This window comes from Ruegeria sp. D3, from assembly GCF_056534465.1.
On sequence record NZ_JBQFPK010000015.1, the window covers coordinates 56,528 to 107,612 of the forward strand.

The following is a 51,085-nucleotide window of genomic DNA, read 5'->3' on the forward strand; positions in this document are numbered from 1 at the left end:
TTCATTCTATTTTGCCATAATGTTAACAACTGCCTGCTCCGCTGACCTGCTCTCACCCGAGGCTCTGTCTTCGAAAATCGCTCAGGCATCGACTTCAGAATTGTGCGGTGCCTACTTTCAGCCGCAAACCACCTCCCGCGGTAAACTCATCATCGAAGCAGAACTGGCCGAGCGCGGGGTAAACCAATGCGCTTTGGGCAACTACGGTCAATTCAGTGTATCGACGGCTGGGAAGACGATCTACTCAAGGTCCGACGCGCCCAGCGTAGACACATATGATTGCAGCGACTTTCCAACCGGCGCGGCGGCTCAGAAGTTCTTTTTGGCTTCTGGTGGTCCGGTTTCCGACCCTCATAATCTTGATGGAGATGGCGACGGCCTCGCCTGCGAGTGGGGCACGCAAACCCGAAAGATATCGACATACCACCGACCCACGCCCGTCGTCAGGCGAACCTACTCCAAATGCTATACAGGTCCACGGGGCGGGACCTACACGATAACGGCAAGCGGCAACAAGAATTACGACGGCTGTTACCCCAAACGCCCTCGGCTGCCTTATCCCTTCCCTTTGGCACCAATCTCATGTATGCGCGCGGGTATCTGAGACGTTGTGCCCTGACCCTGGCACTCGAATGGAAGATAAATGGGGTCGGCGGCAATGGGGCCGCCATGCAAACCGGAGACCCGCAGGGGCGGGAGTGCTCCGTTCTAGGATACGCATATGTTTGATGTAACTACGAAATCTATGCAGTGGGGCGAAGAGACGCTGACACTGGAAACCGGCAAGGTTGCCCGTCAGGCCGACGGCACCGTGATTGCCACGCTGGGCGAAACCAGCGTCATGGCCAACGTGACCTTTGCCAAGAGCCAAAAACCCGGTCAGGATTTTTTCCCGCTGACCGTACACTACCAAGAGAAATACTATGCCGCCGGTAAAGTTCCGGGTGGCTTCTTCAAGCGCGAGGCGCGCCCGACCGAGAAAGAGACGCTGACCGCGCGTCTGATCGACCGTCCGATCCGCCCGCTGTTCGTTGACGGCTTCAAAAACGAAGTTCTGGTCATGTGCACCGTGCTGTCTCACGATCTGGTCAACGATCCCGACATCGTGGCGATGATCGCGGCGTCTGCTGCCCTGACCATTTCCGGCGCGCCGTTCATGGGCCCTATCGCCGGTGCCCGCGTTGGTTTCGTGGATGGCGAATATGTCCTGAACCCGACAGTGGACGACATGCAGGACCTGCGCCTGAACCCTGAACAGCGTCTGGACCTGGTTGTCGCCGGGACCAAAGACGCCGTGATGATGGTGGAATCCGAAGCGTATGAGCTCTCTGAGGCTGAAATGCTGGGCGCGGTGAACTTTGCGCACGCGCAGATTCAGCCGGTGATCGACCTGATCATCTCGCTGGCCGAAGACGCCGCGAAAGAGCCGTTTGAATTCGCAGCTCCCGACTATGCGGACCTGTATGCCGCTGTTGCTGCAGCCGGTGAAGAGCAGATGCGCGCGGCTTTCGCGATCACCGACAAGCAAGAGCGCACCGCCGCCGTCTCTGCTGCCCGCGAAACCATCAAGGCAGCCCTGACCGAGGAACAGCTGGAAGACGCCAACCTTGGCTCGGCGATGAAAAAGCTGGAAGCCGGCATCCTGCGCGGTGACGTCGTTAAAGGTGGCAAGCGGATCGACGGTCGTTCGACCACTGATATCCGTTCGATCGTGGCCGAAACCTCGATGCTGCCGCGTACGCACGGTTCCGCCCTGTTCACCCGTGGTGAAACGCAGGCGCTGGCCGTGACCACCCTGGGCACCGGTGATGACGAGCAGTTCATCGACGCGCTGCACGGCAACTTCAAATCGAACTTCCTGCTGCACTACAACTTCCCCCCCTATTCGGTTGGTGAAGTTGGCCGCGTGGGTGGCCCCGGTCGTCGTGAGATCGGCCACGGCAAGCTGGCATGGCGCGCCCTGCAGGCGGTTCTGCCTGCGGCGACCGACTTCCCCTACACGATCCGTATCGTGTCCGAGATCACCGAATCCAACGGATCGTCCTCGATGGCGTCGGTCTGCGGCGGCTCGCTGTCGATGATGGATGCGGGCGTTCCGCTGAAAGCACCGGTTGCTGGTGTTGCCATGGGCCTGATCCTGGAAGATGACGGCAACTATGCCATCCTGTCGGACATTCTGGGTGACGAAGACCACCTGGGCGACATGGACTTCAAGGTTGCGGGTACCGAAAACGGCATCACCTCGCTGCAGATGGACATCAAGGTTGCGGGCATCACGCCCGAGATCATGGAGAAAGCCCTGGCGCAAGCCAAGGACGGCCGGATGCACATCCTGGGCGAGATGGGCAAAGCCCTGTCCGAGACCAACGAATTCTCGGTCCACGCCCCGCGCATCGAAACCATGAACATCCCGACCGACAAGATCCGCGAAGTGATCGGCTCGGGCGGTAAGGTCATCCGCGAAATCGTCGAGGTTTCGGGCGCCAAGGTCGACATCAACGACGACGGCGTGATCAAGATCGCCTCGCCGGACGGAGAGTCGATCCAGAAGGCCTATGACATGATCTATTCGATCGTGGCCGAGCCGGAAGAAGGTCAGATCTACACCGGTAAAGTTGTCAAGATCGTCGACTTTGGTGCCTTCGTGAACTTCTTTGGCAAGCGCGACGGTCTGGTCCACGTGTCCCAGATCGAAAACCGCCGCCTGAACCATCCGTCGGATGTTCTGAAAGAAGGTCAGGAAGTTAAGGTCAAGTTGCTGGGCTTTGACGACCGCGGCAAGGTTCGCCTGTCGATGAAAGTGGTCGATCAGGAAACCGGTGAAGAGATCGTTCCCGAAAAGAAAGAAAAGAAAGAAGACGCGGAATAATCCATCGCTCTTTCCCATGATGAAGGCCCCGGTGGAAACGCCGGGGCCTTTTTCGCTGTAGGCAACAACGTTTCGCCCCTACCGTTTCCAGGACGCAGGTCTGAAACCCCGCAGTCGCGAAGATCGTGCACTTGCTTATTGAATGAAATACTTGATGCCAAAATATGGCCCATGCTGGTCGACGTCATAGGCAAATTCTCCGGAACTCAGCGTGTCACTGTAGTCGACGCTAAAATACCGATATCCAAAAGTAAGCGCCGTGTTTTCCCACGGCTGGTAGTCGAATCCAACATTCGCGCTAATTTGGAGGACGTTACCCCCTGTACCGAAGCCTCCAAGCTCAACCGATGCAATTCCGGTCCATTTTTGGTTCAGCCGCCACATGCCGCGTGCGCCAATGACAGGTTCGATCCAATTCTGATCCCCGCCTAACACAGGTGGGCTTACCGGACCTGGGTTTGTCAGCTTAATTTCCTGGCGAATAGAGTTGTATCGCAGCCCGCCCTGCAGGTCGATTGCATAGCGTTTCTTGCTGTCACCATATGTGCCGTCCATGACCCGGAACGCGCCAAGAACACTAAACCACTTTTGGCGTACATCGACATCAAGGCTCGCGCCCAAAGGGCTGGGCAATGTGGTATCCTGCTCTATGCCGACATAGTTGGTGTCAACTATGATCCCAAAGTTCCCATTCCATGCCTCATACCGGCCTGAAGCCGCGAACTCGAGCACGTCGAGCACGTCTCCGATATCCAGATCAAGCTCTACTGATTGCCCCGCAACAGTGGATGTCCCGGTGGTACGCAGGGGTGCAAACAGGAAGACCGAAGCCGCGTGTCGCCACCCCCTCTCATCCTGTCCCAGTGGGGGCAAAGATTGAGCGCGAGCAGGCGCAGGTGTTGCGACTAGGGCCGTCGCAAGCGCCACGGCAACGAGTAATTGCAGATGTTGCATGGAAGTTTCCTTGGAATTTAGCCGCTCTTAACTTTCAAACCGCTGTTCGACTCTGGTGCCCAGATTGTCGGGCAATCAGAAGCGCACCCGATCATTGCCGCTTCGCAAACGGCAACACCGGGGCCGTGAGTTTTGCCTCCCTGAGGATGATAACCAACCGACCAAGTGCCCGCTTTCCAGAAGCTGAGTGCCTTGAAGTCTATTCTGGCCGAGATCCTGCCTCCAAGCGGCGAGCAATCATCTAAACCACACGGTTGTGGGCGATCGAGCCGGCGGCGGCCAGTGTGCCACCGCCCTACGTTTGTCACTGCCAGCTAGCGAAAATCTCTCGGGTCAATTCGCTCTCGGGACGCAGGTTCTCGATCCCTTCATAGGGGATGCCTTTTCCAAGCGGCAGATGCGGATGTTCGGCAATGGTTTTCTGATGACGCTTTACCATGTCCTGGAAAGACGCCCCCGACCACAACGAATACCCGACAAGCGGATGCTCTTCCCGTGGATCGCGGTAAACGTTGAACACAGGCGCTGCAGCGCCGGGTTGACCGGGGGCAGCCAGATGCATCTTGAACTCTTGCTTGACCACCGAGCGCAATACCGGCCCTTCGTAAACATAAACATAGTCGCGGCGGGAATTGCCTTCGCCTTCAAGCAACAGCGCGGTCTGGTCGATCCCGTCAATCACACGGTCGCGCGGAATTTGGTCAGTCGCACCTGCAATGCGCGCGAAGGTTGTGAACAGATCCGAGACATGCACGATGTCGCCCGCCGCGCTGCCCGGCTTAATTGCACCGGGCCACCGGATGAACGCATCCGTGCGCACACCACCTTCGAGGTGTTGGGTCTTGCCCCCGCGATAGATCAACTGGTTCAGTCCCGAAGTACCCTCGTAATGATACATCAAGCCATTGTCAGCCATGATCATGACAACGGTGTTGTCCGCCTCACCCGTTTCATCCAGTTTGTCCAAGACTTCGCCGATCCAACCATCCAAAACCTGCAACTTGTCAGCATGGAACCCACCATTTCTTGAAACGGCTTGATCAGGATAAGCAAAATTCAGCGGGTAAAGCGGCCAGTATTGCATAAAGAACGGGGAATCCTGCGCGGCCAACTGCTCTAACTGCTCCAATGCCTGACGCTGGTAGCGCAGGTTCATTTCTTCATATTTCGCCTGCGTCCATTCCTCGCCGGGCGCCATGTCGACTTCCCGAGCAATCCCACCGGCCTGGCCTTCAACCCCAGTTACAAGGCCGTATGGCTTGAAACGCTGATCCAACTGGAACTGGTTGGACTGCCCCGACGGATGAAAGCCGAGCATATTGTTGGCCACCATTGCATCCCGTGTCATCAGGCTAAGCTGGACCTGCTGATGCAACGGAAATGCCGCCCAGTCAAAACCCTGATTATGCGGATAAGCTTCCTCGATGTCGCCCTGATGCCACTTCCCGACATGCGACGTGTTGTATCCTTTTTCTTTCAGAATTTCAGCGATGGTAACCTCTTCAGCCGCAAGCCCCTCGCCGACCAGCGCGACTTTGACCTCTTCCACGCCCGCACGCACGGGATGACGACCGGTCAACATGGCCGTTCGTGTCGGAGTGCAGGATGGCTCGGTATACATTCTCATCAAGGACATACCTTCCGTGGCAAAGTCGTTGATGTTGGGCGTATCGAAACCGGTAACGTAGTTCATCGTACGGTTGCCCATCTGACCAAAGCTTACATCGTCAATCAAAATATATAGAAAATTGGGGGGCTGCCCGCCTTTGGCTTCGCGGATCTCGGCAAGTTTTGCTTCAATTTCCGCATCCTGAGCGTCCCATTCTTCGCCGAACTGCGCGCGAAGAAACTGAAACTCTCCATCATGAATGATGGGCGGCATGTCCTGAGCCAAACTGGCGCCAGCCATTAGCACCATGACCGAAGCATGTTGCAACAGTGATTTCATCGGTATCCCTTCCCCATTTTTGAATTACATCTTTCCTGCGCGCCGAAGCGCCTGAGCGATTTCACCCCGAAGACCGCTTAGGGTTTCGCGGATATCGCAAGTAATCTGATATGACCGACTTCCAGGTTCAGAATTCATTGACAGATGCTCCGCACACAAAAGCTGGTAGTCACGGCAAATCTCATCGAACACCGCATCCACGCGCCGAAGATCCGCAATGGCGGATCGGTGGTCGGGAAATTCTGAATCAAGAGAACAGCCTTTCAATTCTGACGCTCGTTTGTTGGATCGACATGGTTCCCAAACTGTTCGCGGAATTTTCTTCTCACAAAAGGTTTATCGGGGCATAATACGGTTTAATCATAGGTCTAACCTTCTGTAATCATGAAGATATCTGGAAATACATCACCGACTGTGAATAAGGACCAGACGCCGGACGCCAAAGATGTGCGGGCGGCGCTGCAGCGACTTGTCAAGTCTTCCACCTTTGCGGGTTCGCAGCGACTACAGGACTTCCTGATCTATGTGGTCGAAGAGTCTCTGAGGGGCAGAGCCGATGATATCCGGGCGAAGACCATCGCTATGGATGTGTATGGGGGAACGATGTCCGAGATGGCGCGCCGTGAAAACGTTGTACGCGTGGACGCCGGTCGCCTGAGGCGCAAGCTGTCAGAGTACTATGCCGACGCTGGCCGGAATGAGAACACACTGTTCGACTTACCCAAGGGGGGGTATGCGCCTCAGATAACAGTAAGGGTACCCAGCGGGGGCATGCCTGACAATCCAGTGGCGCCGCATATCAAGGCCCGCGCATGGCATCGTCCGGCCATTGGCGCAGCAGGGATTGTCGTTCTAGTCGGGTTCGCTGGGGTACTTATGCTGACATCGCCCAAAAGGGACGCGCCGGGTCAATCAATGGTGGATGGCCTTAGCCCAGATGAGCGCAGCGCCATTTTCGATGCATCCCCAATGCGGCTTGAAGCTGTAAACCTCGCCAATTCAGGACGGGATCTGATTTTTCCTGCCCTAGAGCCCGCACGGCTAAATGCCGCTTTGATCATGTTCGAAGGTGCAATCAAGAATGACCCCAGTTATTTCGGCGGATATGCCGGAGCTGCCCAGGTCGCCGCGACAATGGCAGTGGTTACACCGGATCCGGACCTGACCCGCGACATGCTTGCCTACGCAGACAGTCAGGCCCTAATGGCGCTCGAGCAGGCACCTGAAACAGGTTGGAGCCAAGCTGCCAAGGCGTGGGTTGAATTCGCCAAAGGCAATTGGCCAGAAGCCACGGACTTCGCGGAGAGAGCGCGCCGCTTGGCCCCGAATGATGTGCACGTGCTGGAATTCGTCTCGCTGATCCTTCTCTATTCGGGCTCATTTGAGCACGTTGTTTCCATCAGCAAAGAGGCGCTCTCGAAAATCGATCTAGAGAGGGGATACGTGTTTCAAAATGCGATGGGGTCTGCAAAGTTCCACCTCAAGGATTACAAAGGCACAGTATCCACCTTCGAACACGTGGCCGAAAAAGGAGGCCCGGTTGGGCCCGTCTCGGTCGCTTACTTGATGGCGGCACATCAGATGCTGGGCAACGTCACCGAAGCGCAGACCCTGTCAAAAAAACTTTCGCGCGAATGGCCCGAAAGTCGCGTTGATTTGCTTTTTCAAAGACTGTTCGCTGATCCCAAACACGGCGAGGAACTCGGGCGGGCAATGAAAGACGCTGGTTGGGAGCCAAAAGGCTGACGGCTGAGCCCTAAACATTCAAGCGAATGTAGCCATGGTAAAATATTGGGCGGGAAAGGGAGCCAATTCGCTTGGATACTCGTTCAATGCCCTTCGCTGCTGACGGCATGACAAGTCAGCCGCAGCAAAGCTGCGCCCCTGGTGATCTGCCACCCTAATCGTCCCTCGTTCTAATGTAGAGTTTGCTCAACCTTTTGAAGAATCAAACGGATGCGAAAGAGCTATTTCACGGAACCGCAGGTCGCAGGCATGATCAAAGAACAGAACGTTGGGATGTCGACGGCGTCGTGCAAACCACTCAAATAAAATCGTTATTTTCCAATCAAAAGTGTACTTCGATGAACGAAATTCAAGCCCAACAAGAAGGATGCAAGGTCACTGACAATTACTTGGGATTAGTACAGCGATCTTCCTGCCGAGCATTTAAAACCACTAATTGGTGCAATCTTGTGGTGAGCACAAAAACCTCGATCAACATTGGCACCGAGATGGTCAGGCCCGCGCCTTCACCAAATTCCTATAAGCTGACGGCGACATTCCTGACCATTTTTGGAAGGCCCTCGAAAACGCAGTGGGGTCTGCGTAGCCAAGCCGCAGTGCGGTCTCACTAACGGACTTTCCTGCTGGACCCAGCAGCTTCTTTGCTTCTTCCAGTTTGACGCCAGATATGACCTGAGAGGCCGATTGCCCGTAAGGGACCAGCCGATTGTTCAATGTCTCCCGGTGGAAACCGCATAGGCGCGCCAGTTCGTTTACACCAAATCCTGGCTCGCCAAGATGAATTCGGATTAGGCCCTGAAGCCCGGTTAAGAAATCTTGAGGCGCATGCTGCTCGGGGGTAGCGCCTGTCAGGTCTGACGGGTTTTCCAATGTTTCCGATAGCAACTGATGGCTCAGCCAGATTGAGGGAAACCGGATCGAAAATCCCTGTGGGCTGCACTTGATGGCTTGAACACCATGAAAGTGCCTAGGTAGCACGTCTGGTTCGCTTACCCGTAAAATGATTTGGCTCGGATCCCACCTGAAATCCATAACCCGGTGCAGTAGTGATATCCAAATGCTCGCCAGAAATGCGTCGGTCTGTCCGGGGGAAACCGAAATGTTGAAATTCCGTTTAGCACTGAAATAAGCGTGCTCGCCTTCCACAAGCAGCGATTGCGTGACCGCGTTGGATTCTTTCGAGACTGCTTGAGCGTAGCGCGTAAAGAAGTCGCCCAGCGTCAACGCCTCGGCCAACATGTCACCAAGAGGTAAAAACCGAACAAGGTCAATTGATTGACCAACTTGCGCGCAGAAGTTCGGTGCTGTTGCATCAGCAGCGGCCTGATGGATTTTATAAATCGTCTCGTGTGGCAGGAAATTCTGGCGATCCATCACCTGAACTTCGCTCACGCCCAGAGGGTCCAGAACAAAAGCTGGTTCAACACCGGCACCACGTAAAGCAGCTACCACGGGTGCAGCAACCGATGCCCGAACCAACGGCAAGGCCTTCTTTGTGTTTTGGTCAAATGCGTCCATGTCGCCCTCGAATATCATGAAGGTAACAACAGAAAGACAGTAAACACACAAAAAGGCGCCAAAAGCTTGCAGAATGCCAAATCAGTTTGGCGAAATCTGCCATACTGTCAGGCAATATTCGGCGATCACTCTAAAATCACATTCAGAAATATACATCTGTGATTCGCATTTGGAGAACTTCGATGACGCCGAAACTCAAACACCTGGTGGCCACGACAGCCTTTTCTGCAAGCCTGGCAATCGCGGGCCAAGGTTTGGCGCAGGAAGAGAGCTTTCCAATACTATTTACCAATGTGCACGTTTTTAACGGTGTCGATGAACAGCGACTTGAGAACGCAAACGTTCTGGTCGTGGACAACCTGATCGCAGAAGTGTCGTCAGAACCGTTGGTCGTCGCCAATGCTCAGATCATTGACGGCGGAGGTCGAACACTGATGCCGGGCTTGATCGATGCTCACGTGCATATGGCAATCACCGAGCCCGTCGCAGATTTGAGGGACAACTTTGACTGGATGTACTGGGGCGCGGTTTCCACAATTGAAGCCGAGAAAATGCTGCTGCGTGGGTTCACAACCGTTCGGGACGCGGGCGGCCCGGCAATTGGTCTGCAAAAAGCTATAGACCGCGGTAAGGCCGTGGGGCCAAGGATTTATGCATCAGGGCCAGTCATTTCGCAGACTTCCGGACATGGCGAGCACCGGGTCTACACCGAACCCCACCCGAACTTCATGGGGGCGCAGCCGTCTTTCTTTAACCAGCACGTCGAGTTCCTGGCCGATGGCGTGCCCGAAGTACTGCGGGCAACGCGAGAAGCACTGCGCATGGGCGCGGTGCAGATCAAGGTAATGGCAGGCGGTGGTGTGTCATCTTCGGTTGATCCGTTGCACACCGTTCAAGGATTGCCAGAAGAGTTAGAGGCTTCGGTTCGCGCGGCGGCTGATTGGGGGACCTATGTCATGGTCCACGCCTATAACGACGACTCGATCCTGCGGTCACTGGAAGCGGGCGTCATCAGCATAGAACATGGGCAACTGATGACTGAAGTATCGGCGCAGGCCATCAAGGAGTCTGGCGCCTGGATTGTCCCGCTCTATTCTCTGCTTGGGCTTGATGAGGAAGTTGTCAAGAAGGCGCTTGGCCCTGCGGCAGCTCCCAAATTCCTTGATGTTCAGGCCGGTGCGCGCAATCAGATGAAACTGTTGAAAGAATACGATATCGAAAACGTCGCATTCTCGACCGATATCATCGGCGACCCGGTGGCTCTGACCAAGCAGAATGATGAGTTCAAATACCGGCTGGAGGCGTGGACTTCGTACGAAATCCTGCAACAAGCCACGTCAAAATCGGCCGCACTTCTGGCACTGTCAGGAAAACTCAACCCCTATCAAGCAGGTCCGCTGGGCGTGATCGAACAGGGCGCGTACGCCGATCTGCTGCTGGTCGAGGGAAACCCGGTCGAGGATGCCGAGATCCTGGTCGACTACACCAACAACATCGACCTGATCATGAAAGATGGTTTGATCTACAAGAATACACTCGATTGAGTGTCGCGCGGGGTGAATTTACCTCGGCACCCCGCGCATCCCTAGCTCTACAAATGGGAACTTCTCAAAATGAGAATTCGAGCCAAACTGACACTTGTTCCAACAGTTCTCGCATTTTTCTTGGCTTTGCCGGTTCACTCAGAAGTTACACGTATCGAATGGGCTGACTTGATCGATGAAACTGCTCAGAACTACGAAGATCCATTCGTCGAATTGACGGGCAAACAGCTTAACAAGCTTCGAAAATTGGTCCGGTTGCGCGCGCAGCAAGAAAAAGGCGGGTCGTCGCCAGAGCTGTTGGACCAGCTTCAAGTGGATATCGAGGCGACCGAAGCAACCCTTGCTGAGGAAGGCGTTGATGCGAACTGGCTGATTTCCCAACGCTGGGTCGTGATGGAAAGACGTGAAAAGGCGGGCACGGCCGCTAACATCGACATCGACGGCATGATCGTTTCGTTGGGCGGTTTTGTGATCCCGGCACCCCGCGACGAAGATGGTTCCCAAATGGCATATATCGTGCCGGAACGTGGAATGTGCAGCCACGTACCACCTCCACCTCCGAACCAGATGGTGCGTTTGCACCTAAGCGCTTCATGGACGCCATCAACGTTCTACGAACCCATCGTTGTAACTGGTCAAATCAGGATCGAGCCGACGCAGAAGGAAATGCTGGTTGTTGATGGTACTGTCCTCATGAAGGCTGCGTTCACTATGAAGGTCGATGACGTTCAGACTTTTGGACCAATCCAGACTTCCGAAGAGGCTTCAACCAATAGAGAACGTGTATTGATGGGAAGGATCAAGGCGACTGGCGGGGTTATCAGAGACGATTAGTGACACGAACCAATTGATCAGAATATGTTTCAGAACGAGCGTTCAAGCTGGTGGGCTAAATTGCTGCTCGTGAAAGACTGAACGGCGAAAGCGGCGATAGGGGAGCGCATGAAGGTTTGGCTTATTAGAATAATTGGGCTTGTCGCAATTCTCGCTTTCACAACGGTCGCATTTGTTTGGTTGTTGCTTGCGGCTCCGATGTTCTCGGACATGCGGCGCGACCTTGTAGAAAAAGTTCTTTCGGAACAAATTGGTCGGCCCCTTCTAGTAAACGATGATGTGAGCGTAGCGCTTGGGCGTGTTAGTCACATCTACGTCGGCGAGGTGGTTATCCCGAGCCTGACAATGCCGGAGTCACCTCTTGTAGAATTGAACCTGTTAGAACTGGAGTTGGATATTATCGCCTTGACCAACGGGCGTCTGCATTTTGACAATCTCGTCGTGGAAGGCCTCCAAGCAAATATTCTTACTGCCGAAAACGGCACCACAAGCTGGCGAAAAGACAGGCCAACACCCAAACCAGTGTCCGAGGAAACTGTATCAGCGGATGGTCCAAAAGATGTCGCTAGCGCTGATAGTACCAATGAGAACGACACAGAAGGCAGCGGAATCCTGAACTTCCTGAGCGACAAGAACGTCAGCTTCACGTCAATCGGGTTAAACATCGACGACAAGGTCTCGGGCTTCTCGTTTGTGTTTGACCTTCAGTCACTCGCGCTTGAACAAGTAGATAATGGACAAAGAACAAAGGTCGCTGGTTCCGGCTCCGTCAACGGTCAAGGCTTCGAAATCGAAGGCGACTACCCCCATGACGCACCGTTTACAACACGGGCCAATTTCGGAGAAATAACCGTCAGCTACGATGGCGAGCCCTTATCGGCAGACGAAGGGGGCGGCTATCGGGCTGTATTGGAGATGGACACCGGAGAATTCGGTGACTTTCTAGATGTCATAGGATTGGAACGCGTTTTAGAAGGCAATGGTCAGCTGCAAGCAGAACTCGTGTCTCAGGACGCTCTGAAGATCGAGGCGTTTACAACAACTGTAAGCCTGGAGGGTGGGCAAAAACTTGAAGCTGAAGGTTCAATAGATGACCTCTACACCGCTCAAGGCGTTGATCTGCTTTTCAATGCGCGACTTCATCCCGAAGGGCAGCCTCCGCCAGCAGCAAAAAATATCCAGGAACTCAAATTCACTGGCTTTGAAATGCATATGGTCGGATCCCTGGCTTCCTTCGAATTCGAGAAGTTGCTGTTCCAAACCAATGCATTTGACCAAGGGCTGGACGTAATCGGCCCAGCCTCAATCGAAAGTATTCGCCGCATGCCAGACGGACGGCTCGCCATGCTGGGCATTGCGCTACAAGCCGGTCCAATTGAAGAGCCTGTCCTGAAAGCCGAAGGTGAAATCCTCGATCTGCTTCAGCTTCAGGACGTGACTTTCGATGGGGAGCTAAACGGGCCCGCCAAGTTGATTTTGCCCAACCTCGATAAAGACTACGTTGACCAGTTCGGCGGCATCAAAGCCGACTTCAACGTATCCAATGCGGGCGGGCCGGTTTCTCTCAACAGATTTAACGCGACCACTTACGACACCGATCTCTGGGCGCTTGATCTTGCACTATCCGTAAACGAGCTAAAAGGGCTGGCCGGTCTCGATTTTGATGTGGAATTGGATGTCGACGACAGCGTCGAGTTTCTGACAGCAGTTAATCTACAACCTGTCGAGCTCGGGGCACTAGCTATCGATGCTGAAACCTCCAAACAGGGCGAGGACTTTGATGCCGCAATCCAGTTCGAAGCCGGGTCTTCGCATCTCCTTGCGACTTTGAACGCAAATTTCCCCGAGGGCACTTCTGTTGTTCGGGGCAACATCACGAGCGAAAAGCTCGATCTCAACGACCTGAAGAACTTGACTGCCGTGCTGAACCAACTGAAAAGTCTGGTAGGGGAGACGTCAAAAGAACCTGAAGCCGAAGTGCAACCTTTAGTTTTACCGAAGGAGACAGACGTGCAGCCCTTGGTATTGCCAAAGGAAAAAGGGAAACCTGCCGATCTTCTGGATGTGCAGCGCGTGCTACGAGAAGCTGACGTCGAGGTACAGATCGAATTCAAAGAGATTGTAGGCCAGCAAGGTGTAACGTCTGTTGCAAGCCAATTGTCAGCAAAAGAAGGAATCGTGGATTTTGGCCCCCTTCAGATGGCTTACGGTGGCGGAAACTTCAGCCTTCGGGCGGTCATGGACCTGATTGATTCACCCGATTGGCTTTCATTGTCGGGATCAACCTCGGGATGGGAATTCGGTGAGATCCTTGATGAATTGGGAATTGGTATTGATGCCTATGGCCGTTTGAGCGGAGAGTTCAACGTTTCTGGCAGCACCAGCTCTGGCAAAGCCTTCATCAACTCGATGCGCGGCAACGCGTCTTTGTCGATGTCGCAGGGCTATATCAGCACCAGCCTATTGGAACTGGCAGGGCTGGGCATTTTCCCCTGGCTGTTTTCAGAGGAGTTCAGACAAGGCTACACCGACATCACTTGCGTGGTTGCCCCGGTTAATATCCAAGCCGGGCGAGTCAGTTCAAACTCTATCGTCATTGAAACGGGATCGGTTCAATTAGTGGCCAGAGGACAAGTGGACTGGCTGAACGACAGCATTGCGATCAGAGCTGAGCCGCGGCGCGTTGGCAAACCCTTATCCAGAAGCGCTTGGCCCTTTGATGTGACTGGCCAACTTTCGTCGCCAAAGTTCAAGCTGGATGTAGGCGGGTCCAGAAACAAAGCTCCAGACGGCGCCGATGCTATGCCTGTCGAGAGGCAACCCTGCGTGCCTGATATCAACCAATTGCAGTGATCTGACGCGACCTAGTTCTTTAGTGGTTCCGGCTGTTCGGCCTGACACGTCAGAACGGCCTCAATGGCTTTGGCAGACCCGCTGAGATCGAGTTCAACCTCGGTCCCGCTTTCGCCAATAATCGTGACGCTTTGGCGTTTTCCAAACTCGGTTACAAATGCCGGGTTGTCGAAAAAGGCGTAACCACCGGGCACGCCATTCTTGTAGACACCCACCGCTTCGCCTTCGAATCTCGCATCACCAAAATCGAACTGTACGATCCCGGTCGCACCTTCTTCGATTTGCACCCAGGCCGGATTAAAAGCGGCAAAAAAGCCGCCGTCCTGATTAGGTGCTGCGCCGATTTCAACGGTCATGTCATTTTCAAAGGGCTTCCACGCAAGACAGCCATTGCCCTTTTCGGCATCAATAAGGATTGTCCAGTCGCCGGATTCACCCCACCGTTCCATACCGGCGGCCCACACCGCGCCAGTGGAGATCAATGCCATTGCTGATAACACCAACCTGTTCATTCAAAGCTCCACACATGTTCCGCCAATCCTTAGATGCAATCAGACTATCGCGCTGGTTCAGTCAAAGACAACCATTCGATTTCTGGAATGTTGACCCGACATCAACGCGCCTTTGCCTGAGAAAGAAATCATCATCGGCCTACGCCAGATAAGCTGTTACACTCTACTCCCCTAGAATTTGCCAAAGTTGTTCCAGGTCTCTTTCGGGCCGATCTGTTCTTGAACATCGAATGTTCGTCGATCTTTCCACGCTTCAGCCGGAACAAGTCAAAGACGGCCCAATCGCCCTCGTCTTGTTTTACATGGCTAAAAGCAACCACGAAATTTCCCTGGTCGAGTAGTCGGTGAACTTTGACGTATTGCGCGGTTTACCGAAACAAAAGCTTTGTCGCGAGGGCGATGGCAGACATGAAGATGATGAACTATTGGCAAAATACGCAAACTTATTAGGTGCGCGAAGTACTGTGCGCGCGCCTATAAATTGCTTGTAGGTCTGCGCATAACGCTGCGTTCCAGTCATTGATTTCATTCATGAAATTCAAGTGTGCTCGCCTATAAATTTGCGCGACGTTTGCGCATAATTTTGCACGATTTTCCCAAAATTTTGCACACACCCCCAGGGTGACCGATTACATCCCTCCGAAAGTATCTTTGAGTTCTGCGACTTGAGCTACATCCAACATCCGGGTTGGCATACCTCGCAGTGCCAAGAATAACTTGGCTGTTTCTTCCAACTCTTCAGCTGCACAGACCGCCGAGAAGAGGTCCTTTCCAGATACGACAGGTCCGTGATTGGCCAACAGAACCGCACTAAATTTCCCACCCAGTTCGCGGATCAGATCACCGGATTTCGGATCACCCGGCTTGACGTATGGAACCAGTTTGACCGTGCCGACGCGCATGACCACGTATGGTGTAAGCGGTGGAATACAGTCGTCTGGATCGGTGTCTTCCAGACACGACAGTGCGGTGGCCCAGGTCGAATGCAGATGAACCACGGCGCCCGCTTCTGGTCTTGTCTCATAGAAGGCTTGATGCAGAAAGACTTCCTTGGTCGGCTTGTCCCCGGAGACGTGGTTGCCATCCAAGTCAATCTTGGCGATGCGCTCGGGATCGATATTCCCCAAAGTCGAGTTGGTAGGTGTCATAAGGATTCCGTTATGCAGCCGGGCAGAGACATTGCCCGCAGTGCCGACGGAAAAGCCACGCGCAAACAGCGAGGCGCACAGTTCCGACATCTGCTGTCGCAGCGCCAGTTCTTCAGAACTCATTTACCGACCTCCATCATTCTGAGGGCCTTGGCGAAAAAATCCGGAGCGCCGAAGTTTCCAGACTTTAGAGCCAGCGCAATGGGTTCAGTTTTTCCAACGCTCAAGACTGGCACGCCCGGGTCGATCTCTGGACCAATTGACATGGCAGGAGACCCCAGTGCCTCAGATACGACCTTGGCGACAGCTCCCGACGTCTCCCCTCCGGCAACGACAAGGCGCTTATAGCCCGTTTGGACAAGTTCCCGGGCAGTTTCAGCAAAGAGATTGTCCAGCTTTTCCGCCACAGCTTCCTGACCGAATTGACTTTGGATCGCGCGCACATCATCCGGGCTTCCTGATGAATACGCGAGCGGCGCCTGACCCGGATGCGTTTCAAAGAAATCCAGAAGCGTTTGCGTGGTCACATCCCCGGACATGACACCTGGAACATCAATGGCGAACGTCGGATTGGATTCCGCATGAACATCGATCTGCCCGCGTGTCGCACCTGAACAAGACCCTGCAAGGATAGCGGCGGGCCCTGCGATACCAGTGAACGCAATGCCAACACTTTTGGATGAAGCCTCTCTCAGGAAGTTTCTTGGTAGACCCAGCGCTATACCCGACCCCCCAGTAATGAGCTTGGCATCCTTTAGAGCTTCGCCCCAGGCCAACAAATCTTCATCCGAAATCGCATCACCGATCACAAAGCGCCCGTCTGCGTTCCGCAACGCATCAGAAATCGCCTCTGGTCCCTGCTTCACGGCGTCAATTGACACCGACCCAACCGCTTCTTGGGTCTGATGCTGCAACCAACGCCTAATGTTGGCATCCGTCATCGGAGTAAGAGGGTGATTTTCCATCCCGGACTCGTTCAACAGCCTGCCGAGCACAAAAAGATGATCGTGATAGACCGTGCGTCCCGTTGTCGGAAAGGCCGGGCAGAAAATCACTTTTTGCGCGCCCAGTTCGTTGGCCAGCGCTTCCGCAACGGGGCCGATATTTCCTTCCATCGTGGAATCGAATGTCGAGCAATATTTGAAAATGAACTGCTGGCATCCTTGGTCCACGAGCCACCTCAAGGCACTCAAACTGTCTGCAACGGCTTCCTTGACCGGTGCAGTGCGGCTCTTGAGCGAGATGACGCCCGCCTCGATCTCTTCGTTGGCTGGGGTCATCGGAATACCCGGAAATTGAGCCGTTCGTAACCCACCTTCCGGCTCAACGCCCTTCGCCAAGGTGTTCGCGATATCGCTCGCACCAGTAAAGTCGTCCGCTATGACACCGATTTTCATAGTTCAATGTCCCGCGTCGGCCCTGGATCCAGCCTATGGATATGCGGTGCCGCGCCTACGGGAAATACCTCACGCACAAGTGGATCATGGCCGGGCACGATAAGCCTAGGATGCGAGGCCAACCTCTCAAGTGTCTCGAAACCATCCATCATGTCTTGCAGGTCGACGACGATAGGAAAAGCTTTGCGCGCCATGAAATTCTCATAATAATGCGAGGCATCAGAGGCGAGTACCATCCACCCGGCCGCCGTTCTTATGCGCACGCATTGCAACCCGCGCGAATGCCCACCGATGCAGTGCACCGTGACCCCATCTGCAATCTCGGCTTCTCCATCGTAGAACACCACCTTGCCTGAATAGAGACGCTTTACGACCTCGCAGACATGGCCAGCCGTGAAAGGAGCACGCAGGTGATCGTGGCATATGCAGGGACCTGTAGCGAAGGCCATTTCCGCCGACTGCATGTGCAACTTCGCGTTAGGGAACATATGCAGCCCCCCTGCGTGGTCATAATGAAGGTGGGTCACGATGACCTCAGTCACCGCTTCCGGCGCGATGCCTAGAGGCCGCAGAGCTTCGCGAGGATCCATCGCGATGGGACGACCACGAGCGGCAGCCTCATCGGAGTCGTAGCCAGTATCGACCAGAATGACTTTGTTGCCGCGTTTGAGCACCCAAACGAAATAGTCCATCGCATGGGGAGCGTCGTGATTATCATCGATGATGAAACTATCAGCTCGCGTCCGGGCGTTGCGGTCCGCGTATTTCACGGCATGGATTTCCCAATCGTTCATCGGATGACCTCGGAGTATTGGTGAACTACCTTGGTGGCGATCATATCAGCCACTGCCGTATCAAAGGACTGAAAATGCGCGCTTTCTAGGTGGGCAGAGAACGCCACGCTGTCATCATAAACCTCATAGAGAAAAACTGTCTCAGGATCGTCGCCGAGACATACGTCAAACTGCCGGCATCCGATTTCTTCACGCAAAGAAGTTGAAGCGTTTTCGACCATAAGTGGCAAGAAGATATCTCTATTACCGGGCTTGAGAGTGAAGGTGACAGTAACCGCAAACATCAGACTGAAATTCCTTTTAGGCGTGAGAAAGCCCGTTTCGCGACGGGCAGTTGGCTGAGGATCAGACCAATGTTGAGCACCAGCAGAATGGCCGCACCAGGCCGAGAAAAGAAGACCGAAAGATCCCCATCCGACAGGAACAGCGACCGACGGAAGGTTTCGTCAAACAGGCTACCCAGAATAACGCCTATCACCAACGGCGCGATTGGGTACTTCATCAGGTTCATGAAATAGGCAACCGCGCCGACGCCAAGCATCAGATAAAGATCATTGATGCCACCACCAACGCTGAAAGACCCAATGGTTGTCAGAACCATAACGACGGGCAAGAAGATGGTCTGCGGGATGGCGAGTATTTTGATAAAGACCCGAGCAGTGAACATGCCCATTAAGAACATTGTCAGGGAGGCCAGCACCAAAATTGCAACCACGCGCAGAATGATCTCGGGGTCTATCGTCGGACCTGGGATCACGTTGTTGATCTTGAAAGCCCCCATCAAAGCCGCGGCGGGTGGTGAACCGGGAATGCCCAAAACCAAAAGCGGGATCAGCGCGCCCCCAATGCAGGCGTTATTTGCTGTTTCAGAGCACAGCAGACCTTCCAATGACCCTTTTCCAAACTTGTCGCCCTCGGCAGAAACGGTCTTGCCAACACCGTAGCTGACCCAACCGGCGACATCTTCGCCGACGCCAGGAAGCGCTCCTACTCCAGTCCCAATCACCCCTGACCGGCCAATGGTACGCAGGTAGAGCCGAATAGAGCGAAGGTTCGGAAAAATGCGACCTTTCAGGGCCAGAACTTTCCCGGCCTCAACGTGCCTCAAACCGTCAATGATTTGGGGAATGGCAAAGGCCCCCATCAAAACTGGCACGACCTGAAACCCGCTCATCAGATAGGACCAGCCGAAAGTATAGCGCGGCTCAGACAACAGAGGGTCGAGGCCCACCATGGACATCGCAAGCCCGATCAAACCGGCGATCCATCCCTTAATCACCAGGTCTTCGCTCATCAAAGTGCCAGAAAGCAGAATGCCGAACAGGGCCAGCAATGCTTTCTCCGGGCTTGCGATGTTCTTTGAAACCAAGAGCAGAGCCCACACGAAAATCAAAAGCGTGATGGTCCCGATAACTGTGCCAATGAAGCTGGCCGTCGTGGTCAGCCCAAGTGCTTCGCCCCCTCGACCCGCTTTGGCCAGAGGGTAGCCATCCATGGCAGTCGCCGCGCTGGCTGCCGTGCCCGGAATGTTCAGCAAAATAGACGGATAAGAGCCGCCGTAAATCGCGCCGACATAAGCCCCGAGCAAAGCGATGAGCGAATAGTCGAGCGGGATTTTGTTGCCGAAGAAACCCGTCAGGATCGTCACAGCCAGGGTTGCCGTAAGGCCGGGTAATGCGCCGAACGTGATGCCCAGGAACACGGAAGCGATCAGATACAGATAGGTCAGCGGGTCTACTGCCAGGCCCACGAATGCGGTCCCAAACCCAGCCAGTTGCGAAAGGATAAAGTCCATCCGGTCAGTCTTTCCACAGCGGACGAAGCGTCACGTAGTAGTGGTATTCGATTTGCTTGAAGATCAGCCCGCCGCGCGCGGGCACGTTCTGCCGGAAAACAAAGGCCATCGCACAAACGAGGATGAGCGGGGCAAGTATTGCTACCAATGGAACGAACCGCAAAACGCGCTCTGAAGCCGCTTTGGTCAATACCACTAGTGTTAACGCCACCCACAAGGCCAGTGTGAACCAATCATCAGCGTGTGCATTCCAATCCGCCTGAGCAGGAAACACGGCGAACGCAAACAAACCGGCGACGACAACTGCTATACAAGCCACCAAAGCACGCCGCGCATGACCCCCGTAGTAACCGTAAGTCAAAGCCGTGATCAGCAACCCAGAGCACAGAATGAAGTCCACTCTGGGAACCAGCCCGACGACATATGCAAGAAGAATCAGGCCTATGGTTGAAGCTCGATAGGCTTCCGACTTATCCCATCCGACCCCTAAAGCACTGAGCGCGTGTTGGGCTCCTCCTGAACGGATCGAAATCGCCAGCAACACGAAGGACAAGACAAGCAATCCACCGAAGATGAACAGCGGTACAATTGCTGCCGAGTTGTACCAATCAGACCCATTTACACCTGCGCGGTTTTCACCCCAAAGCGGGATGTCCGACGTCTTCCAAAGGAAAAAAGTGGAAATTGTTATCAGACCAATCGATGCCCAGAAATCGCGCGCCCGCATGATCAGTGTATCGTCAGGTTTGTCCATTGCCTGCCTCTTGTCAGAAAGGGCGCGATCAGGCGCGCCCTTGAAAAAGTGATAGGATTATGGCTTCTCGATACCCAGCGATGCCGGATCTACGGTCGCTGCGCCCAGATCTTGCAAGGTATAGGCAAAGGTAGCTTCGAGGTTCGCAAACAGCTCTTGAGCTTCTTCGCCGTGTTGACCACCGACATCATAATTGTTTGCAGTGGCCCATTCAGCGACGGTGTCGGAGGCAATCGCTTGCTCGAAGGCATTACCAAGCGCGGCCTTTACGTCGTCCCCGGCTGAACTGTGAACTGCAAACCCGATGGCCTGCTTGAGCGGCAAATACTGATCGAGACCGTCATAAATGCCAAAGGCAGAAGGCACTGTTGCCCCTGCGATCTGCGCATCTTCGGGCGTCAACATCGCAAGCGGTTTAAGTTGACCGCCTTCGATCAACGCGGCCTGTTCAGCTAGAGAAGTCACAACCAACGCAACTTCACCCGCTATCGCTGCTTCCTGCCCTGGCGCTGAGCCTTTGTATGGAACAAACTTGAATTCTGCACCGGATCCTTTTTCGATGGCCAGAAGGTTCAAGTGGTGGATCGAACCTGCGCCGGAAGCCGCAGCCGGAATAGTCCCAGGAGCAGCTTTCGCAGCGTCGACCAGTTCTTCCAGAGTATTGTAAGGGCTGTCTGCCGGGACCGAGATCAGATCAGGTGATCCGCCAACGATAAACGGGTACCAAAAATCAAATTTCTTATCCCAACCACCCTGCACGGCAGCGGTGACGTTAGACTCTGACAGGCCAACCAATGTGTAGCCATCGTCTGGTTGGTTCATGACGTAGACCATACCGTTGGAACCCGCGACACCACCTGTTTGATTGATCACATTGATCGAGACCGGAAGGTGTTTTTCCATCTCAGCCATGATCATACGGTTGATTGTGTCCGTCCCGCCACCGGCCCCCCAGACCACAGCTGTGGTGATATCACGATAGGGGTAATCCTGCGCAGACGCCGTCCCAGTAATACCGGTCGCCAACACCGCTGCGGCCACCAACCGCCCTAGTTTTCGTTTCATTTCCAAGTCCTCCCAAACAACTTTGCGTTTATTGTTGCATTTATTTGCGTATACATTAAAGAATGCGTTGTCAACGGACTGTAGTGGAAGCTGCTATCGCGCTATGAATGCGAAACGGGAAGGAAGCGGGCCAAAATGAAAAAGACTTACGATGTCGCAGTGTTCCACGGGGATGGGATCGGCCCTGAAATTATGGCCCCTACGCTTGAAATTCTGCACCACCTCTCGCTCGGCAACCGCACCTACGAACTGGCGTTTACAGACGCGCCGGCAGGTGCAGGCCACTACGCCAAAACTGGAGAATCGTTTCCGGCTGGATCACTCGAAACTGCACGCAGCGCTGACGCGATTCTGCTGTCTGCAATGGGCTTGCCAGATGTTCGATACCCTGACGGAACCGAGATTTCACCGCAAATCGATCTGCGAAAGCAACTGGGACTTTTCGCTGGTGTACGACCAGTAAAGGTAAGCAGTGGACAAATGACCCCCTTGGCGCTGCCTCCCGGAAAAGAGATCGACTTTGTCTTGATACGCGAAAGCACAGAAGGACTGTTCTTCACCCAAGGCGCTGGCGAAGTTACCGAAGACGAAGCACGTGAAACTCTGCTGATCACTCGTGAGGTGTCCGAAAAACTGTTCCGTTTCGCGTTTGAACTCGCCCAGAACCGCAAAAGAACCGGGCGCGGTCAGGGTCGAGTTACATGTGTCGACAAAGCCAATGTATTCCGCGCCTTTGCATTCTTCAGATCGATGTTTGATGCAGAAGCCGCCCAACATCCCGATTTGCAGGCAGACCATGCTTATGTTGATGCCACCGCACTGTGGATGGTCCAAAAACCTTGGGAGTTCGATGTCATGGTGACCGAGAACATGTTCGGAGACATCCTCTCCGACCTTGGTGCAGGTCTCATGGGCGGTCTTGGACTGGCTCCGTCAGCGGATATCGGATTGAATCACGCTGTATTCCAACCCTGCCATGGTTCCGCTCCAGACATTGCAGGACAGGGTATTGCCAACCCCTTTGCGATGATCCTGTCCGCAGCAATGATGCTTGAATGGTTGGGGTTGACCCATGATCACCCAGGCCTGTCCAACGACGGCGAACGGTTGCGTGAAGCCGTGGAAAAGGTGACTGCGAACGGACAGAACCTGACTCATGACCTAGGTGGCACCGCCGGAACGCAGGACGCAGCCTCATCGGTATTGGAAGCATTGCGGGCATGAATACTCAACAAGCCATCAGGGTCGCGTGTGTGGGTGCGGGGTATTTCAGTAGGTTCCACTACGAAAGTTGGTCCCGATTGCCCAGAGCGGTTCTGATTGCATCCTGCAACCGTGATATCAACAAGGCGAAGGAAACAGGACTGGCCGCTTACGATGATCTGTCAAAAATGCTGGAGGCGGAAAAACCAGATCTCGTGGACATCATTCTTCCACCTGTGGCGCAGGCCGACGCCATTCGAACTGCGCTGCATTCGGGCATAAAATGGCTGATCTGCCAAAAACCTTTCTGCATGTCTCTGGATGAAGCGGAGAAGATCGTTTCAGAGGCTGAAGCGGTAGGTGCAACTATTGTCGTGCATGAGAATTTTCGCTTTCAGCCTTGGTATCGTGCAATCAAGGTGGCGATGACCGAGGGTCGAATTGGAACACCTCTACAAGCGACTTTCCGGCTTCGGCCCGGCGACGGACAGGGACCGCGAGCCTACCTGGACCGGCAGCCGTACTTTCAGAAAATGCCACGTTTCCTAGTTCATGAGACAGCGGTTCACTGGGTAGACACATTCCGATTTTTGTTCGATGCGCCCAGCGCAGTTTATGCGGACTTGCGCCAAGTTAACCCCGTTATCGCGGGCGAGGACGCAGGTTATATCCTGTTTGACCACCCCAACGGTTTGAAAACTCTGTTCGATGGCAACAGATGCCTTGACCACAGCGCCAAAAACCCGCGTCAGACCATGGGCGAAGCTCTCATCGAAGGAACGGAAGGAGCACTAGTTCTTTACGGCGACGGTTCCGTTGACCTCCGCGCGTTTGGAAAACAGGAGAGACAGCAGATTCTACCTCCAAGCGATCATGATGGATTTGGAGGAGACTGCGTTCACGCCTTGCAAAGTCACGTTATTTCGGGCCTTCTACTGGGCACGCCTTTGGAAAACACGGCCCGAGACTATTTGGATGTGATCCGCATTGAAGAGAATATCTATCTCTCAGCTGCGGAAGGACGAAAAATCAACCTGGAGACACCGTGAAGGATCAGGACGCAAAAACTCTTTCCAATACACAACGCGCTGTTAGGGATTTGCGGCGGATGATCCTGTCTGGCGAACTTGCGGCCGGAACTGACCATCTGGAGTCGGAACTCGCCGAGACCCTTGGCATGTCCCGCACCCCGATACGGGAAGCTGCGCTGATGTTGGAAAGTAAGGGGTTGCTGGAAATGCGACCCCGAAAGGGCGTTCGGATACTGCCTGTTTCATCAGATGATATGCGTGAAATCTACGACATCCTGACGGAACTTGAGAGTCTCGCGGCACAGCGCGCTGCCGAAGCGGGTTATTCAGAAGATGAACTGGCGGTACTCGCTGGATCAATTGCGAAGATGGACCAAGCCATCGAAGCCGAAGACCTTGAAGCGTGGGCAGAGGCAGACGAGTTGTTTCATCAAGAGCTCGTTCGGTTGGGCGGCAACAAACGAGTCGAAGCGATTGTTGCCATGATGAGCGACCAAGTCCGCCGCGCGCGTGTAACGACGTTGTTCATCAGGCCCCTGCCCGTTAAATCCAACGAAGATCACCGGGTTGTTTTTCAAGCGATTAGTGAAGGTCGTCCAGATGCCGCCCGTGAACGTCATCGAGAACACAGGCTGCAAGCACAGGCTATGCTTTGCGGCATCCTCGAAAAGCATCGGCTTAACAGCCTCTGATCTTCTCGCATCCGGTCGTTAATCAACTAGAATAGCTGCTTTTTTAGGCACAAAAGGCTCTCCGAACACCTGTCTAACACGGCAGTCTATCGTAGAGGCCGGCTGTTCTGATTTACTTTTTTCAGGTCACTCAACCAACCACAGCATGAATGGAGTTGAAATAGTACGATTTCGGATTATATTAGTACGATATCGTACTACTGGAGACTCAAGATGCCAAATCGAAGACGTTTTCTCAAGATTCTAGGCGGAGGCACAATACTGGCGGCAACGGGCGCGGTTGGGTTCCTAGCGACACGCACACCGCATGACGCGCTGGCTCCGTGGACGCCACAACCATATGACGACCCACGCAAAGCCGCTTTGTCCTACGCGATTCTCGCCCCTAACCCGCACAACTTGCAACCTTGGCTGGTCGAGTTGGTTGGGCAAGACAAGGTTCGCATCCACCGCGATACAGATCGCGAGCTTCCGGAAACCGATCCTTACCACCGCCAGCTCTATATTGGCCTCGGCGCATTTGTTGAGACGATGGTCCTGGCGGCAGGTGCTCTCGGGTTTGATACCGAGGTCAAGTTACTGCCTGATGGGGATGACGGACCAATCGCAGAAGCAGTGTTTGTTTCTGGCGGAGCACCCGATCCACTATCAGATCAAATCCTCAAACGGCATTCCAACAAAGAACCGTACACTGAACAGCGGCTGTCCGAGACGGAAGTGTCGGTCCTTGAAAACTACGCCACCCTGATTACCGATGAAGATTTGGTGACCCGTATTCGAGACCTTACGAAACGCGCTTTCGAAATCGAAATGCGAACACCGCAGACCTTGAAAGAATCCGTCGACCTCATGCGGATCGGGAAAGCAGAAATCAACGCCAACCCCGACGGGATTGAGTTACGCGATCCCATGCTGGAAACGCTGCGACTTACTGGCCTATTGGACAATGAGACCCTTATGAATGTTGACCACCCAGGCACTCAGTCTCACATGCGAGGCTACTTCGCTATGCTAGACGCGACGGCGCAATACGCAGTCCTCACGACAGCTACAAACACGCGAAGCGATCAACTCGAAGCCGGACGTCAATTGATGCGTTTCTACCTGAAGACAACCGAAATGGGTCTGGGCGTGCATCCGGTCAGTCAGGCCCTTCAGGAATATCCCGAGATGGCCGATGAATACGATCTTGCGCATGAGCTTCTTGCGTCACCAGGCCACACGGTGCAAATGTTGTTGCGTTTGGGGTATGGGCCTGAACCAATTGCCACGCCCCGTTGGCCTCTGGAGACACGAATTCTGAATGAAGCCTGAAGATGAGACCAACGAAGTCTACCGGTTCTTCACCGAGGTCGGGATCATCAACCAGCTGATCTCGACCAAGCTTGAAGCGTTCTTACCTGGCAGAATGACCGCTACCCAATTTGGCATATTGGGCCACCTGGTCCGGCGCTCCGAGGGGGAAACGCCACTACAGCTGTCGAACGCTTTTCAAGTGCCCAAGACGTCGATGACGCACATGCTCGCGAGCCTAGAAAGTCATGCCCTGATTACCCTTGAAACCAACCCCAATGACAAGCGTTCGAAAATTGCCCGGTCCACGCCGCAAGGCGCTGAGTTTTTGGAAACGTGTATGGACCGGATGTCGGTAGCCCTCGGTCCGGTGTTGTCCGAACTCGGGCCTGAGCTGTTTCGTGAAACGCTGCCTAATCTGACGCTTATACGCGAAACTTTGGACAGCGAGCGCGACTAGCGGAAACTTGCGTCGACCCAAGCAAACAGAAAAGCTCTCAGAACATCATGCAATCCGCGCCCGGCGGCAGCGGCGGCGATCCTTCAGGCAAGGTGGGTGTGTAGTCAAATGTCACAATCTTCGCGCCACCGTCGAACGCCACGAACAGTTGGTTAGATCCCGGCCTAATGGCGATGCCTTCCGGGTCAGTTCCGAATTCCAACAGGCTTTGCTGGGCGAGCAGTTGGCCATCTGCCGTGAACTCATACAGGCTGTTTGACCCTTCCCAGTCATCAACGATCAACATGTGACCGGTTCGTGGGTCAATTGCGATGCCCTGTGCCTCGCTTAAGGGGGGAGAGAGCTTCATGGTATCCAACCTTGCCGTAAGGACGCCTTCTGAAGTGAACCAAGACAACCGTTCCGGATCATCTTCTACGGTCACGATTTGCCCCTTTGCATTGATCGCGATCCCTTCGGTATCCGCAAATCCACCTTCAAGTTCAAAGGGTGTTCCTAAAGTGACTCCTTCCTTCGTGACACGTTGGAGGCTGCCAAGACCGTCGCCTACCAACAAGTGATCTCCTTCGATAGCAATTGCCTTGATACGGAAAAGATCGCTGGATATGCGGCGCAACTCATCACCTTGCAACGTAACGAGAATGGCCTCTGATCCTTCGTTCGCAATCCACAACCCACAAAACGTCGGATCGTAGTCAAGACTTGCGGGTTGGTTGAGCTCGTAGCGCCCAGTTTCGCGAAGCTCCAATGCCGTGGCCGGAAAAGCCCCAGCGCAGATCAGTAAGGCTATGGTTCTTGCAAACACACAGGATGCTCCCGGAAAGGTATGTTGTTTAAAACTACTGTACCAGATTATTGCGCCCCTTCAGTGAGAAAGAACAGCTCAATGGGCTGAGCAAGGCCGCGTATTTCGTGATCCCCACAGCTAACGAACATGTTCGGTGTAGCACATGCAACGGCTGACGTCGCCAACACTCTCTGACCAATTGATTTTGTTAAGTTTTCAATTCGGCTTGCGACGTTCACCGCACCGCCCAAAACCGTAAAATCAAGCCTGCCGGGACTGCCTATGTTACCATAACTGACCTGCCCAACGTTGATCCCAATTCCAATGTCTAAGGGCGGATTTTGGAACTCGTCTCGTCTAGTGTTGAGAGCTTTCAAACCACTCAGCACACTCTGCGCTGCAAGAGCCGCCATTCTGCAACGGTCGGCATGGTTTTTTTGAGCTTCAATTGTGAAGATCGACAGGATGCCATCACCCATGAACTTGAGGACATCTCCACCGTTGTCTTCCACGGCGTTGACCACCAGATCAAAATAGTCGCTGAGCGTGTCGAAAACTTCTTCTTCCGTAGAGGTTTCGGAAAGTGCCGTAAAGCCTCGCAGATCAGAGAACATAACCACGGCATCCAGAGTTGTTCGCTCACCGCGCTTGATGTTGCCGCTCCAGACTGCCTCAGAAGGTCCATCTCCTAAATAGGTTCGAAGTAGACCTTTAGACGATTTTCGCATCGTCACAGGTTCAAGAGCGGAAGATAGGGCAGGTAAGACCGCTTCAATTAGCCTTAGATGTTCCGGCGAGAATCCATCCGGCACCTGTGTAACGAACGTACAACCATGCAGCGATCCATCACCGTAGTAAAGCAAAGTAGCGTAGTAGTCGGTGCCGCCTTGCTCTGCAAACTCCAAATAGGATGAATGCTCTGTTTCTGAGTCCAGTTGCTGGAGACTTTTGTGAAGCGGCTTTCTATTCGCCAGAATATACTCAAATGAGCTCCCGACATAACCATCCGTCAACGTCGTCTCATGGGTGACATCGTAGCTGTCGGTGCCGTTGGGCGTCCAAACCACGCCCCAAGCAATAAGCAGTGGATTGGCAAAGCGCTGGCCAATGTTAACTCGCCACAGCGGAACTCCGGCTTCGACCAAGGAGGAACAAAAGTGTGACACCACTTTTACAGGATCGCCGGAGCGACGACCTTCTGTGATCATCCATTCGGTTAGTCGAGTGACTTCTTCCATGGACCCAAGTTAGTCGCTTGCAAAGGATGAGCAAAGGCTATTGGATTTGCATTGTCGCATGCTTTTTTTGAGTCGCCTGATCTGGCTGGTTCAACGAAGATTGGAGCGTTGCACCCGGGCGACCTTCAGTAGAAACCAATCTCGCTGACATCTACGCTGGCCTCATGATCGTGCCCGAAGGCTACAACCCCAACTGAGGTTATTGCTTCCGCATCGGGAATAGCGCGCAACATGGCACCTGAAGCCTTGAAGCCTGACAGAGGCAAATAGACTTCGGTCCAGTCTTCAGAAGTTGCGAACGCGGCCTGGTAGTATTGCCACGGAAGCACCGTGCCACGTGTTCTGAGGTGAACGAAGTATTGCTCGCCGTTTCCCCGTACCAATAGCCTGACGCCTGATACAGCCTCATCCAGTCGCTCAGACAACTTGCGTCGGAACTGGATGAAGCCCCCGTTGTTTTCTGTACTCACGGTTCCGGTCAGCCGCGCGAATTCAACACCACCTTCCGAACGAAACTGCACCTGTCCTGAGGAAACTCCTCCCATGACGGTGTCGGCAACGTAGTCCCAACGCCTCTCCGGAGACTTGGAAAAGTCTTCAGTCAGTTTTTCATCAGCCTGAGCCATTGTGCATCCGATGATAACAAAACCTGAAACAAGCCCGATGAAGTTTGCACGCATATTGTTCCTTGTCAGTTCAGTATCGCAATGGAGAGGTTCAGCGCCGTGGCAAATGCGACCCATGCAAAGTACGGCAGGAAAGCCAGTGCGGAAACCCGATCTGAATTCCTGACCCGAGCAATGAACATGACGATCACAGCCAACAACGCGACAATGATCACAAGGGCAAACCACGGCAGTTGCATTACGAAAAAGGCTGGCGACCACAAAAAGTTCAAACTCATCTGCGCCCACCACAGCTTCATGGCGGTCGAGCTTCGATCTGCTTCAAACTGACGCCAACCCGCCATGGCGATCAACACATAAAGCACCGTCCAAACCGGCCCAAAAATCCAATTTGATGGATTGAAAGCCGGTTTAGAGAGCTGCGCATACCATTCGCCAGGTGCGGTCAGTGTTCCGATCAGAATGCCGCCTCCCAACATAAGCGCGAGGAATGCTATGCGGATCAACCAATTCGACATTGTAGGATGGCTTTCAGCAGTCCCTGGTCGTCACGTTTACAAGCGCGTCCGAAGAGAAGGTCGCAGTACTGGTCTCTTCCGCAACGGTATAAGACACCGTGGCGCCTTCGATCTCCGAGCCTGTAACAGTGATTTCGCGTTGCCCGATAGTATCATCGACATCGATGGTAAAGGCGAGTGTGTCCCCGGCTGCGAGGGAGGCGATTTCAAGTTCTATTGTATCTTGCCCGTCCACGACCGCTGGAATTTGCCGCAGAGCATCCGCACCCTCAACGAATTCGAGAGGCTGGAAGACCTCGACGCCCGCACCCTTTTCAGTAACGTCGAAAATCAGACGTCCCGCAGATTTCGACAAGTCAATTTTGAGGGTCGAGGCTTCTACTTTGCAAGCTCCGACATTTGTCAGAACAAAGCGGTCCTTGGGTGCGCCTTCAATAAAGTGAATTTGTACACCAGCTTGAAGCGAAGTAGCTGCAAATAATCCAAGGGTCGCCGCGAGAATACTCTTCGGGAGCATATTTATCTCCTTTCTAAAAGGTTCTTGATAGATACGCTTCGGCGGGTTTCTTGGATCAGACTTATACCCTTTGACTATCGTGGTTTAGCCGACAGGACCTTTCGAAGTTCCGTGCACCACTGTCAGAACGGTTAAGTCAAAACATGCCATTGTCATTCTCGCTGTTTGCCGGAACCTCCTGAAGAACGTCCCAGTGTTCGACAACCTTACCTTCAGCATCCAGGCGAAAAATATCGATACCTGCGTACTCGAGACCATCGGGCCAGATTTGGTGGCAATGCAGAACAACGTGGTCGTCTTCAGCAAACGCACGTTTGATATCCACACGCTTTCCCGGATATTCGGCGGCCATGCGTTCGAAATATTCGACAAAGGCTTGCTTGCCGTCGCCAACATGCGGGTTGTGCTGCGTATAGGTATCACCAACAAAGATATCTATGGCTTCCGCAGGCCGACACTCATTGAACATCATTTCGTAGAAAGCAATGACATTCTTCTTGTTGGTTTCGAGGTCCAGCATGCTGATCTCCAATTCTACGCTTGTACCGCCCAAAAATGTTGGTCCGGGTAATTCTTGGAAGCAACTCGGTAATGATCTCGATCACTAATCGGCAAGAATTTACGAGCTTAGTTTTGCGTTCCGACTATTTCGAGTGTTTATCCCTTACTCGATTTCTTCAAAGTCTATGTGAATGTGATTTCCATCAGGATCGGCCACATGGATTTGGACCATTCCAGCCCCCGGGACATCAGTTTTGCGATACTGGATTTGACACGAGATCAGTTTTTCTTCAAATGCTCTCAACCCTGTGGCTGAGAGTGCAAAATGCTCGAGCTTGAGCTTCACTTCGGAGCCGACATTTGGCGTTCCCTCGTGACCCACAAGATGAACTACTGCGTGATCACCCGCATACAACCAAGCTCCGGGAAACGGAAACTCAGGGCGGGCCCCGAGTTTCAAACCCAAGACGTCTTCATACCAAGCAACCATGTCAGGCAACCTAGTCGTCACGATGTTCACATGATCCAGCCGTTCAATTCTCATCTAAAAACCCTCAAGCACGAGCTTTCCTTTGGCCTTTCCGCTTTCAAGGATAGCATGCGCTTTCATTAAGTTTGCAGCATTGATTGTACCAAGTGTATCGGTCGCTGTGGATATGATCTTTCCATCATCTATCAACCCGGCGACCTGATTCAGGATTTCGCTTTGACGATTCATATCTCTAGTCCCGAAAAGCGACCGAGTGTACATGAACTCCCAATGCAATGAGATCGATTTGGGTTTGAAAGGCGCGATGTCGAAGGTTTCAGGATCATCAATCAACCCAAAGCGACCTTGAGGTGTCATCACCTCTCCAGCTTGGGAAGCATAAAGCAGGGAATGGTTTACCGGACGAACACTTCTCTGCTCTCAAATTGACGGTGGCGGCAGAGGCAGAAAAAGGCCTGCATCGTCTCATTGCCGCGCTAGAGGAAATCGCTTCAGTGCAAGAATCCGACCCCCTAGAACCGGGGATCCGGCAGATGACTAACACCTTCGGTTATGATGACATCCGCGGCTCCGTTGAGAAGCACCTCGGAAAAGACAATCTGGGCTGGGTTCGGATTGTCACCGAGTGCTTTGAATCGATCAAGAAGCACTGCGACCGGCGTGAGGAAAGCTATCCATCGGTCGGCCAGATCAAGCAGAAATTCGGCTCGATTCGGATCTACATGGATGGGACGCAGTAAAACCCGCCTAGAGGTGCTGCTTTAACGGATGGGTGAATCCAATGCGCAAACTCAGAATGCGTAGCGCATCCCGAATTCGGTGTAATTCTGGTTCAGTGTAAGATCGGCTTTCCGACTATCACGGATGACACGTTCAGCGTTGGGCAGATCGTTCGTTTTCGCGCGTTGCAACGCGGTTTTCGGATCAAATCCATGCTTGATCCAGCGGTGATGCAACCGCTTTACGAGTTCTTCCAAAGTTGGGCTGACAAAAACCGTTGCGGCATAGACATCCGCCAATGTTCTCCACGGGTCGCTATCCATCAGAAGGTAGTTCCCTTCAACAACAACAGTCCGAGTGTCGGGGTGAACCGCAATCGCGTTGGCAATGGCGAGATCCATTTGACGGTCAAATCTGGGGTGAAATGATTCATGCTGTGCGGATTGTAACTTTTTTATTGCATTGCAAAACCCAATTGCATCGAAGGTTTCTGGCGCGCCTTTTCTCGCCAGAAATCCTCGTGTTTCAAGTACACGATTGTCTAAATGGTAGCCATCCATAGGCACTAACGTGGCTAAAGGAACCGCCGAGTTCTGTTTTGCGTTCAGCAATTGCACAACGGATTCTGCCAGGGTCGACTTTCCGGATGCAGGGGGGCCGGAGATTGCGACAATCGTCCGAACCCCAACCTGCTTCCGGGAGAAGATCAGGTCGCACACGCGCTTTGCATCCTGTTCGATCACGCGGCGTCTTCTTTTGGTGGTTCTTTGGCGCCGGTCATAAAGGCCACGGCGTCGGACATCGTGTAGTCCTTGGGATCAATCGTGCAGAGCCTTTTACCGAGCCGGTGCACATGAATTCGGTCAGCGACTTCGAAGACATGCGGCATGTTGTGGCTGATCAGAATGATCGGAATACCACGCGCCCGTACGTCCTGGATCAGCTCAAGCACCTTGCGGCTTTCCTTCACGCCCAAAGCAGCCGTCGGTTCATCCATAATGATGAATTTGGTCGCAAAGGCGGCTGCGCGCGCAACGGCAACGCCTTGACGCTGGCCGCCAGACAGCGTCTCAATTGCCTGATTGATCGACTGCACTGTCATAAGGCCAAGCTCGGTCAGTTTTTCACGGGCGAACTTCTCCATAGCTGGCCGGTCGAGCTGACGCATGTATTTGCCCATGAACCCCTTTTTGCGGATCTCGCGCCCCATGAACATGTTGTCCGCAATCGAAAGGGCAGGAGACATGGCAAGCTGTTGATAGACAATTTCGATACCCATATTGCGGGCGTCGATTGGAGAGGTAAAGTTTACCTTCTTCCCTTCGATCAGAATCTCGCCCTCATCCGGGATGGTGGCCCCGCAAATCGCCTTGACGATGGAAGATTTACCCGCACCGTTGTCCCCAATAACTGCAAGGATTTCTCCTTTCCGCAGTTCAAAGTCGGAATGGTCGATGGCGGTGACGTGGCCATAGCGCTTCACGATCCCGCGCCCTTGGACGACTGGAGTTGTGTCTGACATTAGCCCGATACCTTTCTGATCCACTGGTCGACTGCGACCGCTGCGATGATGAGAAGACCGATCAACAGGAAGGTCCACTGCGCGTCTGCGCCGAGCAGCCTTAGCCCAAGAGTAAACACGCCGACGATCAGTGCGCCGAATAGTGACCCCAGAATGGACCCCCGTCCACCGAACAAAGAGATACCTCCGATCACAACAGCAGTGATGCTTTCAATGTTGGCCAATTGGCCGGACGTCGGCGAGACTGATCCGATGCGCCCAATCAGAGCCCAGCCCGCGAAGGCACAAATCAAGCCAGACAACATATAGACGGACATGAGTGTTCGATGGACGTTGACACCTGATAGTTCGGCCGCCTCAGGATCGTCACCCACGGCATAGACGTGCCTTCCCCAAGCCGTGTGTTTAAGTGCATAGGCCAACACAAAAATCAGGGCGAGCATGAAAATGACGCCGACAGTAAAGGTCGCTCCACCAATGCTGAACTTGGTTCCAAAGAATTGAAGGAAGGGAGCGTTGGCTTCGATATCCTGACTGCGAATAGTCTCGTTCGCGGAATACAGAAAGTTAGTCGCCAGTACGATCTGCCACATCCCTAGTGTGACAATGAAGGGGGGAAGTTTAACGCGGCTGACAAGCCAGCCGTTCAGTGCTCCGATCAAGGTTCCAACCGCAAGCCCGCACATTACAGCGATTGGCACTGGAATGCCGTATCGGAAAGAGAACTGCCCCATGATAACAGAAGAAAATACCATAATTGCGCCGACGCTCAGATCGATGCCGGCGGTCAGAATAACCAGGCTTTGAGCTGCGGCCACGATTCCGACGATCTGAACCTGCTGGAGGATCAAGGTCATGGCAAAAGGCGAGAAGAACTTCGATCCCAATAGCAGTCCGAAAATCAAAATCGCACCGACCAGAACGATAAGCGGCACAAAAGATGGGTTGACGTGGAGAAGATGCTGCAACCTCCCCAAAACGCCACGCCGATGGTCCTCAAAAGCTGCAACAGTTTCTGTCCTGCTGGCAGCGGATTCAAATTCCTTGGCGCTCTGGTTTGCTTCGGACATATCTCCCCCTTTTCGCGGGCGATGTAATGCCCACGAGATGAGTGTACAGGAAGTTTCGGTTTGCTGGTGAAAGGAGTGATGAGGCGCTCTCATGCGCCTCATACATTAGGTCTGATTTAGCCCCAGCAGAGCTCCAAGCCTTCGGCGACCGAAATCGATTCCACGCCATCAACAGGTTGGTCCGTGATGAGAGCGACTCCGGTATCGTAGAAGTCTTTTCCGGGCGTGTTTTCTGGCTTTACGCCTTCCTCAGCCCACTTTTTAACAGCCTCAACCCCAAGCGAAGCCATCAAAAGCGGATACTGCTGACTTGTAGCTCCAATAACTCCGGCCTGCACATTTTGTACACCGGGGCAGCCACCATCGACCGATACGATCAGTACATCGTTTTCACGCCCAATGGATTTCAGAGCCTCATAAGCACCTGCCGCTGCCGGTTCATTGATCGTGTGAACAACGTTGATCGTCGAGTCCTTGGCCAAAAGGTTTTCCATGGCGCGGCGCCCACCTTCTTCGTTGCCGTCGGTCACGTCACTGCCGACCAATCGTGCATCAGATTCATCACCGATGACATTGGGGTCTGCCAGGTCCACACCGAAGCCGTCGAGGAAGCCCTGATTGCGGAGAACGTCCACGGTTGGCTGACTGACGTTAAGATCAAGCGTCGCAATTTTTGCGTCAGCCGCTGCGTCGCCCATCTTTGCCTTCGCCCATTGCCCGATCAATAGGCCAGCTTTGTAGTTGTCTGTCGCAAAGGTTGCGTCAGCGGAATCAATCGGGCTTAGTGGCGTGTCCAGAGCGATAACCAGCAAGCCAGCATCACGCGCCTGCTGAACAGCGGGCACAATCGAACTTGTGTCCGAAGCCGTCAGGAGAATTCCCTTTGCGCCGTCGAGAATACAAGTTTCAATGGCCTGAACTTGAGTTTCATGGTCGCCGTCGATTTTACCGGCAAAGGCCTTCAAGGTCATGCCAAGCTCTTCAGCCTTGGCCGTTGCGCCTTCCTTCATCTTTACAAAGAATGGATTGGTATCTGTCTTCGTGATCAGACAAACGGTTTCTCCGGCCGCGTGGGCAGATGCGGCAGCCACCGTAAGCGCGGTAGCAGATGCGGCTATCTTGAATAGATTTTTCATGTAGTCCTCCCAGAAAATTGTTGATGCCCCGCATGGCAGGCCAACGAGACTCGCCCTCATCCTCCAATGAAGGTCTAATTTAAGAAACTGTGATTCTAGCCTTTCTGTCAATAAATAAATAAAGTTTATTTATTAATTTACCTAAGCACCTTTTCATAAGAAAATAAGGTGTTTATGTTCAGGCTTATGGAAAGAGAGGCGCTCAACACACTGACCGGTGGGGTAAGTCAAAGCGGGGTTCGCGATCACAACGAACGTCTGATTTTGACAGTTTTACAACGCCATGGGCCCGCCGCAGGCGCCGACGTTGCGCGATTGACAGGCCTGTCTCCTCAGACCGTATCAATCATTTTGCGCAAGCTTGAAAAAGACACAATTCTCAAGCGTGGAACCCCACTGCGCGGGAAGGTTGGAAAGCCCTCAATCCCTATGGAATTAAATCCGGAAGGCATCTTGTCGGTTGGGATGAAGATCGGGCGGCGTAGCGCCGATCTGCTCTTGATCGACTTTACTGGCACGCCGCGCCGCCAACTTTCCACGACTTATGACTATCCGCTACCAGAGGTCATTTTCGGTTTTTTGGAGACTGGTTTGGAAACGCTTCTGTCCCACGAGCCCCAAAGGCTTCGTGATCGTGTTTGTGGGATCGGTATCGGGACCCCATTTGAACTTTGGAAATGGCACGATCTGTCTGGGCTTGCTGCAAAAAAATTTCGGTCTTGGAGAAACGTGAATTTCTTTTCCGAGGTCGCCAAGTTCAGCGATTTGCCGGTTTTTGTGGTCAACGACGCAACAGCCGCATGTCACGCAGAGCATCTCTATGGGCGTGGGGCAGAATACCGTGACTACTTCTACTTTTTTATTGGCTCAATGATCGGCGGCGGTGTTGCATTGAACGGCACCGTGTTCGAAGGCAACCAAGGCAATGCCGGTGCATTGGGCGCCATGCGCACGACCGGTCCTTTGGGTGAGAGCCAGCAACTGATCGACACGGCGTCGCTGTTTTTGCTTGAGGACCGATTGATAGAAGCGGGTGTCGACCCGGGGATTCTATGGAAGAAGCCGCAGAATTGGAGCAGCATTTCTCGCTATGTAGAACCATGGATTGGCACCACGGCGCAAGAATTAGCTAAGGCCGCTCTTTCAATCTGTGCTGTCATCGACTTCGAGGCCATTTTTATCGATGGCGCGTTCCCGCCTGAAATTCGGGAAGAACTGGTGTCAAGGGTTCGCCGTTACTTAATCAACCAAGACAAACGCGGTTTGATTCCTCCGGTCGTGGAGGCCGCAGCGGTTGGGGAAAACGCTCGTGGCATTGGGGCGGCTAGCAGCCCAATTTTCCGCCAGTTTCTATTGAATACCAACGCTGGGCTTTCTGGAATGTAGCCAGAACTCATCGAAGTCAAAGTTTCAAAGTAGGAAGAAGCCGCTAGTAATGCTTTAAGAGACCGCTTTTGAACGCTGCTTTGGCACATGCGAGCTCAGCTTGAATTGGACCAAATACCGGCCGCGAACAACCGCTTTGAAAGACTGCGTCGCAAGCTTATCACTTAGCACCTAACGTCGGTTATAGTACGAACATGACTAGAGATATCTAGGCTAACGCTCATACAGTCGCTGATGCCCTGACTTCTGACCAGCAGATATCCAAACTGTCTTCAGAGGCGGAGTAGCTAGCGCTCCAATCTGTCAAAGCCAACAGATTGGAGCGCTAGCTGATCTGCGCAAGAGAACGCCGAAAAAGCCGTAAACTCATTAACAACAAAGCCGTTCCCAACAACGTCATCCAAACGAATTCCGGCCAGACAGTCTCAATACCAGCGCCTTTGAAAACAATAGCCTGACTTGCTGACATGTAGTGGCGTGACGGCAGAACCAAAGTACCTGCCTGCAACCACGCCGGCTGCCCTTCAATTGGGGTCTCTCCACCTGAAAGCATTAGCATTGGCAGCACAATCAACATAACCAGAAGCGCAAACTGCGCCATAGAGCGTGCAATGGTTGCCAGAAACACCCCAAGCGCCGTCGCAGTAAAAAGAAACAACGCCGTGCCAACCAAAAACAACATCTTGGATCCAGCGATACTAATACCCAGAGAACCCTGCATCACAAACGTTAGTGAAAGACCAGCCGCGACCAAAACCACTGCTGCATTCGCCCAAATTTTGGCAATAGCAATGTCAAATGGAGCAAGAGGCATGGCCAGGAGATGTTCAATGGTCCCGTGCTCTCGCTCTCTAATCATTGCCGCTCCGGTCAATATAGTTGTGAGCCACATGATCTGGCCGATCAAAGCAACGATACCAGCAAAACGTACAGTATCTCTATTTGGGTTGAAGGCGCTTCTAAGAATGACACTGATTGAGGCAGCATCTACTAGATCGATACCAATTGCATAGCGATGTATTTCAGCGCTCAAGATACTGGTGATGTAGTTTGCACCAATACCGGCCTGTTCCATGGCGGTTGCGTCAATAAGAACTTGAATCTCCGGACTGCGCCCTGCGCGCAGATCCTTTTCGAAACCGGGGGGCACAGCCACAACGAAAATAAAGCGCCCAGCATCCATGTACGCAGGTCCTTTTCCGGGTTCGATTTGGACGACCGGTTGGAACTCTGGTGGGAAAAACGCTGTGGCAAGTGCTCGAGAAAGTGGCGAGTCGTCTTCATCCGCAAACGCTATCGAGGCGTTGTTTACAGAACTTGCCACTCCCGTTGCTTCCATGATCGGGGCCAGCGTGAAGGACCAGACCAACAATGCCATCATCACCCAATCACGGCGCAGGCTCATCACTTCCTTCAAACCTAGCCAGAATATGCAGTAGAAGCGTTGCATTCACTTCTCCTGCGCCCGAAGACATACGGCTGCGATCAGTGTCAGAACTGGTCCGAAGCAGGCGAGGGCCAGAATGTCCGGCGCAAGGGCCTCCCAACCCAAACCTTTAGTGAAGGCACCAACGTTTAGGTGTAGGAAATATGAGGAAGGCCAAAGTGAGCCCACCACTTGTGCGCCTCCTTCAAGCGTTGAAACAGGTTGCAACAGGCCTGAGAACTGGATTGTTGGGACAACTGAGGCGATGGCAGTTGCAAATGTCGCGGCCACCTGACTGGATGTCATTGTAGCGATCAACAGCCCGTAGGATGTCGTTGCCCAAACGTAAAGAAGGGCACCAACAGCCAAAGGGAAAGGATTTCCTTTTAGCGGCACCCCGAAAAGAAAAACGGTCATTCCGGACAAAAGCAGAAAATTTGCGTAGGCGATCAAAATGTAAGGAATTTGTTTGCCGACTAGAAATTCAAGCCGCGTGGTTGGTGTCACGTAGAAATTGACAACTGACCCCAGTTCTCGTTCCCTTGCTACGCTTACGGCAGTCAAAACAGCTGGCAACATAATCAGTAAGATAGCAGGCATTGCTGGAGCCATCGCGGCGATGCTCTCAAAGCTCTGATTGTAGCGAAACCGGGGTTCGATCTTGGCGATATCTATCTGGCTTTTGCCATTGTTAAGGGCATTTTCCGCGAGAAATGATTGGTGCAATCCGGAAACATAACCTTCAACCGTCTCACCCTTAAATGGGATAGCACCGTCTACAGTTGCAAGTATCTGGGTTGGTTCACCCGTACTCATCTTTCGGTCAAAGTCAGGTGGTAACTCAACAACCAGAGAGACCTCACCTGACACTAGACGGTCGCGCCCTTCGCTGGCGCTTTGCAGCGGCGATGTGGCTTTAAAGTAGGACGATCCGGCGAATTCAGCCGCATAAGCACGACTCTCCGGCCCCTGAGAAAGGTCAAGTACCGCGAATTCAAGCTCATCGATATCCAGCGTAATTCCAAAGCAAAAAACCAACATTAGAATAGCAGAACCCAGAAACGCGAAAGCCAGACGCACCGGGTCACGAGCTACTTCAACGGTCTCGCGCCGCGTATAAGCCAATACACGAGAAAACGCTCCTCCCCCGGCGTGGGATCTGGCCCTAAAACCGACCTCTGGCGCGACAACAGAGACTGGTTTTTCTGCTGCTTCCAATATCGAAATGAAGGCGTCTTCAAGGTTTTTCGCCCCTTCGACGGCGATCAGTTCAGCCGGAGTACCTTCCGCTAGAACTCTACCAGCATGCATAAACGAAACGCGATCACAGCGTTCCGCCTCACCCATGAAATGAGTGGACACAAAGATCGTTACCGACTCATTTCGCGAAAGCTCAGTCAACAAGTCCCAGAAGGAATCGCGCGCCTCTGGATCCACACCGGATGTTGGTTCGTCGAGTATTAGCACCCGCGGACGGTGGATCACTGCTACGGCTAGCGACAGTCGCTGTTTGATCCCTAGAGGCAGTGCCGTCGCCAACGTATGCCGGTGCTCTTCGAGCCCAAAGCGCTCAGTGAGTTCCGAAACACGTTGTTCTCGGTTGGCAATTGCAAATATCCGCGCATGCAATTGTAGGTTCTGATGGACCGACAACTCGCCATACAAGGAAAAGGCCTGGCTCATGTAGCCTATTTCACGCCTCATTTTTCGGTCATATGCATCGACAGGGTTGCCAAACAGCAGTGCTTCACCTGAGCTGGATGGTAACAAGCCAGTCAACATCTTCATTGTCGTGGACTTGCCGCAACCGTTTGATCCTAGAAACCCGAATATCTCTCCGCGATTGATTGTGAAGTCGACGTTGTCTACGGCCGTGAAATCACCAAAGCGTCGTGTCAGTCCACGCGCAACTATCACTGGGCTTGCTTCGATCTTCCCATTCGTTTTGTTTTTCCCCGCCGGTTCGACAGGCAACTCCCGTGCTCTCAGACGCCGATATGCAATTTCGAGGTCGTCATCACTCCCTTTCAATTCGGCGGGCTTCCCATGAAAGATGACTTGACCCACGTCCATCGCGACAATCCGGTCAAAACCGTCGGCTTCTTCCATGTACGCCGTTGAAACCAATACCGACAGTTCAGGGTTTTTTGCTCGGATTGCATCAATCAAAGCCCAGAACTGCCGACGCGACAACGGGTCGACCCCGGTCGTTGGCTCATCCAAAACTAAAAGCTTGGGGTCATGGATTAACGCACAGCAAAGACCTAGTTTTTGTTTCATCCCACCCGAGAGCTTGCCCATCAGACGGTCTTCAAACTGCGCAAGCCCTGTCGCAGCCAATAGCGCTGCGATACGTTCGTCCCGCTCTGAATGCCCTTGAGCAAAGAGACCTGAGAAGAACTCGAGGTTCTCGCGCACAGATAGCTCCGGATACAGGTTTCGACCCAGCCCTTGCGGCATGAAAGCGATGGCTGGGCAAACGCTGTGTCGATGGCCAGAATTGCCAATCGGGCCGCCTAAAACGTCGATATTGCCGGATTGCAGTTTCTTTGCGCCGGTGATCAAACCAAGCAGTGTGGACTTTCCCACCCCATCCGGCCCGATAAAGCCAACCAGCTGGCCGGCTGGCAATTCCAACGAAACAGAATCCAATGCGACATGCTTGCGATAGCGGTGCGTAACACCTGAAATTCGAATATCGTAGGTTCCGTCCTCTACTCTCATTCGAACAGCTCTGCTGGGATGCGTTGTTCAAGCGCCTCAGGCCAAGCAACGGATGGGTTAAGCCGGATCACCGCGACACCGCGCAGACCGGTTTTGACGTGCTCAATCCGACTTTCAACCAAGTCTATTGGGATACGGACGCGAACACGAAAAACCAGTTGCTCTCGCTCATCCAGGGTCTCGACCTGTTTGGGGGTGAATTGTGCCTCGGGAGAAACAAAGCTCACGTATGCAGGTATCGCATATTCCGGCAAAGCGTCGAGCACGATGCGAGCCTCAGCTCCAATGGGCAAAAGTCCGGCCTCACGCGCCGGAAGAAAGACTTCCATGTAAACATTCTCAAGGCCAAGAATAGTGAGGATTGGTTCGCCCGCGCCAACCACCTCTCCGGGTTCTGCGAGCCGGTAAAGCACGCGTCCGGGCAAAGGTGCCACTAGAGCGCTGTCTTCAATCTGTGCCTCAATCCTGCGCACTCCCGCCTCAGCGGCAGCAATACGGCTTTCTGCGGTTGCAACTCGGGCTTTGGCGGCGCCCAATACTGCTGTAGCAACCTTATGAGTGGTATCGCGATCTTCAAAAATAGTTTTGGAGATGTTTTGTCCTGCCAGCAACGCCGTGGCACGATCAAGCTCTTGCTCGGCCCTGCGCTGTTCGCTTTCGCGTTGCACTACGAGCGCTTCTGCTTCGGCCCTTGTCTGATTTGCCAAGGCTACTTCGGCTCTAGCACGGTCTAGGGCCGCAGATAGCTCGTCTATGTCCATTTCGGCCAGGATTTGACCGGCTGCAACCATACTGCCCTCTGTTGCCGTTACCTTTGCAACCCGACCTGCATTAGTTGGTGCTATTTCGACTTGTTCCGCTTCAACCCGCCCGTTTCCTTGCACAAATCCGACCGGCAATTCATCGCCATCCTCGGCAACAACGACATACAGCAATGCACCAGCAACTACTAAACCAGCCAAAAAAAGAAAAACCGATAGGTTTTTGGTCATAGCTTTCACCTGAAACTGGGTTTCTGGCGCAGAGTCTAGTGTCTCAAAAGACTCAAAGCCTTGTTTTGGATCAAAACCGATCCGGTCACCTCAGTTCCAAGCAATTGTTTGTATGAACACCGGTTTGAGTGTTGCAGGCTCTTTCGCGATGGGTTGGAAGAAGTAGACGTGAAGCGGTTTTGCTATCAGTTTGGTATTGAAGAGGGTTGTTCTAGCGCGCAATTGCAGTCGCGACTGACCTGCTGCGCAATACAGCGAAAGGAAGCACTATGACCAAAACACTGAGAGTTTGTTTGTCTTTGTGGTTGGTTGCAGTCGCTCCTGCGTATGCGCAAGAACCTCCTCGTCTCGTTTTGCAGCTGACCGTTGACGCGTTTCGGGGCGATCTGCCGACACGCTACTTTGAGAATCTTGGGGAGGGTGGCATTAAGTATTTACTAGAAAACGGTGTACACTATCTGGACGCCCATCATTGCCATGCCAATACAGAGACGGTTGTCGGACACGCCACATTGGCGACCGGGGCAACTCCGGCAGTACACGGGATGATCGGAAACATCTGGTTCGACAGAGTCTTGGACCGCGTTGTCTACAACGTTGAAGACAGCACCGCTCCGCTTCTTGGAGATGGCGCTGGCGTCAATGACGATATTGAAATTGACCCAACACAGGCGGCAGCTGGCACAGATGGCCGGTCACCACGCGCTATGCTTGTTACGACGCTTTCGGACGAATTAAGCGCTTCCACTGCTGGTGCGGCCAAAGTCTTTGGAGTTTCAATCAAAGACCGTGGGGCAATTACAATGGCGGGACAAAGCGGCAAAGCCTTCTGGTTCTCAAAAGCCGCAAATCGTTTTGTCACAAGCTCCTATTACTATGACAAATACCCAGATTGGGTTTCCTCATGGAATGACGCATCGCCGAGCGCCTCCTTTGAAGGAACCTCTTGGGAGTTGATGCACCCAAATGAAGCCTATCTCTTTGGCGACCGCGACAACCAACCATGGGAGACGGATGTCGCCGGGTTCGGCATAACCTTTCCTCATCGCTATTCTTCGACGCAAAATGGGTTTGACCCGCTGGAAAATCCCTACTTTACGACCTTTTTAACGCTTAGCCCCGCTGGCGACGATCTGACGGCGCAATTTGCCAAACGATTGATTACTGCCGAGGATATCGGGCAAGACGCGGTAACGGATTATCTGGCGATTAGCTTCTCGTCCGTGGATTACGTCAACCATGTGTTTGGCCCCTCCAGTCTTGAAGCCGAGGACACGATATACCGCCTCGATCAGACTCTCATGAGTCTCTTCGCGTTTATCGACGAACGGATTGGGCTGGAAAACGTTTTGACCGTTCTATCGGCGGACCACGGCACCACCGATGCGCCGGGCTATTTGGAGAGTGTTGGCATCCAAACTGGCCTTGTTGCTCCGGACACATGGGACCCGACGGAACAGATAGCCAGGCTTAAGGAGCGGTTTGGGATCACCGGGAAACTGCTTGAGGGTTATAATCACCCCTATCTCAATATCGCCCCCGAAGTATTGGCTCGCCGTGATATTGATTTACCCACGCTGGAGTCAGCTATTGCAGAAGAGCTTCTATCCTTTCCCGATGTGGCATTCGCCGTCCCTAGTACGGCTATCGAAGCAAACCTCCTGCCCGATACCGACATCATGCGCCTGATCCGCAACAACTATAATCCGACCCGATCCGGGAACATATACGTTGTCTTCAAACCCGGCTGGTTCATCGCGGACTTCGATGGTCTGTCCGTCACATCCACCCACGGGTCACCGTGGCGCGGTGACACACATGTGCCGATTTTCTTTGCTGGAGCGAACTTAAAACCGCAACGGGTTGCACGCCGGGTTTGTACGACTGCTATCGCATCCACACTGTCTGCATTATTAAGTACGGCACGTCCTAATGGTGCGAGCGGTGAGGTACTACAAGAAGTCTTGGATTAGACCGCTGTGAAGCGCGAGACCTGATATTGAAGCAAGCTAGGCCAGACCGCGACGGCATCGTCTACAAGTCGATCCGTATATTCGTTGCTTCCAGGCAATTACGGCACCCGCCCAACGCAGCACTCTTTTGCGTACTCAACTGCGAAGCAGAACTTCACGGAACATATCGTTCCGGCTTCGGAGACTGAATACTCTCCAAATACTCAGCAATTTCGATTAGTCTGGAAGGAATACGCGTAACCAAACCATTCCCCGTATCAAATTCGACAGTAGGGCCGTCGTTCAACTCTGTGATTATAGGCATGTCATCGCGAGGTTCTTGAACTTTCAAATAACCGTCCAAGATCGACATGACCTCCAACATGGGCCACACACCCCCTCTGCGTTCGGAAATCTTTGTTAAATCAGCAGGCTCTGTTTTCAAATCAGCTGCGTCAGGTCCTTTTCCAGATGCATCGATTCCGTGACATCTGGCGCAATGCTCAACAAAGAGGTCTTTGCCAAGGTCCAAAAACTCATCTGCCGCAGATATCGTCGCAACCGAAGAAATGCCCATGCTTGCAACGATCATAAAGTGCCTCATAAGCCAGAGGTCCTTTGCCAAACGAGAGTTTACTACAACAGAAATGGACCGACATCTTCCCCCGGTCAACGTCGGTCCTTTACCAAATAACATTTGCTATCCTGTGGCCCAAAACCGATTGATGGGGACAGGCAGCAGCGAGCTCAGAACAGCTTCACCATTTAACATTCGAAATTTAGCATGTGAGCACGTTCTACTCTTTGACATAAATCATATGTCAACTCGCATTTAGCCAGACCTGGGCTCGACTTTCCAATTCGGCCAAAAGATTTTGAGTGACTGCTTACGCCTAGCTGACCACGGCGCTTAACAATGCTAGGCATGCAATAGTCACCTGGTCAAAAAAGGTGCAAGTCCAGAACAACGGCAAACGGTCAATTGCTGACCTAGCGCCAAGAACACTAATCTACTGTTGGATGCTTTCTAAGAAAAACAATAGCTGCAAAGTCGTAAGCCTCCGGATTTGGCCCGTCTGCTCTCAACCGAAGAAGTCTTTCCTTTCCCTCTGTCAGGCTCGGGATATGGCCAGCCCGGATTGGCCAGATACCCGTCTGTCGAGCAGCAGCCCAAAGCGGACCTTCGCAACCAAGCTTTGCAAATTCCGAAATGCCAACCGAACAGACCCTTGTCCGAGGCTACACCCGATACCAGTTTTCAACTTCTCGGGCGGCTGCTTCGACTGTAAAGGTAGTCTCTACCTCTGCGATTGCGTACTTTACTTCGTCTGAGCTAGCACTGAGTTCTAAGACGTTCGCATCCAGATCATGGGCTGATCCGGCATTTGAATAAATCGTATCGACCCCAATTCTAATGGCGTTTCGGTGTTGCAGTAGGTGCTCAAAAAACCGCACATAAACCATCTCCTCGTACGGAGAATGACTGTCCGCTTCAGAGATCAAACCCAATTCTGCGGCCTTGGCACACGTCAAACGCCAAGCCAGTTCCATTGTCGATGGAGGCGCATCTCTGGCCTCATCAGGATGTTTTGGGTTCGCAAACGTAGACCTTCGGAAGGCTTCGAGATTGGTACGCAAGCTCTTAGTAGGAACGGGATAGATGAATGTGGTTTCCTCGGATGCTAAGGCTGGTTCAACCTGATCCGGCTGCGCCTGGATGAACTCGGAAAACCTGTTTCCGATGATAGGGACTTCTCCGACAATCAAGTCTGTGGGGTCGGTATTCTCCGCCAGCCATCGCGCCAGGGCTCTCCGACCCCACAGCCCGGCAGCCTTTCGGATCAACGGATGAGTTCCATCCGAAACATCTGGATACCTAGCGAGTAGATCTTCGGTCTGAAACGCCGCGAGACCTGTATCCCAACGCATAATATGCACGCGACGTCCCAAGGAGACCGAAATGGATATCTGCTGACGCAACAGGAATGACTTTCCTGATGCTGGTAATCCAGTGAAGAAAACCATGCGGCAACGACGTGCAGCGTTGGCCAGGTGTCTTCCAATCTCAGTGTCCGCAAAACTGTCGATAGAAATTGCAAATCTCCTAGTTCGGTGTCGGCAATAGGCTGGAGCGGCGAGCGTTCACCACCTCCAAGATTGTTGCCCAAGAAATCCGGCGATTTCACAGCCGAATTGTCAACCTAAATTGCCCCAAAGTGAATTTTGCCTCTCAGTTATTATCTTAACCACCTAATAACTCGCCGGTCTCAAAAATTGACCATTCCGCAGCACACGCTTCTTGACGAGCGTGCGTCCTTGACTCTTCACAGACTAGGAACGACAAGAGTGCATTGGTAAAAAATTACTCGCCGCCGCGATGCTGCCGGTTACGATAATCCAATGGCCTTCAGACTAATTGTAGCATGTGCCTCAGCATAGGAACGGGTTCCGCTGGGGTCTTCGCTATGAGCTCGTTCCTAGCAAGCATTTGCAACTGTCACCTGACGTGCTCCAGTCATCGCGTGACCCATGAAAGAAGGCGCAGTATGAACAACACATGGCTCTTAAATTGCGTGCTTGATGCCCGATAGATCAGGTCTCAGGCTCCGTGTCGACCATTCATTCATCGTGTTTGCTCGCTGCATTCTTTGTTTGATCCCGATACTTTTGGTGTTTCTCTCAGGAACGCAGCTTCCTGCTCAGGTCGCGGGCAATGCCGATGGGTCTGTTTGTGACGAAGGTTTCGAAAACAAGAACGGATCCTGCCAAAGAACAGACTTACCAGAAAACGCATTTTTGACGGGTAGCACCTATGGCAGCGGCTGGGAATGCAATCACGGTTTTCAGAATGTCGGAGAACTCTGTGAAGAAGTGATGGCACCTCAAAATGGATACGTCGAAACCCGGTTTGGCGTGCAGGAAATACACTGCAACTGGGGATTTCGTAAAGAGAACCAGGATTGTGTTGCGATAGATGTCCCGCGCAACGGCCGCCTGACTGACAAAAACAGCGCGGATGGTTGGGTGTGCATCAGAGGTTACAGGGCAGCGGATAGCGGCTGTGAGCCTGTGGCAGTTCCACAGCATGCATACCTCGCGCCTAAAACTTATTCCGGATGGAAATGCGAACGTGGTTTTCGCGCAAACCGGGACAAGTGCGTTGCGATCCTTGTCCCTTCAAACGCTCATTTGAATCGAAGAGGTGATGGTTGGGAATGTAACCGGCCGTTCACGAGACAGAACGACCAGTGCACCGAAAATGCGCCGCGACAATAAGTTAGTGGAAACCAAAGTCGCCTGACAAATCCGGAAGGACTAAGCCGTGAACTATAACTCGATTAACGAAAACCTGGGTAAAAGTCTCAAAGCCGAAAAGGCGCGTCGCCGGTCCTATGGGATTAAGTTATCTATTGCGTCAGCAGTGTGCGTTGCAGCGATAATTACCGTGGTGTTTCTCTGATGCGTAAAAATGCCCCTCAAGTAACTCTTCCCAGTTCAAAGATGTCAGCTCATAGTCTGGAACAAAGAGCGTTTCAGGACCGCAGTGTTCGTAAGTCGCGGAACGCTGACGTATCAGGAGTGATTGAGGAAGAATTTGGAAAGTACTTGATTAAGGCTGGCGTTCTGAGCGGCAATAGTGTTGCACGGGCATTTCCCAAGCCGCCGGCTAAAACGCAGGCAATGATTGCCGACGCAGTTGGAGAAACACCAGCATTGGCCATTGAGGCCTTAAAAGAAATTCTCGAAGAACGAGACAGAAAGCGTAGCGGTCAACGCCGTTTGGAGGGAAACTCCGGCACCTTCGTTCCTAGTGAAAGAGAATATGCAGAGGCATTACGCCAGATCAGGCTCACCCCCGCGCAGGTCACATTGCTCAAAGCACTTACAATCGCAGGCAAGGACGGTCTGACCATTGGTCACTTGTCTCAGGCGGCCGGTTACAAATCGCGCGAGGCCTCAATCAAGGTCTTTAAGAAAATCGGTCTATTGATCGCGGAGTATCTAGAGCTCGAACTTCCCGAAGGCGGATCGGTACAGAATGATGGCGCCGCTCAGGTCCTGGCATTTTCTCACATCGAAAGTGACGACGAGCCAGCAACTTGGATTATGCATCAGGAACTGCGCGACGCTGTTCGTTCGGTTCTATGACGTACGTTACAGCCCCAGCTCCTTTAGCGAACTTCGAACCGGAACAAATGCACGAAAGGTTGCTCACGTAGCTTATGTTGGAGAAAAGACCATATCCGCTCGACCTGATCTATGTACCTGTGAAACGGGCGAAAACGCTTGATCAACAAAAAGTTCTGACGCTGGCCGAAGATATCCTGAAGAATGGCCAGAAGACCCCGATCCAGATACGCGCTGACAACAAAAGGTTCGTGCTGATTGAAGGTCTTCACCGACTAGAGGCTATCCGCGCCCTCGGCGGTGATACTATTGAAGCCTATTTGGTCCGCGCCAGACTACACTAAGCTCTTTTTGGGATTGGCGTTTGACAAAGCCTCTGAAAAGGTCATCAGGCGCTGACTTTTTTCATCCCAAAGATGCAATCGCGCACAATGAAGGCTCTGATACAGAGTAATACGCTGGCAGTTTTCCAAGTCAGAATGGTCACGCAAAACTTCGTTTAGCCGATAGAACGGTATGCGGCTGGCGAGGTGGTGAACATGGTGCACACCAATGTTGCCAGAGAACCACCGCAAGATGCCAGGCAAGGCATAGTGAGAACTACCATAGAACGCGGCGTTCTGAAGGTTCCAGCCCTCTTCCCGGTCCCAGGTCGTGTGTTCGAACTGGTGTTGAATGTAGAAAAGCCAAATACCAATCGATGATGCGACAATCACGGTTGGCAGGAAAACACACGCCACCACCTCAAAGCCTCCGGCCCATAAAATCAGAGCCAAGAACCCTGCAATTGCGGCGTTTGTTCCCATCGCACTTGCCCAATACAGCCAGCCCGACCGCATGAAGCCAACAGGTAAGCGGTATTGAATAAAGAACGTATAGATCGGCGCAACACCGAACAGGAAGACGGGGTTCCGGGTCAGACGATACGCGGCACGCCCGAACCAATTCCGTTTCAGGTATTCCTCAATGGTCAATGTAGGGATGTCACCCATACCACGCCGATCAAGGTTACCGGTTGAGGCATGGTGAATCGCATGGCTTTGCCGCCAAACGTCATAAGGTGTAACGGTAAGAGCACCCAGAACCCGGCCAGTCCAATTGCATGCGCTGCGGCTTCTAAAGAAAGATCCATGACCACAATCATGCATGATGATGAAGATACGGACCAGAAATGCGGCATTCAGGATGGCCAGCAATATTGCGATCCAGACGCTAAATGACAACGCAAACCACGCTAGGGCCCATAGCGCGAATAAGGGGAAAACAGTGATCGCAAGTTCAAAAACACTGCGCTTCGCATCGGGCACACGGTATTGCGCGAGCACCCGCGTCCAGTCTTTAGGTTGCAACTTACTTGGTCTCCGACGGCCTATTGTCGCCCATTGTTCAAACGGGCACCCTTATGGGGTGCCCGCAAAAGGTCAGGCGAGTGCCAGATTGGCGGCGCTTTCGCGTCCGTCACGGCCAGCCTCGACGTCAAAAGTAACCTTTTGGCCGTCTTTCAATTCGCTAAGGCCGGAACGTTCAACTGCTGAGATATGCACGAACACGTCGCGCTTGCCATCTTCAGGCTCGATAAAGCCAAAACCTTTGGTTGAGTTGAACCATTTTACTGTGCCATTTGCCATGGTGGAAGTCTCCTAATACGTGCCGCCCGCATCATTGCGGCGACTCGGCGTGGTCGGTCTGAATCGAAAGACTGAACGCCGAATTGGGGAGACAGCAGGTCGAAAAAGAAAAACGTAAGCCTCGTGTATATGGACTTCGACTACGCACGATACAAGCCTTGATGCTTTGGCGGACAACAGAGAATTTGAGCCTGTCTGGCTTAGAACTAGGCAAGTAGAGGTGAAACCGTTGCTCTTCGATCCAAACTTGAAGGTGGCTTGGGTCAGCGGCACAGAAGACTAACGATCATTTTTGGGATATTAACCTGCTGCATACGAGACAGCGATAAGCGTCCGTTTTGGTGCCTTGGCGAGACTTTGCAAAGTCCGCTTTCTGCGCATCGCAGACCTTCGCGCCCTGAGTACCACTGGCAACTTTGGGTTCAAAGCGGGCTTTCACAGCAAATCGTCCGAATAACCCCTCTGCGGACCAAAGCAGACTTTGTCATCCGCAACAACTATCGCCATTCTGGATCGGCGGGCAAGGCACCGTGGCATAGGAGCAGTAGACACAACAGTCCCCTTCCAACGGCTTCAAGACCGCTGCGCAAGACTTGCATTCATAGAACCACTGGCAAGCATCCGTCGGCATTATTTCGGTTTCGCTGTGACCGCATTTCGGGCACGTCAGGGTGCTTTCAAGCACTACAGTTTGCTCTGTCATTGTTTCACATCTGCATTATCAGGTAATCGTTGATCCGGGCCTCGTTAAAGACGACGACCCAAGCTAACGCGGTGATTGCGGTCGTCCCCGAAAGCCACCATTTCAACTTTGTTAGGGAACCGCGTTGATAAGATAAAAGCCACGAAATAGCGACAAGCGCCGTCGAAATCGCCAATACGCAGTAGCTTGCCGCCGCGATCTTTCCGAAAATGGCCAGCCAACTGCCTCCTAGTCCCAGCAACATCATTGTCATGGGCAATACACAGCAAGTCGCGACGCCGAGTGCTGACAGTGACCCCAGATAACTAACGCTAAGGTACTTTTGCATTTCATTCCCTTGACTAGTTGGAGTTGTCGAAGTGTCAGCCTCTCGTATAACTTCTGTAGTCGCTACAGGATCAAGACGGGAAAACTCACATGTTTGCGATTGGGGAAGCATCCCGGCAAAGCGGTGTCGGCATTGAAACGATCCGCTACTACGAACGCGAAGGGATCGTGCCCAAACCAGAACGGGCACCTATGTCCGTTGTCAGGGATTTTGGGACAGATGGCTGCCTGAGCTAAGAGAGGATCTGGCGCATCTGGTTGGTTTGATTATGCGGCGGATTTGC

At 53.1% G+C, this 51,085-nt stretch carries 52 protein-coding genes; 19 read left to right on the forward strand and 33 right to left on the reverse strand.

The annotated features are described in order from the left end of the window. Positions 1–19: 19 nt before the first annotated feature. Positions 20–604, forward strand: a complete 585-nt coding sequence (locus ACR0DX_RS18895; RefSeq protein WP_480847063.1) for an excalibur calcium-binding domain-containing protein — start codon at positions 20–22, stop codon at positions 602–604. A gap of 117 nt (positions 605–721) precedes the next feature. Beyond that, on the forward strand, positions 722–2,869 hold the full coding sequence (gene pnp, locus ACR0DX_RS18900; RefSeq protein WP_170353690.1) for a polyribonucleotide nucleotidyltransferase: 2,148 nt from the start codon (positions 722–724) through the stop codon (positions 2,867–2,869). A gap of 135 nt (positions 2,870–3,004) precedes the next feature. On the opposite strand, the gene ACR0DX_RS18905 is transcribed toward pnp, so the two are convergent. Beyond that, positions 3,005–3,823 carry a hypothetical protein gene (locus ACR0DX_RS18905; RefSeq protein WP_170353691.1) on the reverse strand — a complete coding sequence of 273 codons (819 nt, stop codon included), beginning with the start codon at positions 3,821–3,823 and terminating at the stop codon, positions 3,005–3,007. A 304-nt stretch (positions 3,824–4,127) separates the two neighbouring features. Beyond that, positions 4,128–5,771, reverse strand: coding sequence for a sulfatase-like hydrolase/transferase (locus tag ACR0DX_RS18910; protein ID WP_170353692.1), 1,644 nt, complete (start codon positions 5,769–5,771; stop codon positions 4,128–4,130). Between the two features lie 110 nt (positions 5,772–5,881). Between ACR0DX_RS18910 and ACR0DX_RS18915 the strand changes: the two genes are divergently transcribed. Both ACR0DX_RS18915 and ACR0DX_RS18920 read left to right on the forward strand, forming a co-directional pair. Further along, a complete protein-coding gene (locus ACR0DX_RS18915; protein ID WP_170353693.1) occupies positions 5,882–6,121 on the forward strand; it encodes a hypothetical protein in 240 nt (79 codons plus the stop codon). Between the two features lie 64 nt (positions 6,122–6,185). Continuing rightward, on the forward strand, positions 6,186–7,517 hold the full coding sequence (locus tag ACR0DX_RS18920) for a tetratricopeptide repeat protein (protein ID WP_170353694.1): 1,332 nt from the start codon (positions 6,186–6,188) through the stop codon (positions 7,515–7,517). A 492-nt stretch (positions 7,518–8,009) separates the two neighbouring features. Here the strand turns inward: ACR0DX_RS18920 and ACR0DX_RS18925 are convergent, their stop codons facing one another. Continuing rightward, positions 8,010–9,035, reverse strand: coding sequence for a helix-turn-helix domain-containing protein (locus ACR0DX_RS18925; RefSeq protein ID WP_170527294.1), 1,026 nt, complete (start codon positions 9,033–9,035; stop codon positions 8,010–8,012). Positions 9,036–9,217: 182 nt separating this feature from the next. Between ACR0DX_RS18925 and ACR0DX_RS18930 the strand changes: the two genes are divergently transcribed. From ACR0DX_RS18930 to ACR0DX_RS18940, 3 genes are all read left to right on the forward strand, one after another. Then, positions 9,218–10,579: a metal-dependent hydrolase family protein gene (locus ACR0DX_RS18930; protein ID WP_480847067.1), complete on the forward strand. Its 1,362-nt coding sequence runs from the start codon at positions 9,218–9,220 to the stop codon at positions 10,577–10,579. A gap of 69 nt (positions 10,580–10,648) precedes the next feature. Then, complete coding sequence (locus ACR0DX_RS18935) at positions 10,649–11,413, forward strand: DUF3299 domain-containing protein (RefSeq protein WP_480847069.1); 765 nt, start codon at positions 10,649–10,651, stop codon at positions 11,411–11,413. Between the two features lie 108 nt (positions 11,414–11,521). Beyond that, the gene (locus ACR0DX_RS18940; protein ID WP_170353698.1) at positions 11,522–14,266 is read left to right on the forward strand and encodes an AsmA family protein; all 2,745 of its coding nucleotides are present in this window, start codon (positions 11,522–11,524) and stop codon (positions 14,264–14,266) included. Between the two features lie 11 nt (positions 14,267–14,277). Here ACR0DX_RS18940 and ACR0DX_RS18945 read toward each other — a convergent pair whose 3' ends face one another. The 8 genes from ACR0DX_RS18945 to ACR0DX_RS18980 form a co-directional block, all read right to left on the reverse strand. Further along, positions 14,278–14,754, reverse strand: coding sequence for a hypothetical protein (locus ACR0DX_RS18945; protein ID WP_480847072.1), 477 nt, complete (start codon positions 14,752–14,754; stop codon positions 14,278–14,280). Between the two features lie 653 nt (positions 14,755–15,407). After that, positions 15,408–16,049 (reverse strand): 3-oxo-tetronate 4-phosphate decarboxylase, encoded by a 642-nt coding sequence (otnC, locus tag ACR0DX_RS18950; protein ID WP_170353700.1) that lies wholly within the window; start codon positions 16,047–16,049, stop codon positions 15,408–15,410. Next, entirely contained in the window at positions 16,046–17,323 is a 1,278-nt protein-coding gene (otnK, locus tag ACR0DX_RS18955) for a 3-oxo-tetronate kinase (protein ID WP_480847074.1), read from the reverse strand. Before otnK ends, otnC begins: the two co-directional genes overlap by 4 nt. Then, a complete protein-coding gene (locus ACR0DX_RS18960; protein WP_480847076.1) occupies positions 17,320–18,117 on the reverse strand; it encodes an N-acyl homoserine lactonase family protein in 798 nt (265 codons plus the stop codon). Before ACR0DX_RS18960 ends, otnK begins: the two co-directional genes overlap by 4 nt. Continuing rightward, positions 18,114–18,401 (reverse strand): putative quinol monooxygenase, encoded by a 288-nt coding sequence (locus ACR0DX_RS18965; RefSeq protein ID WP_170353703.1) that lies wholly within the window; start codon positions 18,399–18,401, stop codon positions 18,114–18,116. Before ACR0DX_RS18965 ends, ACR0DX_RS18960 begins: the two co-directional genes overlap by 4 nt. Beyond that, positions 18,401–19,912: a tripartite tricarboxylate transporter permease gene (locus ACR0DX_RS18970; protein ID WP_480847079.1), complete on the reverse strand. Its 1,512-nt coding sequence runs from the start codon at positions 19,910–19,912 to the stop codon at positions 18,401–18,403. The genes ACR0DX_RS18965 and ACR0DX_RS18970 overlap by 1 nt, the downstream gene beginning before the upstream one ends. 4 nt (positions 19,913–19,916) lie before the next feature. Then, positions 19,917–20,666: a hypothetical protein gene (locus ACR0DX_RS18975; protein ID WP_170353705.1), complete on the reverse strand. Its 750-nt coding sequence runs from the start codon at positions 20,664–20,666 to the stop codon at positions 19,917–19,919. A 57-nt stretch (positions 20,667–20,723) separates the two neighbouring features. Further along, positions 20,724–21,731, reverse strand: a complete 1,008-nt coding sequence (locus tag ACR0DX_RS18980) for a Bug family tripartite tricarboxylate transporter substrate binding protein (RefSeq protein WP_170353706.1) — start codon at positions 21,729–21,731, stop codon at positions 20,724–20,726. A gap of 135 nt (positions 21,732–21,866) precedes the next feature. On the opposite strand from ACR0DX_RS18980, the gene ACR0DX_RS18985 reads away from it, so the two are divergent. The 5 genes from ACR0DX_RS18985 to ACR0DX_RS19005 all read left to right on the forward strand — a co-directional run bounded on the left by ACR0DX_RS18985 (position 21,867) and on the right by ACR0DX_RS19005 (position 26,410). Continuing rightward, on the forward strand, positions 21,867–22,955 hold the full coding sequence (locus ACR0DX_RS18985; protein WP_170353707.1) for an isocitrate/isopropylmalate dehydrogenase family protein: 1,089 nt from the start codon (positions 21,867–21,869) through the stop codon (positions 22,953–22,955). Beyond that, positions 22,952–23,983, forward strand: coding sequence for a Gfo/Idh/MocA family protein (locus tag ACR0DX_RS18990; protein ID WP_480847081.1), 1,032 nt, complete (start codon positions 22,952–22,954; stop codon positions 23,981–23,983). Before ACR0DX_RS18985 ends, ACR0DX_RS18990 begins: the two co-directional genes overlap by 4 nt. Continuing rightward, positions 23,980–24,657 (forward strand): GntR family transcriptional regulator, encoded by a 678-nt coding sequence (locus ACR0DX_RS18995; protein ID WP_170353709.1) that lies wholly within the window; start codon positions 23,980–23,982, stop codon positions 24,655–24,657. Before ACR0DX_RS18990 ends, ACR0DX_RS18995 begins: the two co-directional genes overlap by 4 nt. Before the next feature lie 213 nt (positions 24,658–24,870). Continuing rightward, positions 24,871–25,971, forward strand: a complete 1,101-nt coding sequence (locus tag ACR0DX_RS19000; protein ID WP_170353710.1) for an Acg family FMN-binding oxidoreductase — start codon at positions 24,871–24,873, stop codon at positions 25,969–25,971. Continuing rightward, the gene (locus ACR0DX_RS19005; RefSeq protein ID WP_480847084.1) at positions 25,961–26,410 is read left to right on the forward strand and encodes a MarR family winged helix-turn-helix transcriptional regulator; all 450 of its coding nucleotides are present in this window, start codon (positions 25,961–25,963) and stop codon (positions 26,408–26,410) included. The genes ACR0DX_RS19000 and ACR0DX_RS19005 overlap by 11 nt, the downstream gene beginning before the upstream one ends. A gap of 37 nt (positions 26,411–26,447) precedes the next feature. Here ACR0DX_RS19005 and ACR0DX_RS19010 read toward each other — a convergent pair whose 3' ends face one another. From ACR0DX_RS19010 to ACR0DX_RS19045, 8 genes are all read right to left on the reverse strand, one after another. Beyond that, positions 26,448–27,215 (reverse strand): hypothetical protein, encoded by a 768-nt coding sequence (locus ACR0DX_RS19010; RefSeq protein ID WP_170353712.1) that lies wholly within the window; start codon positions 27,213–27,215, stop codon positions 26,448–26,450. A gap of 47 nt (positions 27,216–27,262) precedes the next feature. Then, positions 27,263–28,435, reverse strand: coding sequence for an adenylate/guanylate cyclase domain-containing protein (locus ACR0DX_RS19015; protein ID WP_170724067.1), 1,173 nt, complete (start codon positions 28,433–28,435; stop codon positions 27,263–27,265). Between the two features lie 125 nt (positions 28,436–28,560). Next, a complete protein-coding gene (locus ACR0DX_RS19020) occupies positions 28,561–29,115 on the reverse strand; it encodes a CIA30 family protein (protein ID WP_170353714.1) in 555 nt (184 codons plus the stop codon). Between the two features lie 11 nt (positions 29,116–29,126). Beyond that, on the reverse strand, positions 29,127–29,579 hold the full coding sequence (locus ACR0DX_RS19025) for a TspO/MBR family protein (protein WP_170527297.1): 453 nt from the start codon (positions 29,577–29,579) through the stop codon (positions 29,127–29,129). A 13-nt stretch (positions 29,580–29,592) separates the two neighbouring features. After that, complete coding sequence (locus tag ACR0DX_RS19030) at positions 29,593–30,096, reverse strand: aggregation factor core (RefSeq protein ID WP_170353716.1); 504 nt, start codon at positions 30,094–30,096, stop codon at positions 29,593–29,595. 136 nt (positions 30,097–30,232) lie between these two features. After that, positions 30,233–30,616: a nuclear transport factor 2 family protein gene (locus ACR0DX_RS19035; RefSeq protein ID WP_170353717.1), complete on the reverse strand. Its 384-nt coding sequence runs from the start codon at positions 30,614–30,616 to the stop codon at positions 30,233–30,235. 144 nt (positions 30,617–30,760) lie between these two features. Continuing rightward, complete coding sequence (locus ACR0DX_RS19040) at positions 30,761–31,141, reverse strand: VOC family protein (protein WP_170353718.1); 381 nt, start codon at positions 31,139–31,141, stop codon at positions 30,761–30,763. After that, positions 31,142–31,444: a zinc-binding dehydrogenase gene (locus tag ACR0DX_RS19045; protein WP_170353719.1), complete on the reverse strand. Its 303-nt coding sequence runs from the start codon at positions 31,442–31,444 to the stop codon at positions 31,142–31,144. It lies immediately after the preceding gene. On the opposite strand from ACR0DX_RS19045, the gene ACR0DX_RS19050 reads away from it, so the two are divergent. Then, the gene (locus ACR0DX_RS19050) at positions 31,438–31,827 is read left to right on the forward strand and encodes a hypothetical protein (protein WP_170353720.1); all 390 of its coding nucleotides are present in this window, start codon (positions 31,438–31,440) and stop codon (positions 31,825–31,827) included. The two genes, ACR0DX_RS19045 and ACR0DX_RS19050, sit on opposite strands and share 7 nt — an antisense overlap. Positions 31,828–31,878: 51 nt before the next feature. On the opposite strand, the gene ACR0DX_RS19055 is transcribed toward ACR0DX_RS19050, so the two are convergent. The 4 genes from ACR0DX_RS19055 to ACR0DX_RS19070 form a co-directional block, all read right to left on the reverse strand. After that, on the reverse strand, positions 31,879–32,550 hold the full coding sequence (locus ACR0DX_RS19055) for a nucleoside/nucleotide kinase family protein (protein WP_170353721.1): 672 nt from the start codon (positions 32,548–32,550) through the stop codon (positions 31,879–31,881). Next, the gene (locus ACR0DX_RS19060) at positions 32,547–33,329 is read right to left on the reverse strand and encodes an ATP-binding cassette domain-containing protein (RefSeq protein ID WP_174825670.1); all 783 of its coding nucleotides are present in this window, start codon (positions 33,327–33,329) and stop codon (positions 32,547–32,549) included. The genes ACR0DX_RS19055 and ACR0DX_RS19060 overlap by 4 nt, the downstream gene beginning before the upstream one ends. Further along, positions 33,329–34,399: an ABC transporter permease gene (locus tag ACR0DX_RS19065; RefSeq protein WP_170353974.1), complete on the reverse strand. Its 1,071-nt coding sequence runs from the start codon at positions 34,397–34,399 to the stop codon at positions 33,329–33,331. The genes ACR0DX_RS19060 and ACR0DX_RS19065 overlap by 1 nt, the downstream gene beginning before the upstream one ends. Before the next feature lie 116 nt (positions 34,400–34,515). Further along, positions 34,516–35,535 carry a sugar ABC transporter substrate-binding protein gene (locus ACR0DX_RS19070; RefSeq protein WP_170353723.1) on the reverse strand — a complete coding sequence of 340 codons (1,020 nt, stop codon included), beginning with the start codon at positions 35,533–35,535 and terminating at the stop codon, positions 34,516–34,518. 186 nt (positions 35,536–35,721) lie between these two features. On the opposite strand from ACR0DX_RS19070, the gene ACR0DX_RS19075 reads away from it, so the two are divergent. Beyond that, the gene (locus ACR0DX_RS19075; RefSeq protein ID WP_170353724.1) at positions 35,722–36,921 is read left to right on the forward strand and encodes an ROK family transcriptional regulator; all 1,200 of its coding nucleotides are present in this window, start codon (positions 35,722–35,724) and stop codon (positions 36,919–36,921) included. A 325-nt stretch (positions 36,922–37,246) separates the two neighbouring features. On the opposite strand, the gene ACR0DX_RS19080 is transcribed toward ACR0DX_RS19075, so the two are convergent. From ACR0DX_RS19080 to ACR0DX_RS19090, 3 genes are read right to left on the reverse strand one after another with little or no spacing between them, the layout of a single operon-like run. Continuing rightward, positions 37,247–38,371 carry an ABC transporter permease gene (locus ACR0DX_RS19080; RefSeq protein WP_170353725.1) on the reverse strand — a complete coding sequence of 375 codons (1,125 nt, stop codon included), beginning with the start codon at positions 38,369–38,371 and terminating at the stop codon, positions 37,247–37,249. Beyond that, positions 38,372–41,071 carry a ribosome-associated ATPase/putative transporter RbbA gene (gene rbbA, locus ACR0DX_RS19085; protein WP_480847090.1) on the reverse strand — a complete coding sequence of 900 codons (2,700 nt, stop codon included), beginning with the start codon at positions 41,069–41,071 and terminating at the stop codon, positions 38,372–38,374. Next, on the reverse strand, positions 41,068–42,063 hold the full coding sequence (locus tag ACR0DX_RS19090; protein ID WP_170724065.1) for an HlyD family secretion protein: 996 nt from the start codon (positions 42,061–42,063) through the stop codon (positions 41,068–41,070). The genes rbbA and ACR0DX_RS19090 overlap by 4 nt, the downstream gene beginning before the upstream one ends. 269 nt (positions 42,064–42,332) lie before the next feature. Here ACR0DX_RS19090 and ACR0DX_RS19095 point away from each other — a divergent pair, with 269 nt between their 5' ends. After that, positions 42,333–44,036: an alkaline phosphatase family protein gene (locus ACR0DX_RS19095; protein WP_170353727.1), complete on the forward strand. Its 1,704-nt coding sequence runs from the start codon at positions 42,333–42,335 to the stop codon at positions 44,034–44,036. Between the two features lie 154 nt (positions 44,037–44,190). On the opposite strand, the gene ACR0DX_RS19100 is transcribed toward ACR0DX_RS19095, so the two are convergent. The 3 genes from ACR0DX_RS19100 to ACR0DX_RS19110 all read right to left on the reverse strand — a co-directional run bounded on the left by ACR0DX_RS19100 (position 44,191) and on the right by ACR0DX_RS19110 (position 46,040). Continuing rightward, positions 44,191–44,607 carry a c-type cytochrome gene (locus tag ACR0DX_RS19100; RefSeq protein ID WP_170353728.1) on the reverse strand — a complete coding sequence of 139 codons (417 nt, stop codon included), beginning with the start codon at positions 44,605–44,607 and terminating at the stop codon, positions 44,191–44,193. Between the two features lie 413 nt (positions 44,608–45,020). Beyond that, a complete protein-coding gene (locus tag ACR0DX_RS19105) occupies positions 45,021–45,227 on the reverse strand; it encodes a DUF3291 domain-containing protein (protein WP_170353976.1) in 207 nt (68 codons plus the stop codon). A 27-nt stretch (positions 45,228–45,254) separates the two neighbouring features. After that, entirely contained in the window at positions 45,255–46,040 is a 786-nt protein-coding gene (locus ACR0DX_RS19110) for a DEAD/DEAH box helicase family protein (protein ID WP_170353729.1), read from the reverse strand. 555 nt (positions 46,041–46,595) lie between these two features. On the opposite strand from ACR0DX_RS19110, the gene ACR0DX_RS19115 reads away from it, so the two are divergent. The 3 genes from ACR0DX_RS19115 to ACR0DX_RS19125 all read left to right on the forward strand — a co-directional run bounded on the left by ACR0DX_RS19115 (position 46,596) and on the right by ACR0DX_RS19125 (position 48,487). Further along, positions 46,596–47,291, forward strand: a complete 696-nt coding sequence (locus tag ACR0DX_RS19115) for a hypothetical protein (protein ID WP_170353730.1) — start codon at positions 46,596–46,598, stop codon at positions 47,289–47,291. Positions 47,292–47,474: 183 nt separating this feature from the next. Continuing rightward, positions 47,475–48,164 carry a hypothetical protein gene (locus tag ACR0DX_RS19120; RefSeq protein ID WP_170353731.1) on the forward strand — a complete coding sequence of 230 codons (690 nt, stop codon included), beginning with the start codon at positions 47,475–47,477 and terminating at the stop codon, positions 48,162–48,164. A 74-nt stretch (positions 48,165–48,238) separates the two neighbouring features. After that, positions 48,239–48,487 carry a ParB N-terminal domain-containing protein gene (locus ACR0DX_RS19125; RefSeq protein WP_170353732.1) on the forward strand — a complete coding sequence of 83 codons (249 nt, stop codon included), beginning with the start codon at positions 48,239–48,241 and terminating at the stop codon, positions 48,485–48,487. On the opposite strand, the gene ACR0DX_RS19130 is transcribed toward ACR0DX_RS19125, so the two are convergent. The 4 genes from ACR0DX_RS19130 to ACR0DX_RS19145 all read right to left on the reverse strand — a co-directional run bounded on the left by ACR0DX_RS19130 (position 48,479) and on the right by ACR0DX_RS19145 (position 50,802). Continuing rightward, complete coding sequence (locus tag ACR0DX_RS19130; protein ID WP_480847095.1) at positions 48,479–49,450, reverse strand: fatty acid desaturase; 972 nt, start codon at positions 49,448–49,450, stop codon at positions 48,479–48,481. The genes ACR0DX_RS19125 and ACR0DX_RS19130 overlap by 9 nt on opposite strands. Before the next feature lie 114 nt (positions 49,451–49,564). Beyond that, the gene (locus ACR0DX_RS19135) at positions 49,565–49,771 is read right to left on the reverse strand and encodes a cold-shock protein (protein ID WP_170328727.1); all 207 of its coding nucleotides are present in this window, start codon (positions 49,769–49,771) and stop codon (positions 49,565–49,567) included. Between the two features lie 484 nt (positions 49,772–50,255). Further along, positions 50,256–50,474, reverse strand: a complete 219-nt coding sequence (locus tag ACR0DX_RS19140; RefSeq protein WP_083828990.1) for a GDCCVxC domain-containing (seleno)protein — start codon at positions 50,472–50,474, stop codon at positions 50,256–50,258. 4 nt (positions 50,475–50,478) lie between these two features. After that, on the reverse strand, positions 50,479–50,802 hold the full coding sequence (locus tag ACR0DX_RS19145) for a hypothetical protein (RefSeq protein WP_170353734.1): 324 nt from the start codon (positions 50,800–50,802) through the stop codon (positions 50,479–50,481). A gap of 89 nt (positions 50,803–50,891) precedes the next feature. Here ACR0DX_RS19145 and ACR0DX_RS19150 point away from each other — a divergent pair, with 89 nt between their 5' ends. Continuing rightward, a complete protein-coding gene (locus tag ACR0DX_RS19150) occupies positions 50,892–51,038 on the forward strand; it encodes a MerR family DNA-binding transcriptional regulator (RefSeq protein WP_480847098.1) in 147 nt (48 codons plus the stop codon). Positions 51,039–51,085 lie beyond the last annotated feature (47 nt).

Coding starts and splice junctions, on each gene's coding strand:
- ACR0DX_RS18895 (WP_480847063.1), top strand. CDS start 20: ATGTTAACAACTGCCTGCTCCGCTGACCTGCTCTCACCCGAGGCTCTG.
- pnp (WP_170353690.1), top strand. CDS start 722: ATGTTTGATGTAACTACGAAATCTATGCAGTGGGGCGAAGAGACGCTG.
- ACR0DX_RS18905 (WP_170353691.1), bottom strand. CDS start 3,823: ATGCAACATCTGCAATTACTCGTTGCCGTGGCGCTTGCGACGGCCCTA.
- ACR0DX_RS18910 (WP_170353692.1), bottom strand. CDS start 5,771: ATGAAATCACTGTTGCAACATGCTTCGGTCATGGTGCTAATGGCTGGC.
- ACR0DX_RS18915 (WP_170353693.1), top strand. CDS start 5,882: ATGACCGACTTCCAGGTTCAGAATTCATTGACAGATGCTCCGCACACA.
- ACR0DX_RS18925 (WP_170527294.1), bottom strand. CDS start 9,035: ATGGACGCATTTGACCAAAACACAAAGAAGGCCTTGCCGTTGGTTCGG.
- ACR0DX_RS18930 (WP_480847067.1), top strand. CDS start 9,218: ATGACGCCGAAACTCAAACACCTGGTGGCCACGACAGCCTTTTCTGCA.
- ACR0DX_RS18935 (WP_480847069.1), top strand. CDS start 10,649: ATGAGAATTCGAGCCAAACTGACACTTGTTCCAACAGTTCTCGCATTT.
- ACR0DX_RS18940 (WP_170353698.1), top strand. CDS start 11,522: ATGAAGGTTTGGCTTATTAGAATAATTGGGCTTGTCGCAATTCTCGCT.
- ACR0DX_RS18945 (WP_480847072.1), bottom strand. CDS start 14,754: ATGGCATTGATCTCCACTGGCGCGGTGTGGGCCGCCGGTATGGAACGG.
- otnC (WP_170353700.1), bottom strand. CDS start 16,049: ATGAGTTCTGAAGAACTGGCGCTGCGACAGCAGATGTCGGAACTGTGC.
- otnK (WP_480847074.1), bottom strand. CDS start 17,323: ATGAAAATCGGTGTCATAGCGGACGACTTTACTGGTGCGAGCGATATC.
- ACR0DX_RS18960 (WP_480847076.1), bottom strand. CDS start 18,117: ATGAACGATTGGGAAATCCATGCCGTGAAATACGCGGACCGCAACGCC.
- ACR0DX_RS18965 (WP_170353703.1), bottom strand. CDS start 18,401: ATGTTTGCGGTTACTGTCACCTTCACTCTCAAGCCCGGTAATAGAGAT.
- ACR0DX_RS18970 (WP_480847079.1), bottom strand. CDS start 19,912: ATGGACTTTATCCTTTCGCAACTGGCTGGGTTTGGGACCGCATTCGTG.
- ACR0DX_RS18975 (WP_170353705.1), bottom strand. CDS start 20,666: ATGGACAAACCTGACGATACACTGATCATGCGGGCGCGCGATTTCTGG.
- ACR0DX_RS18980 (WP_170353706.1), bottom strand. CDS start 21,731: ATGAAACGAAAACTAGGGCGGTTGGTGGCCGCAGCGGTGTTGGCGACC.
- ACR0DX_RS18985 (WP_170353707.1), top strand. CDS start 21,867: ATGAAAAAGACTTACGATGTCGCAGTGTTCCACGGGGATGGGATCGGC.
- ACR0DX_RS18990 (WP_480847081.1), top strand. CDS start 22,952: ATGAATACTCAACAAGCCATCAGGGTCGCGTGTGTGGGTGCGGGGTAT.
- ACR0DX_RS19000 (WP_170353710.1), top strand. CDS start 24,871: ATGCCAAATCGAAGACGTTTTCTCAAGATTCTAGGCGGAGGCACAATA.
- ACR0DX_RS19005 (WP_480847084.1), top strand. CDS start 25,961: ATGAAGCCTGAAGATGAGACCAACGAAGTCTACCGGTTCTTCACCGAG.
- ACR0DX_RS19015 (WP_170724067.1), bottom strand. CDS start 28,435: ATGGAAGAAGTCACTCGACTAACCGAATGGATGATCACAGAAGGTCGT.
- ACR0DX_RS19020 (WP_170353714.1), bottom strand. CDS start 29,115: ATGCGTGCAAACTTCATCGGGCTTGTTTCAGGTTTTGTTATCATCGGA.
- ACR0DX_RS19025 (WP_170527297.1), bottom strand. CDS start 29,579: ATGTCGAATTGGTTGATCCGCATAGCATTCCTCGCGCTTATGTTGGGA.
- ACR0DX_RS19030 (WP_170353716.1), bottom strand. CDS start 30,096: ATGCTCCCGAAGAGTATTCTCGCGGCGACCCTTGGATTATTTGCAGCT.
- ACR0DX_RS19035 (WP_170353717.1), bottom strand. CDS start 30,616: ATGCTGGACCTCGAAACCAACAAGAAGAATGTCATTGCTTTCTACGAA.
- ACR0DX_RS19040 (WP_170353718.1), bottom strand. CDS start 31,141: ATGAGAATTGAACGGCTGGATCATGTGAACATCGTGACGACTAGGTTG.
- ACR0DX_RS19045 (WP_170353719.1), bottom strand. CDS start 31,444: ATGACACCTCAAGGTCGCTTTGGGTTGATTGATGATCCTGAAACCTTC.
- ACR0DX_RS19060 (WP_174825670.1), bottom strand. CDS start 33,329: ATGTCAGACACAACTCCAGTCGTCCAAGGGCGCGGGATCGTGAAGCGC.
- ACR0DX_RS19065 (WP_170353974.1), bottom strand. CDS start 34,399: ATGTCCGAAGCAAACCAGAGCGCCAAGGAATTTGAATCCGCTGCCAGC.
- ACR0DX_RS19070 (WP_170353723.1), bottom strand. CDS start 35,535: ATGAAAAATCTATTCAAGATAGCCGCATCTGCTACCGCGCTTACGGTG.
- ACR0DX_RS19075 (WP_170353724.1), top strand. CDS start 35,722: ATGGAAAGAGAGGCGCTCAACACACTGACCGGTGGGGTAAGTCAAAGC.
- ACR0DX_RS19080 (WP_170353725.1), bottom strand. CDS start 38,371: ATGCAACGCTTCTACTGCATATTCTGGCTAGGTTTGAAGGAAGTGATG.
- rbbA (WP_480847090.1), bottom strand. CDS start 41,071: ATGAGAGTAGAGGACGGAACCTACGATATTCGAATTTCAGGTGTTACG.
- ACR0DX_RS19090 (WP_170724065.1), bottom strand. CDS start 42,063: ATGACCAAAAACCTATCGGTTTTTCTTTTTTTGGCTGGTTTAGTAGTT.
- ACR0DX_RS19095 (WP_170353727.1), top strand. CDS start 42,333: ATGACCAAAACACTGAGAGTTTGTTTGTCTTTGTGGTTGGTTGCAGTC.
- ACR0DX_RS19100 (WP_170353728.1), bottom strand. CDS start 44,607: ATGATCGTTGCAAGCATGGGCATTTCTTCGGTTGCGACGATATCTGCG.
- ACR0DX_RS19110 (WP_170353729.1), bottom strand. CDS start 46,040: ATGGTTTTCTTCACTGGATTACCAGCATCAGGAAAGTCATTCCTGTTG.
- ACR0DX_RS19115 (WP_170353730.1), top strand. CDS start 46,596: ATGCCCGATAGATCAGGTCTCAGGCTCCGTGTCGACCATTCATTCATC.
- ACR0DX_RS19120 (WP_170353731.1), top strand. CDS start 47,475: ATGCGTAAAAATGCCCCTCAAGTAACTCTTCCCAGTTCAAAGATGTCA.
- ACR0DX_RS19125 (WP_170353732.1), top strand. CDS start 48,239: ATGTTGGAGAAAAGACCATATCCGCTCGACCTGATCTATGTACCTGTG.
- ACR0DX_RS19135 (WP_170328727.1), bottom strand. CDS start 49,771: ATGGCAAATGGCACAGTAAAATGGTTCAACTCAACCAAAGGTTTTGGC.
- ACR0DX_RS19140 (WP_083828990.1), bottom strand. CDS start 50,474: ATGACAGAGCAAACTGTAGTGCTTGAAAGCACCCTGACGTGCCCGAAA.
- ACR0DX_RS19145 (WP_170353734.1), bottom strand. CDS start 50,802: ATGCAAAAGTACCTTAGCGTTAGTTATCTGGGGTCACTGTCAGCACTC.
- ACR0DX_RS19150 (WP_480847098.1), top strand. CDS start 50,892: ATGTTTGCGATTGGGGAAGCATCCCGGCAAAGCGGTGTCGGCATTGAA.